Source organism: Bradyrhizobium sp. USDA 4473 (genome assembly GCF_054063335.1).
The window spans coordinates 2,904,519-2,962,189 of the sequence record NZ_JBSSGE010000001.1 but is presented as its reverse complement, the minus strand read 5'-3'; the positions used below and the strand labels follow the sequence as shown (position 1 = coordinate 2,962,189).

48 protein-coding genes and 1 pseudogene (2 of these 49 cut by a window edge) are annotated in these 57,671 nt (G+C 60.1%); 15 read left to right on the top strand and 34 right to left on the bottom strand.

The window, feature by feature from the left end:
- The 4 genes from ACVW17_RS13855 to ACVW17_RS13840 form a co-directional block, all read right to left on the bottom strand.
- On the bottom strand, positions 1–383 hold the beginning of the coding sequence (locus ACVW17_RS13855) for a DUF2493 domain-containing protein (RefSeq protein ID WP_456797250.1). It extends 541 nt beyond the left edge of the window; only the first 383 of its 924 coding nucleotides appear in the window; it begins with the start codon at positions 381–383; the stop codon falls past the left edge of the window.
- Positions 384–721: 338 nt separating this feature from the next.
- Positions 722–1,783 carry a DUF7146 domain-containing protein gene (locus ACVW17_RS13850; protein ID WP_456797249.1) on the bottom strand — a complete coding sequence of 354 codons (1,062 nt, stop codon included), beginning with the start codon at positions 1,781–1,783 and terminating at the stop codon, positions 722–724.
- Positions 1,783–6,105 (bottom strand): strawberry notch-like NTP hydrolase domain-containing protein, encoded by a 4,323-nt coding sequence (locus ACVW17_RS13845; protein WP_456797248.1) that lies wholly within the window; start codon positions 6,103–6,105, stop codon positions 1,783–1,785. The genes ACVW17_RS13850 and ACVW17_RS13845 overlap by 1 nt, the downstream gene beginning before the upstream one ends.
- A gap of 185 nt (positions 6,106–6,290) precedes the next feature.
- The gene (locus tag ACVW17_RS13840) at positions 6,291–8,408 is read right to left on the bottom strand and encodes a ParB/RepB/Spo0J family partition protein (RefSeq protein WP_456797247.1); all 2,118 of its coding nucleotides are present in this window, start codon (positions 8,406–8,408) and stop codon (positions 6,291–6,293) included.
- 394 nt (positions 8,409–8,802) lie between these two features.
- On the opposite strand from ACVW17_RS13840, the gene ACVW17_RS13835 reads away from it, so the two are divergent.
- Entirely contained in the window at positions 8,803–9,171 is a 369-nt protein-coding gene (locus ACVW17_RS13835) for a response regulator transcription factor (protein WP_456797246.1), read from the top strand.
- A gap of 10 nt (positions 9,172–9,181) precedes the next feature.
- Positions 9,182–10,876, top strand: coding sequence for an ATP-binding protein (locus tag ACVW17_RS13830; RefSeq protein WP_456797245.1), 1,695 nt, complete (start codon positions 9,182–9,184; stop codon positions 10,874–10,876).
- A gap of 118 nt (positions 10,877–10,994) precedes the next feature.
- Here ACVW17_RS13830 and ACVW17_RS13825 read toward each other — a convergent pair whose 3' ends face one another.
- The 11 genes from ACVW17_RS13825 to ACVW17_RS13775 all read right to left on the bottom strand — a co-directional run bounded on the left by ACVW17_RS13825 (position 10,995) and on the right by ACVW17_RS13775 (position 19,693).
- Positions 10,995–11,459: a DUF302 domain-containing protein gene (locus ACVW17_RS13825; RefSeq protein ID WP_456797244.1), complete on the bottom strand. Its 465-nt coding sequence runs from the start codon at positions 11,457–11,459 to the stop codon at positions 10,995–10,997.
- Positions 11,460–11,497: 38 nt separating this feature from the next.
- Positions 11,498–12,040: a c-type cytochrome gene (locus ACVW17_RS13820; protein ID WP_456797243.1), complete on the bottom strand. Its 543-nt coding sequence runs from the start codon at positions 12,038–12,040 to the stop codon at positions 11,498–11,500.
- Positions 12,027–13,277: a sulfite dehydrogenase gene (soxC, locus tag ACVW17_RS13815; RefSeq protein WP_456797242.1), complete on the bottom strand. Its 1,251-nt coding sequence runs from the start codon at positions 13,275–13,277 to the stop codon at positions 12,027–12,029. The genes ACVW17_RS13820 and soxC overlap by 14 nt, the downstream gene beginning before the upstream one ends.
- 36 nt (positions 13,278–13,313) lie before the next feature.
- The gene (locus ACVW17_RS13810) at positions 13,314–13,706 is read right to left on the bottom strand and encodes a YidH family protein (RefSeq protein WP_456797241.1); all 393 of its coding nucleotides are present in this window, start codon (positions 13,704–13,706) and stop codon (positions 13,314–13,316) included.
- On the bottom strand, positions 13,703–14,137 hold the full coding sequence (locus ACVW17_RS13805; RefSeq protein ID WP_456797240.1) for a hypothetical protein: 435 nt from the start codon (positions 14,135–14,137) through the stop codon (positions 13,703–13,705). The genes ACVW17_RS13810 and ACVW17_RS13805 overlap by 4 nt, the downstream gene beginning before the upstream one ends.
- The gene (locus tag ACVW17_RS13800) at positions 14,134–14,580 is read right to left on the bottom strand and encodes a cytochrome P460 family protein (protein ID WP_456798944.1); all 447 of its coding nucleotides are present in this window, start codon (positions 14,578–14,580) and stop codon (positions 14,134–14,136) included. The genes ACVW17_RS13805 and ACVW17_RS13800 overlap by 4 nt, the downstream gene beginning before the upstream one ends.
- A 125-nt stretch (positions 14,581–14,705) precedes the next feature.
- The gene (locus ACVW17_RS13795) at positions 14,706–15,743 is read right to left on the bottom strand and encodes an alpha/beta fold hydrolase (RefSeq protein ID WP_456797239.1); all 1,038 of its coding nucleotides are present in this window, start codon (positions 15,741–15,743) and stop codon (positions 14,706–14,708) included.
- 61 nt (positions 15,744–15,804) lie between these two features.
- Complete coding sequence (locus ACVW17_RS13790; RefSeq protein WP_456797238.1) at positions 15,805–16,773, bottom strand: MBL fold metallo-hydrolase; 969 nt, start codon at positions 16,771–16,773, stop codon at positions 15,805–15,807.
- Positions 16,774–16,876: 103 nt separating this feature from the next.
- Positions 16,877–17,713 carry an alpha/beta fold hydrolase gene (locus ACVW17_RS13785; protein WP_456797237.1) on the bottom strand — a complete coding sequence of 279 codons (837 nt, stop codon included), beginning with the start codon at positions 17,711–17,713 and terminating at the stop codon, positions 16,877–16,879.
- Positions 17,714–17,747: 34 nt separating this feature from the next.
- The gene (locus ACVW17_RS13780) at positions 17,748–18,734 is read right to left on the bottom strand and encodes an alpha/beta fold hydrolase (protein ID WP_456797236.1); all 987 of its coding nucleotides are present in this window, start codon (positions 18,732–18,734) and stop codon (positions 17,748–17,750) included.
- Positions 18,735–18,760: 26 nt separating this feature from the next.
- On the bottom strand, positions 18,761–19,693 hold the full coding sequence (locus ACVW17_RS13775) for an MBL fold metallo-hydrolase (protein WP_456797235.1): 933 nt from the start codon (positions 19,691–19,693) through the stop codon (positions 18,761–18,763).
- A 284-nt stretch (positions 19,694–19,977) separates the two neighbouring features.
- Here ACVW17_RS13775 and ACVW17_RS13770 point away from each other — a divergent pair, with 284 nt between their 5' ends.
- On the top strand, positions 19,978–20,646 hold the full coding sequence (locus ACVW17_RS13770; RefSeq protein WP_456797234.1) for a sensor histidine kinase: 669 nt from the start codon (positions 19,978–19,980) through the stop codon (positions 20,644–20,646).
- 92 nt (positions 20,647–20,738) lie between these two features.
- Positions 20,739–21,536, top strand: coding sequence for an SDR family oxidoreductase (locus ACVW17_RS13765; protein ID WP_456797233.1), 798 nt, complete (start codon positions 20,739–20,741; stop codon positions 21,534–21,536).
- A gap of 245 nt (positions 21,537–21,781) precedes the next feature.
- On the opposite strand, the gene ACVW17_RS13760 is transcribed toward ACVW17_RS13765, so the two are convergent.
- Together ACVW17_RS13760 and ACVW17_RS13755 are read right to left on the bottom strand one after the other, a co-directional pair.
- On the bottom strand, positions 21,782–22,444 hold the full coding sequence (locus ACVW17_RS13760; protein WP_456797232.1) for a response regulator transcription factor: 663 nt from the start codon (positions 22,442–22,444) through the stop codon (positions 21,782–21,784).
- Positions 22,441–22,740 carry a hypothetical protein gene (locus ACVW17_RS13755; protein ID WP_456797231.1) on the bottom strand — a complete coding sequence of 100 codons (300 nt, stop codon included), beginning with the start codon at positions 22,738–22,740 and terminating at the stop codon, positions 22,441–22,443. Before ACVW17_RS13755 ends, ACVW17_RS13760 begins: the two co-directional genes overlap by 4 nt.
- Position 22,741: 1 nt before the next feature.
- Between ACVW17_RS13755 and ACVW17_RS13750 the strand changes: the two genes are divergently transcribed.
- The 3 genes from ACVW17_RS13750 (at position 22,742) to ACVW17_RS13740 (ending at position 30,068) form a co-directional block, all read left to right on the top strand.
- On the top strand, positions 22,742–28,387 hold the full coding sequence (locus tag ACVW17_RS13750; protein WP_456797230.1) for an AAA family ATPase: 5,646 nt from the start codon (positions 22,742–22,744) through the stop codon (positions 28,385–28,387).
- Positions 28,388–28,398: 11 nt separating this feature from the next.
- Positions 28,399–28,770, top strand: coding sequence for a response regulator transcription factor (locus tag ACVW17_RS13745; protein ID WP_456797229.1), 372 nt, complete (start codon positions 28,399–28,401; stop codon positions 28,768–28,770).
- 1,034 nt (positions 28,771–29,804) lie between these two features.
- A complete protein-coding gene (locus ACVW17_RS13740; RefSeq protein WP_456797228.1) occupies positions 29,805–30,068 on the top strand; it encodes a hypothetical protein in 264 nt (87 codons plus the stop codon).
- Between the two features lie 38 nt (positions 30,069–30,106).
- On the opposite strand, the gene ACVW17_RS13735 is transcribed toward ACVW17_RS13740, so the two are convergent.
- The 4 genes from ACVW17_RS13735 to ligD (ACVW17_RS13720) form a co-directional block, all read right to left on the bottom strand.
- On the bottom strand, positions 30,107–30,292 hold the full coding sequence (locus ACVW17_RS13735; RefSeq protein ID WP_456797227.1) for a DUF3606 domain-containing protein: 186 nt from the start codon (positions 30,290–30,292) through the stop codon (positions 30,107–30,109).
- 76 nt (positions 30,293–30,368) lie between these two features.
- Positions 30,369–30,572 carry a hypothetical protein gene (locus tag ACVW17_RS13730; RefSeq protein ID WP_456797226.1) on the bottom strand — a complete coding sequence of 68 codons (204 nt, stop codon included), beginning with the start codon at positions 30,570–30,572 and terminating at the stop codon, positions 30,369–30,371.
- A gap of 162 nt (positions 30,573–30,734) precedes the next feature.
- Positions 30,735–31,040, bottom strand: coding sequence for a hypothetical protein (locus ACVW17_RS13725; RefSeq protein WP_456797225.1), 306 nt, complete (start codon positions 31,038–31,040; stop codon positions 30,735–30,737).
- A gap of 34 nt (positions 31,041–31,074) precedes the next feature.
- On the bottom strand, positions 31,075–31,965 hold the full coding sequence (gene ligD, locus ACVW17_RS13720; protein WP_456797224.1) for a non-homologous end-joining DNA ligase: 891 nt from the start codon (positions 31,963–31,965) through the stop codon (positions 31,075–31,077).
- Positions 31,966–32,324: 359 nt separating this feature from the next.
- Here ligD (ACVW17_RS13720) and ACVW17_RS13715 point away from each other — a divergent pair, with 359 nt between their 5' ends.
- Genes ACVW17_RS13715 through ACVW17_RS13705 form a run of 3 tightly spaced genes read left to right on the top strand, consistent with a single transcriptional unit; the run spans position 32,325 to position 34,766 of the window.
- The gene (locus ACVW17_RS13715) at positions 32,325–32,525 is read left to right on the top strand and encodes a hypothetical protein (RefSeq protein WP_456797223.1); all 201 of its coding nucleotides are present in this window, start codon (positions 32,325–32,327) and stop codon (positions 32,523–32,525) included.
- Entirely contained in the window at positions 32,525–34,204 is a 1,680-nt protein-coding gene (locus ACVW17_RS13710; RefSeq protein ID WP_456797222.1) for a PHP domain-containing protein, read from the top strand. The genes ACVW17_RS13715 and ACVW17_RS13710 overlap by 1 nt, the downstream gene beginning before the upstream one ends.
- A gap of 34 nt (positions 34,205–34,238) precedes the next feature.
- Entirely contained in the window at positions 34,239–34,766 is a 528-nt protein-coding gene (locus ACVW17_RS13705; protein ID WP_456797221.1) for an MOSC domain-containing protein, read from the top strand.
- Between the two features lie 163 nt (positions 34,767–34,929).
- On the opposite strand, the gene ACVW17_RS13700 is transcribed toward ACVW17_RS13705, so the two are convergent.
- Positions 34,930–35,352, bottom strand: coding sequence for a hypothetical protein (locus ACVW17_RS13700; RefSeq protein ID WP_456797220.1), 423 nt, complete (start codon positions 35,350–35,352; stop codon positions 34,930–34,932).
- 15 nt (positions 35,353–35,367) lie between these two features.
- Entirely contained in the window at positions 35,368–35,568 is a 201-nt protein-coding gene (locus ACVW17_RS13695; RefSeq protein WP_157327971.1) for a hypothetical protein, read from the bottom strand.
- A 258-nt stretch (positions 35,569–35,826) separates the two neighbouring features.
- On the opposite strand from ACVW17_RS13695, the gene ligD (ACVW17_RS13690) reads away from it, so the two are divergent.
- Complete coding sequence (gene ligD, locus ACVW17_RS13690; protein ID WP_456797219.1) at positions 35,827–36,774, top strand: non-homologous end-joining DNA ligase; 948 nt, start codon at positions 35,827–35,829, stop codon at positions 36,772–36,774.
- A 27-nt stretch (positions 36,775–36,801) separates the two neighbouring features.
- On the opposite strand, the gene ACVW17_RS13685 is transcribed toward ligD (ACVW17_RS13690), so the two are convergent.
- On the bottom strand, positions 36,802–37,626 hold the full coding sequence (locus ACVW17_RS13685) for a ribonuclease HII (protein WP_456797218.1): 825 nt from the start codon (positions 37,624–37,626) through the stop codon (positions 36,802–36,804).
- A gap of 467 nt (positions 37,627–38,093) precedes the next feature.
- Positions 38,094–39,023 (bottom strand): non-homologous end joining protein Ku, encoded by a 930-nt coding sequence (ku, locus tag ACVW17_RS13680; protein ID WP_456797217.1) that lies wholly within the window; start codon positions 39,021–39,023, stop codon positions 38,094–38,096.
- Positions 39,024–39,163: 140 nt separating this feature from the next.
- On the opposite strand from ku, the gene ACVW17_RS13675 reads away from it, so the two are divergent.
- From ACVW17_RS13675 to ACVW17_RS13660, 4 genes and pseudogenes are all read left to right on the top strand, one after another.
- Positions 39,164–39,559, top strand: coding sequence for a hypothetical protein (locus tag ACVW17_RS13675; protein WP_456797216.1), 396 nt, complete (start codon positions 39,164–39,166; stop codon positions 39,557–39,559).
- Positions 39,560–39,605: 46 nt separating this feature from the next.
- A complete protein-coding gene (locus ACVW17_RS13670) occupies positions 39,606–40,055 on the top strand; it encodes a hypothetical protein (RefSeq protein WP_212404476.1) in 450 nt (149 codons plus the stop codon).
- A gap of 3 nt (positions 40,056–40,058) precedes the next feature.
- On the top strand, positions 40,059–40,784 hold the full coding sequence (locus ACVW17_RS13665) for an SOS response-associated peptidase (protein WP_456797215.1): 726 nt from the start codon (positions 40,059–40,061) through the stop codon (positions 40,782–40,784).
- A gap of 59 nt (positions 40,785–40,843) precedes the next feature.
- Positions 40,844–41,161 (top strand): annotated as a pseudogene (locus tag ACVW17_RS13660) (Y-family DNA polymerase); the annotation flags it as partial.
- Between the two features lie 85 nt (positions 41,162–41,246).
- Here the strand turns inward: ACVW17_RS13660 and ACVW17_RS13655 are convergent.
- The 9 genes from ACVW17_RS13655 to ACVW17_RS13615 all read right to left on the bottom strand — a co-directional run.
- Entirely contained in the window at positions 41,247–42,086 is an 840-nt protein-coding gene (locus ACVW17_RS13655; protein WP_456799034.1) for a hypothetical protein, read from the bottom strand.
- A gap of 303 nt (positions 42,087–42,389) precedes the next feature.
- Entirely contained in the window at positions 42,390–43,463 is a 1,074-nt protein-coding gene (locus ACVW17_RS13650) for an HNH endonuclease (RefSeq protein WP_456797214.1), read from the bottom strand.
- Complete coding sequence (locus tag ACVW17_RS13645) at positions 43,423–49,293, bottom strand: DEAD/DEAH box helicase (RefSeq protein WP_456797213.1); 5,871 nt, start codon at positions 49,291–49,293, stop codon at positions 43,423–43,425. Before ACVW17_RS13645 ends, ACVW17_RS13650 begins: the two co-directional genes overlap by 41 nt.
- 18 nt (positions 49,294–49,311) lie before the next feature.
- Positions 49,312–49,710: a hypothetical protein gene (locus ACVW17_RS13640; protein ID WP_456797212.1), complete on the bottom strand. Its 399-nt coding sequence runs from the start codon at positions 49,708–49,710 to the stop codon at positions 49,312–49,314.
- A complete protein-coding gene (locus tag ACVW17_RS13635) occupies positions 49,697–51,364 on the bottom strand; it encodes a hypothetical protein (RefSeq protein ID WP_456797211.1) in 1,668 nt (555 codons plus the stop codon). Before ACVW17_RS13635 ends, ACVW17_RS13640 begins: the two co-directional genes overlap by 14 nt.
- Positions 51,345–53,477, bottom strand: a complete 2,133-nt coding sequence (locus tag ACVW17_RS13630; protein ID WP_456797210.1) for a hypothetical protein — start codon at positions 53,475–53,477, stop codon at positions 51,345–51,347. Before ACVW17_RS13630 ends, ACVW17_RS13635 begins: the two co-directional genes overlap by 20 nt.
- Positions 53,478–54,453: 976 nt before the next feature.
- The gene (locus ACVW17_RS13625; RefSeq protein ID WP_456797209.1) at positions 54,454–55,167 is read right to left on the bottom strand and encodes a hypothetical protein; all 714 of its coding nucleotides are present in this window, start codon (positions 55,165–55,167) and stop codon (positions 54,454–54,456) included.
- A gap of 10 nt (positions 55,168–55,177) precedes the next feature.
- Positions 55,178–56,329 carry a hypothetical protein gene (locus tag ACVW17_RS13620; RefSeq protein ID WP_456797208.1) on the bottom strand — a complete coding sequence of 384 codons (1,152 nt, stop codon included), beginning with the start codon at positions 56,327–56,329 and terminating at the stop codon, positions 55,178–55,180.
- A protein-coding gene (locus ACVW17_RS13615) for a sensor histidine kinase (protein ID WP_456797207.1) crosses the window boundary here: on the bottom strand, positions 56,326–57,671 show its 3' portion. 946 nt of this gene lie beyond the right edge of the window; the window shows 1,346 of its 2,292 coding nt (coding positions 947–2,292); its start codon lies off the right edge, out of view; its stop codon occupies positions 56,326–56,328. The genes ACVW17_RS13620 and ACVW17_RS13615 overlap by 4 nt, the downstream gene beginning before the upstream one ends.

Here is a 57,671-nt window from a genome sequence, read left to right as displayed (position 1 = left end):
TCAATCAGCGTGATGCCTTCCGCCGTGATGCGTTCGAGTTCGACGGACCGAACTTCGGAACCGTCCTGCTCGCGCTGACTCTTCTGTTGCGCCTGTTCGTTGTCGTCGAGTTGGCGACCGATGCGGTCGACGGCACGATGGAACAGGTTGACAGTCGACCAGAGCAGATCGTCGAGGTCCGGCTCGAGCCGCGTGTCGCTCAACGTGGCGACCAGGGCATCGAAGATGTCAGCGACGGCACCGGCAATGATCCTGCCCTCGGGAAGCGGCCGTGGATCGGGCTGGTCGTCGAAGGGGCGGTAACCGAAGAGCTGCAATTCGGCAAGAACGTGTTCGGTCGCAGATGCGGCGTGCGGCGGTTCGATGTCATCGTGGTCGGTCATGGAGGCGATCCTTTGCCGGATCGGCCGCGACCATCGCGGCCTTCGTGGCGATCACTCAGACGGCAGGCGGAACGGGCCAGAACCCAGAGCAGAGCGGAGGGCCGAAGCGCAGCGGAGGATGGCGGAGGCCGGCTATTTTGCTTCGCGGTGCAAAGCGCGCTCGCCAGATGGCTAATGTGTCTTCTCGTCGCCGGCGCGCGGCGGAAAATAGCCGGACGCAGCCATTGCCGGCCCGAGCCGCTTGCCGTCCGATCGCCCTCTAGAAGGCCGTGGTCGCGTCCTCTTCCGGCAGTGGCCGCACCGCGACCGACCTGTCGACGCCCATCGAATTGCCGGGGCTATTCCGCGGTCGCCATCGAAGAATGCAGGAAACGGACGACGTCCTCCGGTACGAGTTGAAGTAGCAACGCTGCTCGGAGAGCCTCAAGGCCGAAGATGTGCAGATCTTCGTTGAAGTCGCCCAGCCGGGGCGACAATGCGATCGCTTCAATGCCGACGGCTTTCGCGCGCTGGGTGAGAATAGCCTGTACGGCATCTCCGGCAGCATCGTCATCGCGGGCAATATAGAGCCGACGCAGACCAGATGGCAGCAACATGGCTGCCAGGTGATTGGCCGAGAGCGCGGCGGCCATGGGCAAGGTCGGCAGTACATAACGCAGCGACAGCATGGTCTCGATCCCTTCGCCCGCAGCGAGCACGTCGTCAACCACGCCGAAGCGAACGGCGTTGCCGAGCAGGTCACCCATGGCCCGTCGTGGCGTGTCAATCGGGGCCTTGCCGAGCCGCACGCGATCAAAGCCGTGTGGATCTAGCCAGGTGCGATGCACGCCGGTGATGCGTCCCTCGAGGTCCGTGACAGAGGCTATCATCGCCGGCCAGGTTTCGGTCGACGAATGCTGGTCCGGTCGATAGTAGCAACGAGGATGGAAGCGCAAGCTGCCACCATGGTTGATGCAAGTAATTCCGCGACGCTGCAAGTACGCCTCGGCTAATGTCCCTTCGATCGGGCTGGATATCGCGAAAAGTCGACGGGCGGCTTCCTGCGATCCGGCCGGCACGACTGGACGAACGGGTCTCGGGAGTGATTGCTCCTCAGAACGAGGCAGCTTCAGAAAGCGCCTCGCCTCCTCGGCGACCTCGCGAAAGTCTCGCAAGGCCAGACTTTCGCGGATGATGTCGAGGAGATCACCATGTTCGCCCGTTGCGGCGTCGGTCCATTTCCCAGCGGGTCCCTTCGGCGATTCGTGCAGCCGCACGAACAACGAGCGGCCCGGTGTGTTGTGCACGTCGCCGACCACCCAGTACCGCCCCGCCCGCTTGCCATTGGAGAGATAGTGTCTGCACACCGCCTCGGCTTCGCGCGCGAGTCGGCGTGCCAGTTCGGAAGCATCGCGGGACATCAGGCGGCCTCCCGCTCGCCGATGCGCGCTACCGGATACGTGTCGAGCACCCTCGACAGGACCTCGATGCCGCGTGCGTCCGTAGGCACGAACATGCGCAGCTTCCAGGAGATGATCTCCCCAAAGAGGCCGTAGGCCCGCAAGCGATCGCGCATAGTGTCGTTGAAACCCGATAGCTCGATGCGGTAGGCGCCCATCACCCGGACGCGGCGAAGCTGGAGCTCCTCCACGAGCTCGAGGACTGTGCGTCCCTCCATCAGCGCGGCAAAGGCGGCGGCCGGTGTCAGCGAAGGCGCGTCCGTCGCAAGGACGTTTGCGACCCACGCGGCAGAAACCTTGCGGCCGATGATGCGCTCGCCCGCATCGGTCTGAAGGCGATAGACGCGGGTCGATTCGTTCGGCAGCCGCTTCCAGATGGGGAGCAGCAAGCCCGCCACAACGTGGATCGTGCTTTCCGTGAACTGGGGCACCTCGGCAAGCTCCGCCAGCCAGGCCGCAGCGAAGCGCCCACGGTCCGCTTCGACCCAATGGCTTTCTGCCATCATGTTTAGGGGGACCCGATGCTGCTCCATCGGCCGGATCAGGCTGACGCGCCGCTCGATCTCGCCGTCATCGAGCATGACGCTCGCCGCGGGGACCTGCACGGCGGCTCGTCCCGAGCGCTCATTGACCAGCAGGACGGCCTGACGGTCGGAAAGACGAGCAAGAGCGTCATCCAGACTCACCGGATGATTGCGCTGGCGCTGTATGACCGTGAGCAGCCGGGTCTCGGCGCCAGTCCCCGGATGGTCATAGATCGTTCGCCGGTCGTTGACGACAAAGCTCTCGGCACGGAGTGTTTCCAACCCCACGTCGTAGGTGCCGGATGCAACCGCGCCTTCGATCCGAGCGGTCAAGAGCTGCTCGAAGGCGGTGAACAGCACATTCTGGAGGTCGATGGTGAGCGCCAATAACCTGTTCAGAAAGGTCGTGATCGGCGGCAGGTCATCCCTGAGCCCATTGGCATCCATGAGCTTCAGGCCGGTCGCATCTTCGAATCTCCCAAGCGAGCACCCGTCGACCTTGCCTCGCACGAGCAGTGTGTAGAGCTGACGCAATGCATCGCGCCCGTATTGGCTTTCGAGATTATCCTCGGGGCGAAACAAGCCCTGCCCACCGGTCTGGCGCTGACCACGCGTAATGGCTCCCAACGTATCGAGCCGGCGGGCAATGGTGCTGAGAAAGCGCTTTTCGGCCTTGACGTCAGTCGCGATGGGGCGAAACAGCGGCGGCTGCGCCTGGTTGGTCCGGTTTGTGCGGCCAAGCCCCTGAATCGCAGCATCGGCCTTCCAACCCGGCTCGAGCAGGTAATGCACGCGCAACCGCTGATTCCGGGCAGACAGTTCGGCATGGTAGCTTCTCCCCGTGCCACCCGCGTCGGAGAAGACGAGGATACGCTTGACGTCGTCCATGAAGGCCGAGGTCTCAGCCAGGTTGGCGGAGCCGGCTCGATTTTCGACCACCAGCCGGTCGCCTTTGCGAACGATGCGGCGCGAGCGGCCCGTCACCTCGGCGACAAGTTCGGTGCCGAAGCGCTGGATGACCTGATCCAGTGCCCCAGGTACCGGCGGTAGTGATGCAAGCTTCTCGATGAGGCGGTCGCGTCGTGCGACGGCTTCCCGGCTCTCGACCGGCTGGCCGTCGCGATAGACAGGCCGGGAGCAGAGGTTACCTTCAGAGTCGGTGAAGGGCTCGTAGAGCTGGACCGGGAAGGAGTGGGCGAGGTAGTCGAGAACATACTCGCGCGGCGTGATGTCGACCTGGACGTCACCCCATTCTTCAGTCGGGATCTCGGCGAGCCGGCGTTCCATCAGCGCTTCGCCCGTCGAAACGATCTGGATCACTGCCGCGTGTCCAGCCTCAAGGTCGCGCTCGATCGATCGGACCAGCGACGGGGTCTTCATCGAAGTCAGGAGGTGGCCGAAGAAGCGCTGCTTCGCGCTTTCGAAGGCGGAGCGTGCCGCTGATTTGGCCTGCCCGTTCAGCGTTCCCGTTGCGCCGGTGATGTTAGCGGCCCGCATCGCCGCATCGAGGTTGTTATGGATGACGCTGAACGCCTCGGCATAGGCATCGTAGATGCGAACTTGCTCGGGCGTCAGCTGGTGCTCGACAAGCTCGTACGCGACGCCCTCGTAGGACAATGAGCGGGCCGCATAGAGACCGAGCGCCTTGAGGTCCCGCGCCAGCACCTCCATGGCCGCGACGCCGCCCTCCTCGATCGCTTCAACGAACTCGGCACGCGTGGCAAACGGGAAGTCGGCGCCGCCCCAAAGGCCAAGGCGCTGGGCATAGGCGAGGTTATGAACCGTGGTGGCGCCCGTCGCCGACACGTAAACCACGCGTGCATTCGGCAAGGCATGCTGGAGCCTGAGGCCCGCGCGCCCCTGCTGAGAGGCCGCCTGATCGCCGCGCTCGCCCTTACGCCCGACCGCGTTCTGCATGGCGTGGCTCTCGTCGAAGACGATCACTCCGTCAAAGTCCGAGCCCAACCATTCGACGATTTGCCTGACACGCGAAAGCTTTTCGCCACGCTCGTCGGTCCGTAGCGTGGCATAGGTGGTGAATAGGACGCCTTCCGATAGCCGGATCTGGGTGCGCTGGCGAAACCGAGATAAGGGCGTAACAAGCAGTCGCTCCATGCCGAGCGCCGACCAGTCGCGCTGCGCATCCTCGATCAGCTTGTCGGACTTGCTGATCCAGACGGCCCGGCGGCGGCCCTTGAGCCAGTTGTCGAGCAAGATCCCGGCCACCTGCCGTCCCTTGCCCGCACCGGTGCCATCACCCAAAAACCAGCCGCGGCGAAAGCGGACGGCATCTTCTGCGTCGTCGCGCGCAGCGGCCACAACATCAAAGGTCGTGTCGACCGTCCAGGAGCCTGCCAGGAATTCGGAATGCGCCTCCCCGGCATAGATGACGCTCTCCAGCTGAGCATCCGACAGAACTCCGTCGGCCATCACATTGGCCGGCAGGTGCGGACGATAGAATGGCTTCGGTGGCGCAACGGACGCCATCGCCGTGGATTGAACGAGCTTGGTCGGATGTGCGCACGATCCGGGAATGCGGATCGACTGTAGTCCGTATTCCTCATAAAGCGCATCGGTCAGCCGGGCGCCTTCCGGCGGCGACCATTCGACCGTCTCGTACGCTACTTCGACACCTTCTGGCGCTGCGCTTATCGAAGAGAACGAAGAAATTGGTGCAACGGCGCCGACCGATCGTGATGTCGCTGGTCGCCCGATAGCAGCGATCTCCGATGGCGGGGCGACGGGCAGCCTTGGAGACACATGCTTGTTCACCAAGCCAAGCAAGGTAGCGGCATCGGCGGCCACACCTGGCGAGGCAGGAAAAGCCGTCGGATCGGCAGCCGGTAGCTTGTCGATCACAAGCAGCCGTGTGTCGATTTGTGTTCCGTGCTTCGCGTAGACGGCGCCGTCGATGGCGGCAGAAAACAACAGCCTCCCGCGTTCCTGGAGACGAACGAAGGCATCTCGCCATGTTGGGTTATCCGGTGCGAAGCTGGCGCCAGTGATGGCGACGAGGCGTCCACCGTCGCAAAGACGCGCGAGCGCCGAGGCGATGTGCCGGAGGGTCGCATCCGCCATCCGTCGATCGACATTCGCCACCGCGGAGAACGGCGGGTTCATTAAAACAACGCTCGGTACAACACTCGCATCGAGGTGGTCATCGATCTGCGCGGCATCGAACCGCGTGACCTTAACGCCCGCGAATAGATGACCGAGCAGCTCCGCACGGGCCTCGGCTAACTCGTTCAACACCAAGGCGCCGCCGGCGAGCTCGGCCAAGACGGCAAGCAAGCCGGTCCCCGCCGATGGCTCGAGAACGCGATCGGCCGGCGTAATGCCAGCTGCGGTGCATGCGGCAAGCCCGAGCGGGATCGGCGTCGAGAATTGCTGAAGCGCCTGACTATCCTCAGAACGCCGCGTGTGGGTCGGCAGACAACTCGCGATCTTCGCGAGCATCGGCAGCATTGCTGCCGTCGAGCCAGCCCTGGCACGCATCGCCGGGCCGAACTTGCGAAGGAACAGAACGGTTGCCGCCTCGCAGACGTCATAGGCGGTCTTCCAGTTCCAGGCGCCGGCCGTGTCCGAGGCGCCGAAGGCCGCCTCCATGGCGCTACGCAGAACAGCGGCATCGATGTGACGGCCACGTTCGACGTCGGTCAGGACCTGTCGCGCGGCCCTGACGGCAGCCGAGGTGAGACTTGCAGCGGCACGCATCGAGAGCGGCGCGGCGGCAGTGCCGCCGGCGAGAGATTCGGTCATGGCAGGATTTCTTTCGGAGAGCTGGAATGGGTCGAACCACCAGGCGCTCTCCTCAAGACCACGGCGATTCAAACCTTCCCGGCCTGCCTCTCCCTCTGAGCCCTCGCTCATAAGAATGGGGACCGGCGCTGAGCACCGGTCCCCAAGCAACCGCGGGGCGGCCGGAGCCGTCCCGCTCTGTGATGTCACTCAGCCGCGTCGAGCTGCTGCGGATGTTCGTCGCCGCCTTTCTCCTGATCCTCCTGGTCGGCGAGGAATTCAGGCAGCGAGCCCGGTTCGCCCTCCTGCTCCACTGGCGCCACATCGGGATCCGCAAGACGCAGCGGCTCCGGCAACCAACCCGAGCCATCGAGAAGCCGCTCGGCCTCCTTGGCCATGTCGGCCTTCTTCAGATGGTCGATCAGTTGTGCTGACGACTCGCCCTTGGCTTCCCGCACCGCCTCCAGAATTCGCGGCTTGGTGACCCGGCCGAGATAGTTGTCGACGGTCGGTCGCCAGCCAGCCTGCACCAAGTCGAGCCCGACCGCGCGCGCCAGCACATCGGCCTGGTCGAGACGCGTTCGGACTCCGTGAGCGGAGACACGACCCTGATTGTAGCGGTTGGCTGGCTCATAGATGGCGTTGACTGCAAATGAGGCACAGTGGGCGAACAGTGATGCCTGTGCACCGCCATCGAGAGCCGTCAGCGCATCCCAGAGATCGTTCTCGCTCTTCGGCAATCGTGCCTTCCAAGCCTCATGCCGCGCCTCGACAGCCTTGGCCGAGATGCTTTCCCTAAGCCCAGGAGCTTGAGCGGGAAAGTTCGGCGTGCGAAGGCCTATCTCAAGACAGCTCCCAGACGATGCGAACCGATAAAAGGCCGTCAGCACGAAGTTGTGCAGTACCGCCTGGAATGCGACCGCTGGATTTTCCGCCAGCGCATCGCGCAATGCCAGCGTCCGATGCGCCGTCAGCTCGGTGATGAGCCGATCCGGGAGAGGTCTGGCCGCGTCCTCATCATCCTCTTCGGCATCAGGAGCACTACCCGCGACCGCGATCACCGTTCGCTGGACGGAAGGGCACACTTCTGGACCTTCGGTCGACGACGCATCGGCGCCCTGCCCGACATCAGGGTCAGTTGCCGGCACCTCGTCCTCCGGCCGGACGTAACCCCGGTCAACCGAGAGGCGTCCTTCGGAGTCGATGCTGATGAAGACTCCAGCTCGAGCGAGCTCGGTCGGATCATAGAGCATCGGCCGCTCTTCGAATGCCGCCAGCGCCGCCTCGATTTCGCCGAGGCGCTGATCGATCTCGTCGGGCGGTTCATCCGCATCCTGGTAATCGGCCTCAAGCTTGGCCTGCTCGGCGTTCAAGGCCTCGATGGTGGCCTGCTCCTCAGGCGAGAGATCGACAGGTTTGCCTTTGATTTCTCGTAGCCCTTGGGTGTGACCGTAGGAGAACTCTACGGCGACTGAGATCCACTTCCAGCCTTCAGCAGCAATCGTCTCGGCTTCGGCTTTGAGCCTTTCGGTGACGAGGCGGTCGAGCAACACGACATCCTGAAGCCAGCCGCCGTCGTCGTGCTCGAACAAATCCCGCAGAACGCCACCACCCGCGCGCTGATAGGCATCGAGGCCCACAAACTGCGCCCGGCGATCGGACCCGCGCACGGTGTTCTCGGTGAGCAGCCGGCGGATCTGGTAAGGCTCGTCATAGCCGGAACGGCTGACGTTCTCCCAGACTTGCTCCTGGCGGGCGTGATCGGCCATGACCGAGAATGCCATGAGCTGCTCGAGCGTCATGCCGTCTCCGGCATAGACCTCATGCAGCTTCGGCGAGACCGACGCCAGCCGCAGCCGCTGCTTGACGATTGTCGGCGTCACGAAATGCCGTGCGGCGATCTCCTCTTCGCTCATACCGCCATCGCGGAGGATCTGGAAGGCGCGGAATTGATCGAGTGGATGCAGGCCGATGCGCTCGTCGTTTTCCGCAAGTGAGTCGTCCTCGGCGATACCGCCAGCCCTGACCACACAGGGGACCGCTTGGGTCTTCGCCATGCGTTTCTGCTTCACTAACAGTTCAAGGGCGCGATACCGCCGCCCGCCCGCAGGAACCTCGAACATGCCGGTCTCCATGCCGTCGGCATCGACGACGGCACGGACGCTGAGGCTTTGTAGCAAGGTACGCTGCGCAATGCTCTCGGCCAGTTGCTCGATCGAGACGCCGGCCTTGACCCGGCGAACATTGGACTGGCTCAAGACCAGCTTGTTAAAGGGAATGTCCCGGGATGGACTGAGTTTAATCTTCTGAACGGCGCTAGCCATTGTCGGATTCTCCGCGACGGGCGGCCGAAAGACTCTCTCTCGACCTCCAACCCGTCACGAACTGCACCGCCCGTCCTCTCACTCTCTGAGGCCCAGCCCCGAAGGCAAGCCGCAACAGCCGGCGGACGCATTACGCGCCTCCTCGTCGCCCTCGTCGACAGAGGCCATCGGCGCACTGCAGCCGTTGGCCTTCAGGGTATTTCAGCTGACCAGCCCGGCACTCGCCGGCGAACGAGGGTGATGCGGCGCGGGCTGCACCCGGCACAGGGAGATATAGCGCTTCTCGGACCTGCCTCGGATGCGTTGCTCGGCATGCTTCCAGCAGCCCTGGTCGACACCAAGGTATCATAGACACCGTCGACCAGCGAACGATACTGCTCGCTCAGGGATCGATATGGTTGCACAGCTTCTCGTTTCAATCGTGGACGACGACGATTCAGTGCGCGAGTCGCTGCCAGATCTGCTGGCGGCTCGAGGATATAATGTTGAGGCATTTGTTTCGGCTGAAGAGTTTCTGGCGTCATCGGCGGTCGAAAGGACGAGCTGTCTTATTCTGGATGTTTCAATGCCTGGAATGACCGGACCTGAATTGCAAGATGTGCTGAACAAGCAAAGGCGACCGATTCCGATCATTTTCATCACGGCCCTGCCCGACGAAGCTCTATTTGCTCGGCTCGTTAGTCGGGGCGGAGTCGGGTGTCTGACGAAACCTTTTAGCGACCAAGAATTGCGCAGGGTGCTAGATGCCGCCTTGACGGAGTGAGGATGCTGATGTGCTCCGCATCATCCATGAGACGTGGTTCGACGAGGCGGAGCGGCGAATTGTCAGGAGCGGCAATGACCGTCAGATCCGCAGACCCTTCTTGTTGAAGGATGGCGCGATGAAGAGAGGTCAGCACGCCGTTTCGGACGATTTGATACTATTCACTTCGAACGTCACTCCGGGCACCACCCAGCGGTGCATGGCGGCCCTCTTCGCGCTCGGAATAATCGTAACGTTTTTCGTTTCGGTCAGCTTTTCCGATAACGAGCCGCACCTCCTTCCAGGATTTGTTTTGGGTCTTGTGGTCTCGATGCTCCTCTGTGATATCGTGACCGCAGTATTGCTGTTCGCTCAATTTTCCATCCTGCGGTTGCCGGCCATTCTCGTTATCGCGAGCGGATACCTATTTACAGCGCTAATCCTGATCGGTTGGACCCTGACCCTTCCTGGAGTCTTCAAGCCTGGTGAGGGCGTTTTAGGCGGGCTCCAGAGCGCGGCAGGATTTTACATAGCCTGGAGGAGTGGATTCGCCGCATTCGTCATCAGCTACATTCTAATCAAAGAAAGTCGCCTCAACACGCCGCTACTTATTACGACACCAGGTGCGGTTGGATTGAGTATATCCGCTACGGTGACATTGGTGGGTACCGTCTCCTTTATCTGCATCGCCGGAGAACCGTTTCTGCCGCGAATATTGGCCGATCCAATGCACTATACTCCGCTGTATCCCTATGCCTTAGGAATGTCGAACGGATTGCTGAGCGTTGTTGCGATCGCTCTGCTCTGGTACCGCGGGCGCACCACACTCGACCTTTGGCTGATGGTGGTGATGTTCTTCTACTTCATGGATCTTCCTCTAAGCTACTACCCTTCCCCGATCCGTTACACGGACGGTTGGTACGCCGTACGGCTCATCGCATTTCTATCGAGTACTCTGGTCCTCATTCTCCTGCTTCACGAAACGACTGGAATGTATTCGAAGCTGCTGAGCGCCCTCGTTGCGCAACGTCGCGAACGGGAGGCTCGTCTCGTGACGGGTGATGCCGTCGCGGCGATGATAGCACATGAAGTGAAGCAGCCATTGACGGCGATGGTTAATCGCGCCGAAGCGGGCTTTCTCTGGCTGGATCGCCAGGACCCCAATCTCGAAAAGGCGAAGTCGGCGCTCAGACAAATAACCGCCGATGGCCATCGCGCGGGAGCCGTTATCGAACGGGTCCGCGCCAATTTCCAAAAGGAGGCCGCGGTCAGGACATCGTGCGATGTCAACGAATTGATTTTCGAGACGATGGACTTCGTACGCGGTGATCTTCAGCGGCTTCAAATAGCTGTGCAGTACGTACCCAACCCCTCGCGGCCCCAGATCCTCGGGGACCGCGTTCAGTTGCAACAAATGCTCTTGAACTTAGTCACGAATGCAATCGAGTCTATGGCATCTAAGGCGGGAGCAAGGGTTCTTTGCATAACGACTCGAGTTCGTGATGATGGCGGACTCGCAGTGTCGGTCGCAGACACGGGTACCGGAATTGCGATTGAACACATGGAACGGATTTTCAATCCGTTCTACACGACGAAGTCCGGCGGCATGGGAATGGGACTGTCGATTTGCCGTTCCATAGCTCGAGCTCACGCCGGTGATCTCTCGGTCGAACCCAATATGCCGGAGGGAGCCAAGTTCACATTCGTCTTAAACCCGACTGAATGAGATGCACTCTTATCCATCCTCTGCGGCGTGACCCGACGAGCTTGGTTCGATATTCCGGTTCCTGATCGGCTGAAGTCGATTGCGGCTCTAAAATGTCAGCCATCTTCACGAGCTCGACTCAACGAGCCGAGCTCACCGAAGTCGCTGCCGAGACAACTGCCTCGATGGCCGCACTCGTTGCTCTAACCGCCTCCGGGGCATTCACGCGGTGTCTCTCCGCGGACCAAGCCGGAATATTATAGGATACCCAAGTGACTCCCGCCTCGTCCTGCCAGACCAGCGCTTTGAGCGGCAGATCGATTCCGATGGTTTGAACCGATTGCATGAGGGGTGTGCCACCTTTCGGGCTGCCGAATATGAGCAGATCTGTAGGCTGCAATGACATTCCAACCTCCTTCGCACCCGCCGCATGGTCGATATGTGCGAAGATCGTCATACCTTTGGAGCGAACAGCATCCTTCAACCGTTCCATCGTCTCCGACGCGCCGTACGCACTCTTCACCGTCATTAACCCTTCTGCAGCCATCTTCGTCTCTCCTGCCATCCCTATCGAATACGGAGCCAACATCGACCAGGCGATCACGATCGCTCTCGGCCACCGGATACTCTTCCGGTCCATCGCTATTTCTCATTCTTACGCAAATCGAATTCGGGATCCGGGATGAATCCGTCGCGATTGGGCATTTTGATTTTCGGCAACGAGTTCCTGTCGACCTTGCCATCCGCCGGAACGATGCCGTTGAGGCTCAGGATGTAGGCAGTAACGGCATAGGTCTCTTCGGTGCTGAGCGAGCCCGGCGTCGGATAGGGCATTGCGCGGTGGATGTAGTCGAACAACGTCGTGGCATATGGCCAGAAGCTGCCGACAGTCTTGACCGGCATGTTGGAGGCCAGCGTCCCCTGTCCTCCGACGAGGCGATCCTTGATGCCACCTTGGCCGTTGTCGCCATGACAGGCCGCGCAATTGTCGGCAAAGATCTGCTTGCCCTGCACGACCGTACCGCTGCCGTCAGGCAGGCCCTTGCCGTCGGGACCGACGTCGATGTCCCATAGCTTGATCTCCTGCGGCGTCGCCGGGCGGCCGAAATCGAAGGCAAGCGCGGGGGCTGCGAGCAGACCGAGGGCTAGAATCCCGGTGCCGAGGAACTTGTTATGCGAGGACATTGCGAACCCTCCCGGCCTCGTCGATGCTCCAGGTCTGCTGCGCGTTGTAGTGAAACAGCGCGTTGGTCCCCATCGTGGCGATGAAGGACGCCCGATCGGGCTGGACGTTGCCCTTCTCGTCGGTCGAGCGGCTCATGATCTTGGTCGGCTTCCCGTCCCAGACCCAATCCATCTGGAAGCGCACCTGCGCCTTGGACAGCACCGGCTGCGTCAATTGCGCCTGCCTCCAGGTCTTGGCGCCGTCGGTCGAGATCTCGACGTTGGCGATCTTGCCGTGGCCGCTCCAGGCAAATCCGGAGATGCGATTGTAGCCCGGCTGGATCTGCATCATGCCCGACGGCTGCGTGATGACGGAGTTGGTCTCCATCCGCAGCTGGAACTGCCGCGCCTTGCCGTCGGCCAGCAGTTGCGTGTATCGCGCCGTCTCCCACCGGGTCATCCAGGGCGCCGCGCCAAACTTGAGGCGGCGCAGCCATTTGATGTTGAGATTGCCCTCGAAGCCCGGCATCAGCAGACGCATCGGAAATCCGTGCGCCGGCCGCAGCGGTTCGCCATTCTGCCCGTAGGCGACGAACGCCTCGTTCATGATCTCGTCGGTCAGCGGAATGCTGCGGTCGACTCCTGCGCCGTCGCCGCCCTCTGCCAGCATCCAGGTGGCTTCCTTGTCCTTCGCTACGAGGTCGATCAGGAACTTCAGAGGCACGCCGGTCCATTCATTGGTACTGACAAGACCGTGAGTGTTCTGCACGGTCACATCAGGATCTGCCTTCTTCCAGTTTTCCCAGCCATTGCCGGTGCATTCAATGAAGACGATGCGCGTGATCGACGGCATACGCTTGAGATCGTCGACGCTGAACACCAGCGGCTTGCCGACCATGCCATGGATCAACAAACGGTGCTGCGCCGGATCGATGTCGGGCACGCCGGAATGGCTACGCTCGTAGTGCAGATCGGTTGGCGTGATGTTGCCGACCAGTTTCTGGTGGGGCGTCTTGGAATTGATGGCATCGCTTGGATCGATGTTCCTCTTCCCCGGTGTGGACTCCGGAATACGGTCGAGCTTCGCGAAGCGGGAGCGTTCGCTATGCGCGCTCAGATCGGCGCCGGGGCCGCGATCGGGCACGTCGGCCAACGTTTCGGCAGAGGCGGTACTAGCGACGGCTGCTCCGGCAGCTCCCGCCGTCGCCGTCAAGAACCACCGGCGCGAATGCACCTCGTCTCTGTAATCTTTCGGCATCGCCAGACTCTCCCTAAGGGTTGATTTCTCGGCGGATCAGTCGAAGACCTGGTAGGTCGCGACGGCCGCCACGAGCAGAATGAGAAGCGCAGAGACGACAGAACCCGTGCGAATAGCCCTCAACGCATGCGGTTCGGTGTCGTCCAGCAGACGGCTGTTACGTGCGAAGCGCAGCGTCTGGATCGCTATCAGCGCGACCCCACCGGCGATGATGGCGATGCTCTCGTGGGGACCCAAATGACTGGATATTCGTTCCAGTTGCGCTCTGCGCAGGGTGTCGGTGGTTTCGGAAATCGCCAGCGTCCGAATGAACAGATCGAATTTCTCCACCACGATGCCGAATGACATGATGGCGATTCCGGTTCGAACCCACGCGAGGAAGGTTCGCTCGTTGGCCGCATGGTCGCTGTAAGCCCGGATCATGATCATTCCCTCTCCTCGGCTGCCGACGTCTTTCTCGTGGCGCTTGCCGTGGCGGCGCTGAGTGGTGCGGCCATGGCGTCCATTTCTGGTCCGACGCTCTCGTTGTCGTCCGGCTTTTCGGCCGGCAGCAGCGAGGGCGGTTCGTCGTACCCTCCGCGGCTGCTGTAGAAGACAAGTCCCATGAGGCCGAGACCGACGGCTAAGGAGAACAGGACCCCGAGCGCGAGCGCGACATACCCGGAAGCAGGAACGTCGGCGCCGCTTCCTGACGACCACCCGAGGACTGCGATCACCAGCGTCGCGGCAAGCAGCAGCAGGAGCACGATCAAGATGGTCCAGCTACCGGCCGTCATCGCTTCCGTGTTCGGTTCGTCGTGCGAGTTTGTCTTGCTTTCCGGGGGCATGATGCTTTTTCCTTCGGAGTTCGCTGATGTCATGGCGCGAACCTCGTGAAGACGAAGTCGTGGTCCTTCACGTTAGCCTGGTGGCAGCCGAAGCAGGTCTCATGCTGAGCTCTGTCCACCGGCTCGCCGTCCACGAACCGGCCAAAGCCCCATCCTCCCGTGGAGGCGTATCTTTTCGAGTCTTTGACCATGATCTGGACCGTCGTCGCATGGCCCGGCACGAACGCTCCACCAAACTCCGGGGAAGGCACGCGCTTCCAAGCGAGCTTGACTAATATCGTCCCGTCCGGAAATGGAAGCGTCCCGTCTCGATATGCCTTGACGGAGTTTGCATTTCCGAGGATCGCGCGGAGTTCGTTGAAGCTGCCGTCCTCGTGAGAAGGCGCGATCATCTCCCAGTGGCGATAACCTTCGGGGATCGTCACGCCGAAGATCGGAGAACCCTCTCCGTCCGCGTGACCCGCCGTGGACGGCATCGCCAGGAATGCTGCCAGTGAGAGAAAGCAGAGACTCCTATTCATCGACTTCGGCCCTTCAAAACGTGAGGTCTCTTTTCGCGAAACGCCGGAAGGCCCGGGCGACAAGCCCGGGCCGGGGCTTGTCACTGCACGGCAACTTTCCGCTTCGTTTCGGTGGCGACCTTGCGCTTGAGGAAATCGCGGATGAGCGGCACCACCTCGTCAGCCTTGTCCTCGAGCACGAAATGACCGGTGTCGATTAGGTGAAACTCGACCTCGGGAAGATCGCGCTTGTAGGGATACGCACCGTCGGCAGGAAAGATCTTGTCGTTCTTGCCCCAGACGATAAGCGTAGGCGGTTGGTACTTGCGAAAGTAAGCCTGCACCGCGGGATAGAGCGGGACATTGGTGCGGTAGTCGTAGAAGAGATCCATCTGGATCTCTTCATTGCCGGGCCGGTCCAGCAAAGCCTGGTCGTGAATCCAATTGTCCGGAGAGACGCGGCTAGTATCGGACACGCCGTCGGTGTACTGGAATATCGTCGTCTCCGGCGAGACCAGGGAGTACAATGCCTTTCGATGCGCCTCCGAATGATCTGACCAGTAGGCCTTGATCGGATCCCAGAACTCCCTCAGACCTTCGTTGTAGGCGTTTCCGTTCTGTACGATCAGGCCACTGACCCGCTCTGGATGCTTGAGCGCCAGCCGCCAGCCGACGGGCGCGCCGTAGTCCATGACGTACATTGCGTACTTGGCGACGCCGAGTTGATCGAGCAGCCCGTCGACGAGCTCGCCGTAGCGGTCGAACGTGTAGTTGAACTTAGCGCGGTCCGGCGACTCGCTCTGTCCGTAGCCGGGGTAGTCCGGCGCGATGACGTGGTAGCGGTCGGCGAGGGCAGGCATCAGGTTGCGGAACATGTGCGAGGACGTCGGAAAGCCGTGCAGCAGGAGGACCACCGGAGCGTCCTTTGGACCGCTCTCGCGGTAGAAGATCTTCACGCCGTCGATCTCTTTGGTCCGATAGTGCGTGACGCTGCTCGCGGACGCGATCGCAGGCGCCCCGCGAGTCAATTCCGCCGATTTCGCCTCGAGAGACATCGCACCGAGCGCGAGTGTCGCTCCCAAAAACAGGCCCCCCGCCTTGAGTGGGGAGAACTTGTAGCTTGCCCTATAACTCTGCATTTTGACCTCCAAGTTGTTAGCGTCGTGGAAGAGCGGTCGATAGATTTCACCGACCGACCGGCTAGACTCCGTGGTAGACAAGCCGCGTGAAAAACCCTGGATCGATAAGAAACTGGCCGTAACGCTCGTCGTAGGCGGCCGTTGGCTTCGCCGCGACGACTTCGTCGCGGGACATTCCCTTCTTCTTGAGTCTGGCGACCGCGTCGCGGATCGCGACTAGCATGTCGCGCCATTCCTGCAGCTCGGCACGATTACTGATGGGTCTGCCGTGACCAGTAATTATGATCGTGTCCTTGGTCGCCGCCGCAAGGTTGGCGTCCGATGCGGCGATCATCCCGTCGATGCTGCCGCCGGTCGAATAGTCGATGAATGGATAGATGCCGCTCCAGAAGGTATCGGCAACATGCATGACATCGGCTTCACCGAAGGTGGTGGAGATGTCGCTGTCGGTGTGCGCCGCGCCGTAGTATTTCAATAGGATGGAGGCGCCGTTGAGCTTCAGGGTCTTCTCGGTCGCGAAGACTTCCGTTGGAACTCCGCCCTCTGGCAGCGGAAGAAAGTTGTAGTCCCAATCTTCGACGCGCTGGAGCTCGGCGAGATGCTTGCGCGTGTTTTCGTGAGCAAGAATGACAGCGCCGCTCTCGTTTAGCCAGGTATTCCCATCAGTGTGGTCGAAATGCCAATGCGAGTTGACCAGATGCGTGATTGGTGCGTCGCTGACGGACGCGAGGGCCTTAGTCAACTGCGGTCGCGACACGCCGATCCCGGCGTCGATCAGCAATTTGCCGTCCTTGCCGGTGAGAACGGCAATGTTCCCGCCGGATCCCTCAAGCACGCTGATGTTGCCGCGCACCTTGTGGATAGCGATCGGCGATGCCGCCGCGCTGTCCTTGATGAGGCTCACGATGCCCCTGGCTTCGGCGAACGCTTGCCGTGGCGTCAACCATCCGCCCGCCGCGATCGCGGCGCCGCCCAAGCAACACAGGCAAAACCCGCGGCGCGACATCGTTTTCTGAGTTCGCTGCTCCATAACCGTCCTCGCTTCACTCTGTTCGTGTCGAGTTCGCATTGATCTCAAAGTCCGATCTTCCGCGGCGGGCATGTTACGCCCGCCGCTCTCTGATCGACCTGGTTCAGCCTCGAATGAAGGCAAGGAGATCGCTGTTGAGCTGATCCTTGTGCGTGGCGAAGAGACCATGCGGCGCGCCGGGGTAGACCTTCAAAGTCGCCTCCTTGATAAGCTTCGAGGACAGCAGCGCCGAATCCGCGATGGGAACGATCTGATCGTCATCGCCATGCAGCACCAAGGTCGGGACGTCGATCTTCTTGAGGTCGGCCGTGAGATCCGTTTCCGAGAAGGCCTTGATGCAGTCGTACGCTCCCTTTTCTCCGGCCTGCATCGACCACAGCCAGAAACTGTCCTTGATTCCGCGAGACACCTTCGAATCGGGGCGGTTTGCGCCGTAGAAAGGAAGGCTGAGGTCCTGGTAATACTGCGATCGGTCCCCCTTCACCCCCGCCCGGATCTGGTCGAACACCTCGATCGGCAGTCCTCCGGGATTTGCCGGCGTCTTGAGCATCAAGGGCGGGATGGCGGACACGAGCACGGCCTTGACCACGCGCTTGGTCCCATGCCGACCGATATAGCGTGTCACCTCGCCGCCTCCGGTTGAGTGACCGACCATGACGGTCTGCTTGAGATCGAGCGCATCCATGAGCTCCGCCAGGTCATCGGCGTAGGTGTCGAGATTGTTGCCCTCCCACGATTGTCCCGAGCGGCCGTGCCCTCGGCGGTCGTGAGCGATGCAGCGAAAGCCGTTGGAAGCCAGGAAGAGCATCTGGTCGTCCCACGCATCCGCGTTGAGCGGCCATCCGTGCGAGAAGGTGATCGGTTGGCCCTTGCCCCAGTCCTTGTAGTGGATCGTCGTGCCGTCTTTGGTCGTAATGGTGCTCATGGTCTTCGTCCTCATTTGGGTTGCGGTGCGGGGGGTGGTCGGCGTTCGGTCAGCTCACGTCCTTCATGAAGCCGAGGAGATCGCCGTTGAATTGATCCTTATGGGTGAGCGTCAGCCCGTGCGGTGCGCCCGGATAGATCTTCAGGCTCGCCTTTCGGATCATCTTCGATGAGAGCAGGGCCGAGTTTGCGATCGGAACGTTTTGGTCGTCCTCGCCATGAACGATGAGCGTCGGAACATCGAACCGCTGCAGGTCGGTCGTGAAGTCGGTCTCCGAGAAAGCCTTGATGCCCTCGTACGACGCCCGCAGTCCGACCTGCATGCAGCTAAGCCAGAACGCATCCTTGGCCCCTTGCGAGACCTTCGAGCCCGGCCTGTTGGCCCCATAGAAGGGCCCGTCGCCGAGATTTCGGTAGAATTGCGCGCGGTCGGTGGCCACGGCCGACCGGATGTTGTCGAACACCTCGATCGGCACGCCGCCCGGATTGGCCGAAGTCTTCAGCATCAATGGCGGAATGGCCGAGACTAGCACCATCTTCGCGACACGATTGGTTCCGAATCGACCGACGTAGCGCGTGATGTCTCCGCCGCCCGCCGAGTGCCCTACCAGAGTGACCTGCTCGAGGCGCAGCGTCTCTATGAGATCAGCCAGGTCGCTGGCAAAAGTGTCGTAGTCGTTTCCGTCCCACGGTTGCCCCGATCGTCCATGCCCGCGCCGGTCGTACGCGATGCAACGGAAGCCATGCGAAGCCATGAAGAACATCTGGTCGTCCCAAGCGTCCGCATTAAGCGGCCAGCCGTGACTGAAAATGACGGTCGGACCCTTGCCCCAATCCTTGTAGAAGATTTCGGTGCCGTCCTTCGTCTTGATGGCGCGCCCCGCCTGGCGGTCCATCGCGGCGATCTCTCGCGGCCGAGCCGCAAGCGGTGCATGTCCAATCAGCGCCAGCGCCGATGCGCTGGCCACTCCCCCGATCAGGACGCTGCGACGGGACGCAAGTTTCGACCCGATCGTCCGGTTGTTCTGATGTGTCATATTGAGTACTCCTGTGGTGCGTGTCTTCACGCGATGGGGACGTAGCGGTAGGCGTTCCCATGAACTTCGACGAACCCCAGCCCTGGATACGTCCAGTGGAATCCCAAGAGCTTTGTCTTGTCGGTCGATGCCCGATCGAGCAGCCGTCGCCTATTGCGGACGGCTAGTTCAGGAATGCTGTCGTAACCGAAGTGCCAGTCGGGGTGCTCGACGCCGACGACCTCGCTGGTCGCTGCGTCTGCAGCGATGATGAGTCCGCCGTCCCCTGCGAGCTCGAACGATAGGTGCCCCGGCGTATGGCCGGCGGCGTCGATTGCACGGATGCCCCAGATAACATCGTCCCCGGGCTTGAGCATGACCGCCCGGTCCCGGACCGCGCCCAGATCACGCTGCGCGCCCCTGCCGAAATCGTGAATTCCCTCCGGAGCCTTGCTGAAGAAGTCCGGGTCCATCCAGTAGTCCCACTCCGCAGCGCCAACGAAGTAAGTGGCGTTCGGAAACAAGAGTGATCCGTCGGATGCGAGAGTGGCGCCCGTGTGGTCCGGATGCGCGTGCGTGAAGACAACTTTTGTCACCGCATCCGGATCGAGGCCGGCCGACAGCAGATTATCGAAGAACCGCCCGTCCGTTGCCTGGTATCTGTCGCCGCCGCCGACATCGAACAGGATCACTTCGTCCCGATAGCGCAACACGGGGATATTGGTCGGCGCGCGGACTGTGTCTCCCACAATATCCAGACGCTCGAGAACCTCACTTCGCTGCCTCGGCGCGACTGCTGGAGTAAAAATCTCTTCCGGGATTTCAAGATATCCGTCGCTGACGATGCTGATCTCGAACTCGCCGTGCTCGAACGCGAAGAAGCCCGACGAGGTGTTGGGACGGACTTCGCGAGGTGACTTCGATCCTCGCAAGGATACGGCTGCCCTAGGGCGATCGAGGTTCTGAATGTCAAAGCTCATCGACGATCTCCAACTCGCATGCTTGGTTGCTGCGATCGTGCAACCGATGATGCGAACATGATCTGACGTGCGCCGATGATCCATTGCACGAAGGTGTCGGTGATACCTTCGGATTGGTTGATGCCGTTCGATTTCGAAAAGAGACGATAACGACGAAAAGCACGCCGTCGATACCATCGTGCAATGGATTCCGAGCCATACGTGCTGCAGTTGTGGCGAAGCACGTCGATCGGCGTGGCATGCTCCACAACCGATCAGCCAAAAGCCTTTCGAAGGAGGCCACCTTGTCGGAGGATGCGATGTTCAGGAATTTGGAGATTAGCGCCACCAGGCAAAGCCTCGCTTTGCCGCCGAACAGCGACGAACTGGTCCTCCTGCGGGAGACCAATCATCGTTTCGCCAACACTCTGACGGTTCTTGCCTTCGCCCTTCGGCGCGAGTTCGCGACTTCGATCTCGGCCGAGACCCGGCGCTCATTTGAGCGATGCGAAGCGAGGATCGCGGCGTTCGGAATGCTGCACAGGTCCCTGGTCGTCGGTGGCCTCCAAGGCAAGATCTCGCTTTCCGACTACATGGAGGAATTGTGCAAGGCCCTATCTGAGGCGCTACTGAGACCGATGGGCGTCAGGTGCGAACTCCTCTCGGAAGTCGGCGAGATGCCGGCCGAACGTTGCGAGAGGCTCGGGCTGATCGTCGCCGAACTCGTGACGAATGCCGCCCGCCACGCTTTCAGCGGGCGAGACAGCGGCACGGTCCGCGTAAGTATCTTCGAAAACGGCGCCTCCCTGGTCTGCATCGTCTCCGACGACGGACGGGGAATGGGCATCGCCTCCGGCGGCGCCGGCTCGCGGATTCTGAATCAGCTGGTGCACGCGATTGGCGGCGAAATGATCGTCAGGTCCGGACCAGCGGGAACATCGGTCGTCGTGACGTCGAACTTAATGGAAGTCTGAACATACGCTTGGCGAAACCGTCGATCGCACAAGCTTGGACTTGAAGACGGTCACTTCTTCCCAACTCTTGGATGCAGCAACGGAGAGACGACATGGACCACCAAAAGACGGCTTCACCCACACCTGCAGATCGGATCGGCTCCAACAGGCTGGCCGGTAAAATCGCCCTGATAACGGGAGGCAGCAGCGGTATTGGCCTGGCGACGGCGAAATTGTTCGTCGCGGAAGGAGCATACGTGTTCATCACCGGACGACGCCGGGAGGAGCTCGACATCGCTTCGGCCGCTCTCGGCCCTAATGCGATGGCAATCCAGGAAGACATCGCACGGATTCCGGATATAGACCGCACCATCGATACGATACGCTCCCAAAAAGGGAAGCTCGACATCCTTTTCGCCAACGCCGGCATCGGCGAATTCGCACCTATCGGCTCCATCAGCGAGAGCCATTTCGACAAGACGTTCGCCGTCAACGTCAAGGGCACGCTCTTCACCGTTCAGAAGTCACTCACTTTGATGCCGGATGGTTCGTCGATCGTGATCAACGCGTCCATCACGGGCGTGAAGGGGCTGCCGGCGTTCAGCGTGTATGCAGCGAGTAAGGCGGCACTGCGTGCGCTGGCGCGAGGCTGGATCGTGGATCTCAAGGAAAGACGAATCCGCGTCAATGTTGTCAGTCCGGGCACGGTGCCGACCCCCGGCTATGACGGTCTCGGACTGACGCCGCAAGAGATGCCGAACTTCATTCAGGCGGCGGCCGATGCGACCCCTCTCGGGCGGGTCGGGACGCCGGAGGAGATCGCGAATGCCGTGCTCTTCCTCGCTTCATCGGAAAGCAGCTACGTCAATGGCGTCGAGCTCTTCGTGGACGGAGGTTTTGCGCAGATCTGACGCATCGGTCGCAAAGTCCCCGGGAGCGACGGTCGTCGATGTCGATGGTCGTCCCCTCCCTTTTCGTTGTCAGACCGATCCCGTCGTCGACTTGACCGTCAGCTGCCACCGAGACCTGAGCGGGATCCAGCAAAGGGGACCGGAGCCGCCGAAGGATCCGGGTGACGGGACGATGCGACTTGATTTGGGCTCTCGTCTCTTCTCGTACTCGCCGGAAAGTGCGAGCATCGCCATCGGCGATGGGATTAATTCTGCCGACTTTTCTGCTGCAGCTTGGAGCCCATGATCACAAGATCCGCCAAGGATCGCGCCCTCATTTTTCGCATCATCTTGCCTCGGTGAGCCTTTACGGTGATCTCGCTGATCCCGAGTTCGTAGCCCACTTGCTTGTTCAACAGGCCCTTCACCACCAGTGCCATCACTTCCTGCTCACGGGGGCTGAGCGAGCAATGGCGTTCATGCAATTCGCGCAACTCCGCGTCACCACCCATCGCGGAATAGCTGCGCGCGAGTGCCAGTTCGATCGCCCCGAATAGGTCGCCATGACAGAAGGGCTTGATCAGAAACTCCATCGCGCCGGCCTTCATCGCTTTAACGGACATGGGTACGTCGCCGTGGCCGGTGATGAAGATGATTGGGATGCCGATCCCCTGGCTTACCAGGTGCTTCTGAAGCTCCAGTCCACTGAGCCCAGGGAGACTGACGTCGAGCACTAAGCAGCTCGGAACGGGGTCCTGCGGACGCGAGAGAAACTCTTGTGCCGTGGCGAACGTTTCCGTTTCCCAGCCTCTCGTGCTGATCAGCTCTTCGAGAGAGTCTCGGACCGACGGGTCATCATCGACGACGAAGACCTTCGGTTTGGAGGGGAGAAATGAAGACCCGGCATCGACCGCGCTCGATATCGTCATGTCTCTTCCCTTTGAACGTCGATCCCGCTGGCTAAGGAAGCGGTCACCAGCTCATCAGGCCACAGACCGCGCCGCGTGGCTTTCCAAAAGACACGATATTCAACGGCCTTTTGAGCCATGATCCGCTTTCGATCGTCAGTGATCCGGACTGCGGTATTATGTGCTTTCGAAGGCGGCGAAGCAACAAGCATCATGGAGCCGCGGCGCGCCACCGATACCATGGTGTCATAGAGCCGGCCACGGTCTCTTGATACTCCTTCGGCGAGGTCGCCATTCGTCGCCGCAGGAAGGCTCACGATGCAGTTCCGCTGCCAGAAAGGTTGCGCCGAGTCGGTCAACGATGCGGAATCAGAGGGGCCACCCCTGAGTGATCTTTCCGGCCATGTACTTCAAATCATTGGCGAAGGTGACGATTTCACGCTGCTGAGGGGGCGCCGATCCCCGGATGGTCGCCGAGTCCTGGTTCGGAAGCCGCGCAGCGCCACGCACAACCCCGACTTGGTGAAGCAGCTAGGGAACGAGTTTTCTATTGCCGGCGACCTCGATTCCGCATGGGCGGTCTGTCCCGTCGAGCTTGTGCGAGGCGAAGAAGGACCGGCACTCATCCTCGATGACCCCGGCGGCATGCCGCTTAATGAGCGGCTTGGCAAGTCTCTCGAACTATCTGCTTTTCTTCGGCTTGCGGTAAGCTTGGCGGAAGCGCTTCGGCAGATACACCTGGCCGGCATCATTCATAAGGACATCAATCCTGCCAACCTGCTGGTGGACGAAAAGGATATCGTTCGCGTCATGGGTTTTGGCATCGCATCGCGCTTGACGCGCGAGCGACGTATGGCCTCTTCGGTCGATGCCATCGCGGGCACATTGGCCTACATAGCGCCGGAACAGACCGGTCGGATGAACCGGTCGGTAGATATTCGCAGCGATCTGTACTCCATGGGCGTCACCCTCTACGAGATGCTCACCGGACGCCTACCGTTCGAGGCGGCTGACGCGGTCGAATGGATCCACTGTCACATCGCCCGACAGCCGCTCCGACCTGACGTTCAGATCGATGGCGTGCCCGCCCCCGTCGGCGACGTCGTCATGAAGCTCCTCGCGAAAAACGCCGAGGACCGCTACCAGACCGCTTCCGGCGTTCTGGCCGATCTTCGGCGTTGCCAAGCGGATTGGCAGTCCCACCAAAGCATCGATGCCTTTTCCCCCGGCGAGAACGACGGTTTGGATCGTCTTTTCATTCCCGAGCGGCTCTACGGCCGACAATCCGACGTAGATACCCTGATCGATGCCTTCGAGAGGGTCGCCGAGGGCGGCTCAACCGAAATGATCCTGGTATCGGGCGGTCCAGGGGTCGGCAAGTCATCGGCCGTGAACGAGCTTCACAGAGCGGTCGCCACCCGCCGAGGGTCGTTCGCGCGGATCAAATTCGACCAATACAAGCGCGAGATTCCGTACGCCGCTCTGACGCAAGCGCTGCGGGATTTGGTCCAAGGCGTGCTGGGTGAGAACGACGACGAATTGGCGCGCTGGCGAACTCGGCTGATGGAGGCTCTAGGTCAAAATGCTCAATCCATCATCCGTCTGGTTCCGCAGCTGGAGCTGATCATTGGTAAACAACCGGAAGCCTCGGAGCTGTCGCCGGACGATGCACGGCTGCGTTTCAAAACGTTGATCGGTCGGTTCATCGGCGCTTTTGCGCGTTCCGAGCATCCTCTCGTTATCTTTTTCGACGATCTCCATTGGAGCGATCCGGACACCCTCGACCTGCTCAAAAATCTCTGCACTCGCAATGAATTGGGGTATCTGCTTCTCGTGGGAGCCTATCGGGACAATGAAGTAAGCTCCGACGATCACCTGACAGCAACGCTCGCAGATATCGAGGAATCGAAGGTCTCGCTACGCCGTCTCTCGTTGGCAAATCTCGCGCTTGGAGAACTCACCGAGTTGGTGGCCGGCGCATTGCGGTGTCGTCCGGAGCGCGCACGGCCGTTGGCTCAGTTGGTGCACGCGAAGACAGGCGGCAATCCCTTCTTCGTTATCCAGTTCCTCACCTCGCTGGAGCACGATGGATTGCTTGCGTTCGCGGCCGAAAAAGCGGGGTGGACATGGGACATAGGGCAAATCGCACGGAAAAGGTTTACCGACAACGTCGTCAACCTCATGGTGGCAAGATTAAATAAGTTGCCCAGTCACGTGCAGAAAGCCTTGAAGGATTTGGCCTGCATCGGCAACGGAGCGCGTGCAGATACGCTTTCTGCGCTGTACGGAGAGACGCGCGAAGCGCTGGAGGCCGCACTTTGGGAGGCGGTGCGCCTCGAGTTCGTGTCTGTGAGTGCCGACAAATACTCCTTCGTCCACGATCGGATTCAAGAAGCGGCCTATTCGTCGATTCCGGAGGCGGAGCGCGCCCATCAGCATCTCCGGACGGCGAGAGTGCTCGCTCGAACACTCTCCCAGCAAGAGGTGGACGAGAAGATCTTCGATCTCGTAGAGCAGTACAATCGTTCCGCACACCTCATCCAATCGTCCTCGGAACGCGAGCAGGTCGCTCGCTTCAATCTGACGGCCGGGATTCGCGCCAAAGCATCCACGGCCTATGCGGCGGCATTGCAATACTTCGCTGCGGGAGCCGTGGCGCTTCAGCCAGTCGAACCAGGGCCGGAAAATCACGGTTTGAACTTCAAGCTCGAATTGAACCGGGCGGAATGCGAATTCCTGACGGGAGATCACCTGGGGGCGGAGACCCGACTGGACGGTCTCGCGGGCGTGGCGAGATCCGCGGTCGATCGATCGGCGGTCGCTCGGTTGCGCATGATCTTGTATACGACTATCGACAGGATCGATGGCGCCATAGCCGTCGGTCTCGAATACCTGCTACCCGCCGGGATAGAATGGTCTCCCCATCCTTCGGACGAGGAAGTGGATGGGGACCTGTCGATAGTTTGGCGTTTGCTCGGCGAGCGGACGATCGAGGAGATGATCGATCTCCCGTTGCTGCAGGACGCCGAACTGCTTGCGACGATCGACGTGCTCGCGGACTTTCTCGCGCCCGCCTCTTTCACGGACAACAACCTTTTCTATCTGGCGGTCATTCGCATGACCAATCTCAGTCTCATGCACGGCAACTGCGACGCTTCTGCTTGCGCCTATGCGCTGCTCAGCATCGTGCTGGGATTGCGCCAAGACGATTATGAAGCGGCATTCAGATTCGGCCAACTCGGCTGCGACCTAGTGGACAAGCGCGGCTTGGACCGCTTCAAGGCCAAAGTACATACCTTCTTCGGAGCTCTCGTGCTTCCTTGGGCACGACCTTATTCGTCCGGCCGGGAGGTGCTCAGGCGCGCCGTTGAAGAGGCTTACGCATCGGGCGACCTGACGTATGCTGCCTACAGCATCAGGAGCCTTGTAGCCAATCTGCTGGCTTCCGGGACCCCCCTTGCGGAGGTGGAGTGGGAGCTCGAAGCGGCGCTGTCGTCGATGCGGGGGGCGAAATTCGGGCTGGCGATCGACTCTCTGGTCGCCCAGTTGCTCCTCGTTCGTTCGCTTCGGGGCGAACGGACAGACGTCGGTCTGTTTCCGGAAGCGGACGGCAGCGAACTGGCCTTCGAACGACGCCTCATGCAGGCCGGTACCCGTTCCGCGGTCGGAGCGGCCAGGTATTACATCTGCAAACTGCAGCAGCACTTCATGGCGGGCGAAATGCCGGAAGCCCTCGCGGCCGCGCGGAACGCTCAAGGCTTGATCTGGTCGACCGAGCACTTTCTAGAGATCGGCGAGTACCATTTCTACAGCGCCCTGACCCTGGCCGCCACCTGTGAGGAAATCCCGGGGCCGCAACGTCAAAAGCACATCGATTCGATAGAGACGCATCGGCGGCGGATCGCGAGGTGGTCGAAGGGGTGTCAGGAAAATCAGGCGCACCGCGAGGCGCTGTTGGAGGCCGAACTCGCTCGTTTACGTGGAAAAGCGAGCGAAGCGATGAAGTTGTACGAGCTCGCCATACGGTCGGCACATGAGAACGGCTTCGTTCAGAACGAGGCGATCGCGGCCGAGCTCGCTGCCCGGTACTATCGGTCATCCGGAGCCGACACCGCGGCGATGGGATATCTGAGGAGGGCCCGAACCGCCTACGAGCAATGGGGCGCAATGCCGAAGGTTAGGCAACTCGAGAAGCTCGATCCGGACGCGACAAAGCGAGAATTAGCCGAGGAAGCGCGATCCGGGCAGACCCCAGAGCATCTGGACTTGGCGGCGATCATGAAGACATCGCTCGCGGTCTCGGGCGAGATCGTCCTTGATCGCGTGATCGAGCGGATCATGGCAATTGCTCTCGAACATGCCGGAGCCGACCGGGGGCTGCTGATCCTCTCGGGCAGCGAGGATGCCCGCATCGAGGCGGAGGCTCGAGTTGTGGGCGGGGTGGTAAGGGTCGAACTTCGACACGAGACTTCCTCTCCGAACGAACTTTGCCAGCCGATCCTGCGTTATGTCCTGAGGGCCCAACAGACCGTCCTGTTGGACGATGCCTTGGAGGGTCAATTCGCCGCCGATGCCTACATCCGAGGCCAGCGCATCCGCTCGTTGATGTGCCTCCCCCTGACGAAACAATCGAGCCTGGTCGGGGCGCTGTACCTGGAAAACCGCCTGACCACGCACGCGTTCACGCCGGAACGCACCGCGGTGCTTCGCGCATTGGCCTCGCAGGCCGCCAACGCACTCGAGAACGCCCGTTTATATGCCGATCTCAAGACGACCCAGGATCGTCTGCAGGCATCTCACGACGAGATGCAGATGCTGGTCTCGGTCGTCGAAAACAGCAGCGACTTCATCGGCTATTTGCCGACAAAGGGGCGTGACGGCTACATCAATGCGGGTGGAAGGCGCATGGTGGGTATCGAACTGGACGCGGATGTCTCCAGAGTTCAGATCAGTGACCTGAGGCCGGCCGAAGAAGACGACAGATATTTGAGGGAGATTCTTCCCGCCCTTGAGCGAGACGGCCGGTGGACCGGAGAGCGGAATCTGAGACATTTCAAAACGAATGCGCCGATACCCGTCTTGCAAAATCTTTTCTATATCGTCGACAGCGCAACCGGTGAAAGAAGGGGCACAGCATCGATCTGCAAGGATCTGACGGAGCAGCGTCGGACGGATGAAGCCTTGCGGAAGGCCCAAGCCGATCTGGAGAATATCGCGCGGCGCATGACTATTGGCGAATTCGCAGCTTCCGTCGCGCACGAACTCAATCAACCCTTGATGGCGATCGTCGCGAGCGGGGAAACCTGCATGCTTCGCCTCGAGAAAAGCCCGCCGGAGGTCGAAAAGGCGCGAGCAGCCGCGCAGCGAGTCGTAAGAGATGGCCATCGTGCAAGCGAGGTGATCAAGACCATTCGCGCGTTGCTCAAGAAAGCCCCGTCGGAAGGTCAAGAGTTCGAGCCGGACCTAGCCGTCCGAGGGGTTATCGACCTGACACAAGCCCGAATCCGCAAGGAAGGCATACTGCTTGATGTCGACCTTCAGGGTACGGTCAGCTTCTTCGGAGACCGCGGCCAGTTTCAGCAGGTCGTTCTCAATCTTGTCGCCAATGCGATCGACGCAATGGTTGATGTCACGGGCCGAACCAAGATGCTTCGGATCGAGACGCGAGATATCGCAGGACACCTGAAGGTCAGCGTGGAGGACACGGGTAGGGGTCTTGACCCGGTCGATTCGAGCAAGATTTTTGACGCCTTCTTCACCACCAAGCCGGACGGTATGGGGATGGGCTTGGCGATCTGTCGGTCCATCGTCGAGATACATGGTGGACGTTTGTGGGCCGAGCCGAGGCGCTCCGGCACAAGGTTCATCTTTCAAATCCCCGTCGTGGCGGGTCTCGCGCCTGTCGGCTCTCGCGATCAGACCGTTGTTGAAGGCGGCTTGCCCGGCGGGATGCCGAAGTTTTGAAGGAAACCCTCGTGACCGAACCAACTTTGATTTCGTGCGTAGATGACGACCCGACGGTTCTGGAGGCGTTGGAGGATCTTCTCGACGCTTCGGGTTTCGAGGTGGACGGATTTTCGTCTGCAGAAGAGTTCCTATCTCGTGGGCGGCTCGATTCGACGACTTGCCTGATCACTGACGTCAGGCTGGGCGGCATATCTGGACTTGAGCTGCAGAGCCGCCTAGCCGAGACGGGCTTCAAGATTCCGGTCATCGTCATTTCGGCGTTCGCGGACGACCAGACCCGAGCAAGAGCCTTCAAAGCGGGGGCAGTTTGTGTACTTGGCAAGCCGGTTAGCCGAGAAAGTCTAATGAAGTGCATCCGCCTCGCCGTCCATACTGCGTGAGGCGGTGCGTGTCATCCGGCATGACCTCCCATTCTAGGGGATCGGCATCTAAAGCGAGCATCTTCGTTTGGCGGGCGGGATCAGGAAGCTTTGTGCGCGAGGTGCCGTCGTTAATAAAGAAGACAAGCGTATGGGCGAAGCGAAGCGGAGACCACTAAGGGTCGCGAGACCCGTCTAAGAGGCACCCGCAGGAGGGTCAGCATAGCGCCGACGCGTAGCGGCGGGACCCGGGACCGAGTGCAGTCGCGAGACCGGTTAAGAAGGCACCCGACCCGAAGGGCAGTGATAGCGACGCCGGCATGCAATGACGGCGGGCCCGAGGGCGAGTGCCTCCGGCGAGCGACTCAATGCGGCTTCACGTCTGTTTGGTATCAATTTTGCTTTTGTGATATCGTCTCACTCGTGCGCATGTAGATGCACGGCGTGGGCATGTTCACCGAGAGCCAATTCTTACAGAGGACGACATGGCCAAGAAAGCGAAGAAGGCAAAGAAGACCGCGAAGGCAGCTACCAAGAAGGTGGCAAAGAAGACCTCAAAGAAAAAGAAGTAGTCGTATCGGCTACTGATCCTATTGCCGCCTTCGGGTCGCAATCCGGAAAAAAAAGCGAGACCTCCCAAAGGATATGAAGCGTCCTTTGCAGCCGTTTGGTATCGCGGCAATCTAAGATAAGGCCGGACCTTTGTGCAGGTGGCTGCATAAAGGTCCGGTTTTCGTTTCTGCCCCGCGAGGGCGTTATCTTCTCGTGCGCGAGGAATCGAAGCCGCAAGGCCGAGACGCTGCGCGGCTCGGTTCACGAAAGCCCGGCGCAGCGACAGCGCACGCGCAAACCAGCCAAGGAGCCAACCACCCGAACTCGGACGTCTGGCAAAACGGTTTCTTGAGCTCGTTCACGCCTAACCTAGCACCTGGCCGCGCGAAGAACTCGGCCCTCGAAAAGCCACGAGATCCCATGATCCGGAATCCCAGTCCTGTGTTAGCGATGGGGAACGTCTGCGGGACTAAACGATTCGTCTCGGCGTGGGAGAACCTTCAATGCTGATGACCAAGCAGAGATGGCCGGCGATTCGCACCCTGCGCGGTTGGGCAATCCACGTGCTGAATGAAGCCGGCGCCATCCGCGAGTGCGAGGAGCACGGTTGGATGCAGGACCGCGCCGATCCGCACGCACGAGAGCGGGCCTTCGACATCGCCCGTCGAGACCCGCCGGCAGGCGTCGACCCCGATGCAGCGTTGGCTGAGGTTCGCGACGTGCTGAACTCGATCGGTGATACGTGCCCGGAGTGCCCTGCAGATTAGAGGGGCTGGTGCGAGCGAACGCCAGCCAGCCTTCCAAGTCAGCGGCCCAGCTTTTTCTCGACGCGCTTGCGGGAATTGCCGACCTTCTTGACAGCCTTCTTCACCGCAGAGGCCGAGCGGCCAGTCTTCTTCGCTTCATACCGGACTTCGTGGTCCTGCCCTTTCGCGACCCGGGCGCGATCCTGTTTGCGTCCACGCGCGGTCTTCTTCTTCGCTGCGGCCATCGGCTCCTCCTCTTTAGAAGTGATGGCAATGCAACGCTGCAAGGATTCACGGGTTCCGTTCGTTGTGGGCCGCAGCTCAGTGGCCACTGAGATGGCCATGGACGATTGGCGCCCATCCATCGAGCAGCAGACCGTCCCAGGAAATCACGCCCTCGTCCCATGTCGACGCGTGCTCGCGGTACATCGGAGCCCACTGAGGGCTCCATTCGATGATCTGGTCGTTGAGACCGTCGTGCACGCGGCACGGCATGTCGGGATCGAACGTGTCCATCGAGTTCATGCCGGATGTCCGGGATCGACGTCCTTGGGCGTCTTCTTCTCCCGCTGAGGTGTCATCTTCGCCGGACTTTCCTTGCCGGGTACGCCGCGCGGACCCAGCTGATCGCGCGAATGTCGTCCTCGGAGCGTAGGGGCTCCACGCCTTTCGTGGGCTTCTCAGGCATCATTCCATCCGAGCCTTGTCTTTCAGGTCACGAATCCGGGTCTCGGCCTCCTCCTTCGAGGTGACGATCTCCGATTCATCCGGCACCCGCGCGATCGCGCTGAGCCTCTTGAGCTCGGCGAGTTGTTCTGGAGTTGGCTTTTCCATCTTCGAATCCTTGAGCGCCTGCACGACCGCCTCGTCGTCGAGCACGTCAAGCAGCTGGTTTATGGTTTGCTCGCAATCTCTGGGGCCAGGCTCGACATACCGGGCCAGGATGCCCTGAGCGTCTTCCAAGGCCTTCGCAACTCGCTGTTCCGGATCCATGACCGGTACTCCACATACTCACGGGAAAACGCTGCTATGAACGGCCCGTTCCTTTCCCTAGCCCCTTGAACGAGCTGGCTCGAAGGAGACCTTCGGAGGTGATGTCGCGGTACTCGATGTCCGCATAGAACTTGGGTTCGACCCACGTCGCCTTCGGCTTCCTGATGGTCTTCGTCAGCCTCTGCTTCGGGCTGACTACGGTATCGAGCGCCTTGCGGATCTGCGCCGAGGTGGTCCGGCTCCATCCCGTGCCGACCTTCCCCATGTAGACGAGATCCTTGCCTTCCTGCTTGCCCAGGTAGAGCGCGGCCACGCCGGACGGATCCTTGATGAAGCCGACAACGGGAAACTTGCCCTTCTGGACGACCTTCATCTTCTGCCAGGCTTCGACCCGTTCGGATCGGTATGGTGCATCCACTCGCTTGGAGACGATGCCCTCATAGTTCAGCTTGCTGGCGGCGGCGAACAGCGCCTGTCCGTCTCCTTCATGGTGTTCACTGAAAAAAATGGGCTCCTCGAGCTTGTGATCCTCGATCAGCTTCTTGAGCAGCCTCTTCCTTTCGATCTGCGGCTCTTTGCGTAAATCCTTGCCGTCGAGCCACAGCAGATCGAACGCGAAGAAGATCAGTCGGTCCTGATCGCCCCTACCGAGGTCTGCCTGCAGTTCGGAGAAATTGGTGCGGCCCTCATGGATGACGACGACTTCGCCGTCGACGATGGCCTGACCTTCAATATCGAAGGCGGCGGCGATCCTGGAAAACCTGCTGACCCAATTGTAGCCGTTGCGCGTGTAGGCGCGGCGATCGTCGCCGTCGATCCGGAGTTGGATGCGGTACCCATCGTATTTGATTTCGTGAATCCATCTCGAACCCGAAGGTGCCTTCATCTTCAGGGTCGCCAGTTGGGGGCTGATGAACCCCGGCATCTGAGGAGCTTCTGGCTTCTCGGCCGGAGGCGCCGCTCTTGTACGCTTTGCCACGCTGCGCAACTCACAAAAAACCCGCCGCCGGGTTGGGGCCGGTGGCGGGCAGTTTACCTACCTTACTCAACGAGTCTCGCAACTTCGAAGGTGGCGACGAGTTCCTGCGACCTCGCTTGTTCTCAAGCTATCGAATATGAGCGACCCGGCCCGCGTTTTCGTGCAGTGCCGAAAAAGGCCAATCGCTCCCGTATCGAACTCCGGCCGATAGCGGGCGTTTACCTAGCATGTCAGACGCATTCGATTACTTTCGGGCCTACGCGGTACGAGCTCTTTGCAGAGCGAGATCCATGCCGCGGGGCAGGATGAAGCATCTGCAGCTGGTGGCCGGACGGATCTACAATCTCCTCAAGAAGGAAGCTGCCTACGGCCCCAATATCCAGCACCTGAACGATTTCCGCGCAGCCCAGGAGCTTGAGAGCTCTCTCGATCGCCAGCCAAGTGGCCGCTCCGGGGGTCGCCTTACTCTGGCGGCGCCGCAATGCGTGGACCGGGAGACTCGCTGATGCCTTCGCTCGACGCTCGTGGTGTGGCGAGGCTCTTGCGAGAATACGCGCAGCGCACCGCCTTGCGGGGCGGCAATCCATACCGGGCGAAAGCCTACTCGCGAGCCGCAGATAGCCTGACGACCCTTGCTGTTCCCCTGGACGTGCTCATCGCCGAAGATCGTCTTACGGAGATCCCGGCCGTCGGGGATGCGATCGCCGACATCATCGCTAAACTTCACAAGACGGGCAACCATCCCAGCCTCGAAAAGCTGCGGAAGGAAATACCCACTGGTGTGCTCGAGATGCTCGCCGTGCCCGGCTTGCGGCCGGAGAAGGTGCTGCGGCTCTATCGGGATCTTGGCATCACCTCGCTCGCGGAATTGGAGGCCGCCGCCAATGACGATCGCATCAAGAAGGCGAAAGGACTCGGTGCCGCGCTGCAGACCAAGATCCTGCAGAACCTCGCAATCGCCAAAAGCGCAGAAGGTCGCCTCCACCTGCACCGAGCCGCCGCCCTGCTCGCGCACGCGAGGGAGTCCATCCGGAAGGCGCGGCCTGAGCTCAGGCGCGTGACGATCGCCGGCGATTTCCGTCGAGGCTGCGAGCTCGTCGCCGACCTCGCCATCGTTGCGGAGGCTGCCAAGCCGGACAAGACTTCGACGCCATCGGCCGAAGGATTGCAGGTCCGCGTGTCCGACCGCAAACATTTCGGCGCCGCCCTTCTCTTCGCCACCGGCTCCGCCGCTCACATCGAGCAGCTCCAGGCCCTGGCCGCCGAGAAGGGCATGCGGTTGGACGCTCACGGCCTGCACAAGGGCCGCACACTGATCGCCGGCGAGGAGGCTGACATCTACCAAGCTCTCGGGCTGCCCTTCATCGATCCCGAGCTCCGGGAGGGCCGCGGCGAGGTCGAGCTGGCCCTGAAGGGCAGGCTGCCGAAGCTCGTCACCGACGACGACCTGCGCGGAATCCTTCACTGCCACACCGATGCTTCCGATGGGACAGAAACCCTGGAGACCATGGCGAAGGCGACCCGTCAGCGTGGCTTCGAGTATTTTGGGGTCGCCGACCATTCCAAGTCCGCCCATTACGCCGGCGGTCTCTCCCTCGAAGAGATCGTGCAGCAGCACCGGGAAGCCGACCGGTTGAACAAGCGCTTCGGCGAGGATTTCCGGATCCTGAAAGGCATCGAGTCCGACATTCTGGCGGACGGGTCACTCGACTATGACCACGAGGTGCTTGAACATTTCGACTTTGTCGTCGCCAGCATCCACGGCCGTTTCAAGCTGGACCGCAAGGCGCAAACGCAGCGCCTGCTTCGGGCCATTTCCGATCCTCACACGACCATCATTGGCCACATGACTGGGCGGCAGCTCCAGCGGCGGCCGGGCTACGAAATCGACGTCGAGAAGGTGCTTCGGGCCTGTGCGAAGCAGGACGTCATCGTTGAGATCAACGCACATCCATGGCGCCTCGACCTGGACTGGCGTTGGCACCAGGCGGCCCTCGAATTCGGCTGCATGCTGAGCATCAATCCGGACGCACACTCGATTCCAGAGCTCGACCACATGCACTGGGGCGTCGAGATGGCCCGCAAGGGCGGCGTCACCGCCGACCGTATCCTGAATGCGATGACGCTTCCCGAGATCACGCGCCACCTCCGCCAGAAGCGGCGCTCGCTCGCCCGCGCTGCCTGATGTCCCACGCGCGCGACCTTTCGCTCGAGGAAGGGTGATTTCGGTAGCCGCCGATCGCGGGCACCACTTCAGCAAGCCACCACGGGATCAGATCGTTCTGGTGGAAGGCCATGGTGTCGAAGGTGACGCCCACGCCGGTCCGTTTGTCAGGCATCGATACCTCGCCCGTCGTCGCCCCCGGCTTCCCGATTTGCGGCAGGTTCACCTGATCGCATCGGAGCGATTTGCGCACCTCCGGGAAGCCGGCTTCGCAGTCGCTGCGGGAGACCTCGGCGAGAACATCACCACGGCTGGACTGGACCTCGAACGAATGCCGCTCGGGACGCTGATCGAGCTCGGGCCCGCGGCGATCATCGAATTGACTGGCCTCCGGACGCCCTGTGTCCTGATCGACCGCTTCCGAGCTGGCCTGAAACGGCACGTGCTGTCGTCGGCGGAAACGGGGCCTCCATTCAAATGCGGGGTGCTGGGAGTGGTTCGGGCCCGTGGAACGGTAGCGGCCGGCGACACCGCGCGGGTGCGCCTCCCGTCCACCTCCTTTGAAACCTTGCCGACGCTTTAAGAGCCCGGTGTACAACTCGGCCGATAGATGGCCGAATCGAAAAGCGCTCGGTAGATCGGGCTGGCATGGCCGCAAACAAGGTAACGGCGGTACGCTTGGGGCTGGGGAAGCAATCGACGGTCCGGGACTATCAAGCCGCCCAGCACTGGCGGCTTTTTCTTTACTAGGAGGCATTCGCCCTCGCTCGTTCACGGGCCTCACGGCGACGCTCCCGGCGCTCGCGGCGACGCTTGGCACGATCGGCGGGCTGCCGCAGAGGAGGAACGTCCGTCGCGACCTCCATTGCAGCTGTAGTCTCCTCGACCACCGACGCCTGGCTCGGCTCGGGTGCAGCAGGACGGACTTCCATGAACTCAAGCGCCGCCCGTCCTTTGGACGTGATCTTCCAACCGCCGCTGATGCGTTCAACCAGCCCCTGCGACCAGATGTCGAGATCCGGAACCCGCGCCGCGAGGCGCCTGGTCCGGTCCGCCCAGTCGGGTCCGCTGGTCGCCAGGATGGCCATGTCCCTCTTGAGGTCCTCCATCACGGCAAACCCATCCGGATATGCGACCAGGATCTTGAGGACGGTCACCTGGAAGTTCACGCCCGCTCCTCCGGATCAGCGCCACATCGTGGGCGCGTGCGAGAGGGCATCGCGACCGACCTGCTTGAGCGCCTCCGGAGAAATCTCGCCCCTGGTAGCGGCCTCCAGAATTTTCGAGGCGACGTGGGTCCGTGCGCCGATCTCGCGCTGCGATACGCATTCGCAGACTTCATCGAGGACCGCGCGCAAAAGCGCGGTGGTTGCCGTGTCGAACATGAGGTGCCCCCAAGAGGGAAAGTCCCATCCTAACCGGTTTTGCTCGCTTGTGGATTCAGGAATGTTAAATTTCGCCGCAATACAGCATCGAATTGGCGAGCAGAATTGTCACACGGCCGCTCACAGCGCGGCAGCGCACCCGGTGACGTTGCACCCGGAGCTTTAGCACCTGGGCTCGGCCATCTTCTTCTAGTGTCGCGCGGAACTCACGATACATTACACCCGTTCCTCCCCCATCTCTCTTCCCGCCGTCCAGCCATGGCTCGAAAATCAACCTTGCCTCGCCGCCTGCAGCCCATGCTGGCCACGCTGACAGATTCACCGTTCGACGATCCCAATTGGGTCTTCGAGGACAAATTCGATGGTTTTCGCATGGTCGCGGAAATCCGGGGTGGTCGGGTCGCACTCTACAGTCGCAACGGGAAGATCATCAGCCACTCCTATGTCGAGGTCGCGAAAGCACTTGAAGGCGTGAAGGCGGACGCTGTGATTGACGGCGAGCTGGTCGCGATCGGAAAGGACGGCGTATCCCATTTCCAGTTGCTTCAGAACGCCCTGCGCCACGAAGCTAAGCTTTTGTACTGCGTTTTCGATCTCATGTTCGTAGACGGCGAGGACCTGCGCGCGCTGCCGCTCCTCGAGCGCAAGAAGCGGCTCAAGGCCATCCTGCCGCGTCACAAGCTGATCGCGTTCAGCAACCATCGCAAAGGCTGCGGCACAAAGTTCTTCGCAGAAGCCGAGCTGAGACATCTCGAAGGCATCATGGCCAAGCGTGCCGATAGCCCGTACGCGTCCGGACGCCGGACCGCCGACTGGCTGAAGGTGAAGACCGCTCAGCGGCAGGAGGTGGTGATCGCCGGTTTCACGGCGCCGAGGCGTACCCGGCCCTTCTTCGGCGCTCTCGTGCTGGCGGTACGCGAAGACGATGCATGGCGGTACATCGGCCACGTCGGCACCGGCTTCAGCCACGAGGCTCTGGAAGAGCTTCACGCTAAGCTCATGAAGCTCAAAACGGCGAAGTCGCCGTTCCCAGCCAAGGTGAAGGATGAGCGGGTCACGACTTGGGTGCGTCCTGCGTTGATCGCAGAAGTGAAGTTCGCGGAGTGGACCAGCAAGGGCGAGTTGCGCCAGCCGGTCTATCTCGGACTGCGGTCTGACAAAAAGGCCGCGGACGTTGTTCGCGAAAAGAGCTGGTCGCGAAAATAACTCAGAGAGAAGCGGACGACTTGGAATTCAGCGGGCTTCGCGCTCGGATGCCGAAGGCCATGGCGGCAGGGGCGGCAAGCCGAGAGCCTTGCGTACAGGTCCGAACGATTTTCGGTGTGCTGCGCATGCTCCGAGCCTTGCGAGCGCATCATAATGAGCTGGCACCGGATAGCCCTTGTGATCCGCAAATCCGTAGCCGGGGTGTCGCAGGTCGAGCGCCCGCATGACCGCGTCGCGCTCGACTTTCGCGAGGATGGAGGCGGCGGCGATGCTGGCGGACTTGGCGTCGCCCTTGATGATGGCCTGTTGAGGGATGTCGATTTCCTTCAACCGCTTCGCATCGATTAGCAAGTGTTGCGGCGTCAAGCGCAGCCCCCGAACAGCACGCTGCATGGCCTGGATGCCTGCCCAATAGATGTTGATCGCATCGATCTCCTCGACCTCGACGAATGCCACGCACCAACTCTCTGCCTTTTCCTTGATCTCCTTTGCGAGTTCTTCGCGTGCCGCGGCGTCAAGTTTTTTCGAGTCGTCGATCCCGACTATCCGTGTTCCGGGTTTCAGCATCACGGCGCCAGCAGAGACCGGCCCGGCGAGAGGGCTCATTCCAGCCTCATCCACGCCTGCCACGGCATGATGGCCGCTTTCCCAGAGAGAGGTCTCAAAGCGGAGCATCTTGCGGAGCCGCTGCCCTTCGGACCTATTTTCATAGCGCCGTTTATCGATTGCAGCCAGGGTGGCACGCGCTCCCGCGCGGCTGTCGGCCCGCAAGATCTGTTCCACGCTGGCCTCGAGCGGTCTTTTCTCGACGACATAGCGCTGACGCAAAACCTCAAGTGAATATTGGGACATCGCGGCTTTGGTGGAGAAAGGCGGTGGTGGGAGGCGTGTCGGTGAACTTTGTGGCTATTGTCTGGAGTGCCTATCCCCCCTGATTGCCTGCGCAACGCCCTCTCGAAGGAACCGGCCGGCTCTCAGATTCCGCGCCACCGGCACCGCGTCCATCGGCCTCAGAGGAACCAACTCGTGTGTTCATCCCGAGCAGGGCAAGTACATCATGCAAGCGACGGAGAAGAGGCGATCGCGTGGTAACGGCGCTAGTCGAGCGCTCGCTCAACCTCTTCCACGGCCCTATGCGCCGTTGCTTCGGCTTCGCCGCCCGCCACCTTTCCTGCGCCGCGCACCCCTCGCCGCGCCATCTCAGCCTGCCGACCAAATGATCTCACGTGACATAGTCGGGTGGAATTTGCCATCCGCCAGAGCCTGCCGCGAGGACGACGTAGTGGCCGTCCGGCGTCACCGAATGCTTTACGACGTACCTAAGCCGATTTCCGCTGCGGCTTGGCCGCGGGCTTCTTGGCCGCGGCCTCCTTCGCCGGCTTCTTGCCTGCGATCGGCATCAGCATCTCCTTCTGCCCGGCCGCCGCCTTGCGCGGCTTCTTGCCTGGTTTCTTCGGCGCCTCTGTCGCGGCCTCCTCTCTTCCGATGCTCTTGCGCAGCGCATCCATCAGATCCACGACGTTCTCTCCTCGAGGACGCGCTTTCGCGATGATGGGCTTGCCGGCGCGCTTTTGATTGATGAGATCGATGAGCGCGGTTTCGTACTGGTCTTCGAACTTTTCCGGTTCGAAATGGCCCGCCTTTTGATTAACGATGTGTTTGGCGAGATCGAGCATGTCCTTGGTGACTTTGACGTCCTGGATCTCGTCGAAATACTCCTTTTCGGAGCGGACTTCGTAGGGATAGCGCAGCAGCGTCCCCATCAACCCCTTGTCCAGCGGATCGAGCGCGATGATGTGCTCCCGGTTGGTCAGCACCACGCGCCCGATCGCGACCTTGTTCATCTCGCGGATCGTTTCGCGGATGACGGCGAAGGCGTCGTGGCCAACTTTCCCGTCCGGCACCAGATAGTAGGGACGGATCAGATATCGCGGGTCGATTTCGCTCCGATCGACGAACTCATCGATCTCGATGGTTCGCGTCGATTCCAGCGCGACATTCTCGAGCTCCTCCTTCGTCACCTCGATATAGGTATCGGTGTCGACCTTGTAGCCCTTGACGACGTCCTCGTTGTCGACCTCCTCGCCAGTGTCGGCATCGACCTTGGCGTACTTGATCCGATGGCCGGTCTTTCGGTTAAGCTGGTTGAACGAGACTTTTTCGGATTCCGAGGTGGCCGGATAGAGCGCGACCGGACAGGTGACGAGGGAAAGACGCAGGAAGCCTTTCCAGTTAGCGCGGGGGGCCATGGGAACTCCGATACTGATACCGGATTCAAGACGAAGGATCCGGCTTGGTTCCGACATCGCGATCCGTCCCAGAGGAGGATTTTTCTCAGCGGCCGCCTGGTCGGACTCGACATTTGTTCTTGTTATGTTCTAATTTGCCCATGACCGACCGACCCGCGAGCTGGCGCATGCCGACCCCGAAGCAGATGGAAAAATTGGCCGCTGAAGCCGACCGCAGAAGATTGCCGTCCGCTGCGGGTCCGGATGCTCCCCTCCCGGCCGAATATTGGGAATCGGTCCTCAAAGATCCTCGCGCCGGCGCGACCGTCGCCCAGGCCCGACAGCGACGTCTTTGGGAAATTAAGGCCCACGTGCTGCGCATCTCTTGCCGCCGCTGCGAGCGGACCGTGGAAATCCAGACCGCCGATGCCGTCCGCCTGTATGGTGCCAACGCAGTTTGGAAAGACGTGGCGCAGGGGTTGCTCGACAACACCTGCCGGCAGCGCACCGGTAGGCATGAAGAAGACGGGTGCTGGCCAGCGTTCGAGACGCCGTAGTCGCTCTGCAACTGCCGATCCGATCTCTTGGCGCCTGGATGTCCGGATGGCCCCGAAGTATCACCCTACGCCCCTGTCGGGCGGCGATCGCAAGGCTCTGGCGAAGGAGCTCGGCAAGGCACGCGCGATGGCTAACATCCTGGCTAGCCAGTCGGCGGAGATGCGGGCCAAAGGCGAGGCGATGATCCAGCAAGCCGACAGGCTGCTTTGCGAAAGCTGGAACGAGCGGATGTGGAGTGACGGCGAACCGATCGATCCGTCGCCGACCATTGACCAGGCCGTGAACGGTGGCTTCCCGTGGCTGGAGATCAGGTGCGCGCGCTGCAAGACGCCAAGCGACGTGGATCTCGCGGCGATGAAGCACCCGCCGACCACTTTCGTGCACGATCTCGCCAGCCGGCTGCGCTGCCGCAAATGCGCCAAGGCGGGCCGGCGTCCATCCGCGACTCTGCTACAGTTGACGTGGCAGCCGCGCCACCCTCGAACCGAATCCTGACCGATGTGCAATCTTTATTCGATCACGACCAACCAAGCCGCGATCAGTGCGCTGTTCCGCGTCGTGAACCGATACGTTGGAAATCTAGCGCCGATGCCCGGCGTGTTTCCCGACTACAAGGCACCGATCGTGCGCAACGGAGTGGAGGGCCGCGAACTCACTACTGCGCGCTGGGGAATGCCATCGTCGTCAAAAGCGCTGATGGACGCCACCAAGAAACGGGCCGAGAAGCTGCAGGCCAAAGGCAAGGCAGTGGATTTCAAGGAATTGCTCAGAATGGAGCCGGACGGCGGCACGACCAACATCCGCAACGTGAGGAGCAAGCACTGGACGCGATGGCTCGGAGTCGAAAATCGCTGCGTGATACCGTTCAACTCCTTCAGCGAATTCAACAAGGCAGAGGGAGGTGACATATGGTTCGCTCTCGATGAGACCCGTCCCCTCGCCTGCTTCGCCGGCATCTGGACCAACTGGACGTCAGTCCGAAAAGTCAAAGAAGGTGAGACGACAAATGACCTCTACGCGTTCCTTACGACGGAGCCAAACACCGAGGTCGCCGCCATCCATCCGAAGGCCATGCCCGTAATCCTAACGACACCGCACGAGGTAGAGACTTGGATGACGGCCTCTCCGGACGAGGCCCTGAAGCTACAGCGGCCGCTTCCGGACGGATCGCTCAAGATCGTTGCTCGCGGCATCAAGGAAGACGCTGCCGGTCAGACAACGTGACCGACGAGGACGATCAGGCAAAGGCCTTGGCGCGGCAGCGCAAGATCATCCTCGTCGACATGGACCCCATCTACGCGTCCCTCGAACACGTGACAATCTCGACCTCGGCAAGCAAGTGACTGTCGGCAGATCCCGAGAGCGGCGTCGTGCCAGCGACGAGCTACGAAGCGCGCAAGTTCGGCGTCGGGGCGGCCATGCCATCGGTTACCGCGAAACGGCAGTGCCCAGACCTGATCTTCGTGAATGCGCGCTTCGAGGTGTACAAGGCGGAATCCCAGCAAATGCAAGTACGTGAGATTTTCGCCGAGCACACTCCGATCATCGAGCCGCTGTCGCTGGACGAGGCCTACCTCGACGTGACCGGAATCTGCAACGGTTGGCTCGCATGTTTACAGAAGCGGTTGGATCTTGAATATGCTAACTTCTACCAGAATATGCGCGACAGTGGACGCCGTAGCATCGTCATGCGTGTTCAGAGACTGTGTACGGTCTGGATTCCCACCGCTCCAGTAGGAGCCTCGCGGTCAACAGAACTATGTGCAACCTGTAAGTACTGTCTTTTTCATTGGACAGCCCGGGATGCGCCCCCTCCGGATGCAGGCGCTTCATAAGTCCGTTTATGAAATTCTTTCCCTCGCCTCCCCACTCGTTCAGATCGACGCGGAGAATGCCTTCTCTCGCCAACCGCTGGCGCCGGCCCTCACCGCTCTGGGCAGCCATTGCTGGATCGATTGCTCTGGCAAGATCATCCAAAAGAGCCTCATAGAAAACTCGTATCTGGCTGTTTGCCGCCGCCCAGTCGCCCCGACCATGTGCATCGAGCGCCTGGGTAAGATGGCCCTTTGCGACCTCGAAGGGGGGCAGAGACAATATGCGTGTTACTTCGTCTTCAGCGGCTGCGATGCCTAGCTCTACCGGCAATACTCGTCGCAGCGATCTATCTACAATGGTGAATCCGTCCCGTTCCAGCGTCGCCCTGAACTTCTTGATTGTCGGCGTCTCCTCGACCGGGTCGGCCCACGGATACTGTTGTGGCGGCTCGGGCACATGCGAGGCGGCCGTCTCTACGATGAACTCGCTGAGGTATTCGCCGTCCCGCAGTTTCCTCATAGGCTCTTCGTCATACATCTCAATCAAGTCACTGCGACGCTTCCCGACGCTGACGTCTTCGTGTCGAACCCAATTGAAATACTCAGGGCCTAAGTCCTGCAAAAAGCGCGAAAACTGACCCTGGTTGAACGGCAGCGCATCGACCGCGGCAAGCACGGTCTTTCGTGAAAATTGCGGCGGTTTGATTGGCATTCTAAACACCTGGATAATATAGTCGCGAAGTGTGACGTATGATGAGAGCATGACGCAAGGGGATCACGAGCGAAAAGCGGAACTTGTTTCCTATCCTGCCCTTTGGGATCGGGCATTGCTGAGTTACCGGATGAGATCCAGCATTTGCGCTTCGGTAAGCTCGAGCGGACGCCCCCTTTCGCAATCGTCCAATCACAGCGTGAACTGTTCTGACCTCAGCACGGCGTGGCTGAGTGCTTTCTGAAACATCCACGCAAGCCGGGACCTATTGGTCGCACCCCAGCGACTCATTGGAGGCAAGATTCAAATACACACGGTGGGGCGAGCCCGAAACAAAAACTCCTTCCACCGCAAGCGAAGGGCACTACGGTCGGGAAAGCTATTTTCTTCCACCGCGAGGGCCCGACCATGAAGAGTCTCGTACTCGGAGCCCACCAGCTCGGAGCTGATCGACACGATCCCGCGTTCGGGCTCGATGCCGATCAAATCCAGATCGAACAGCGTATGAAGGTCGCTTCGCAATAAAAGACCATTGGCCACATGATTGTCACCTCTTCCCCTGTAGGGACGGATATGAGCCGCCTCCAAGATGTGGACGACGCGACATTCCGAAATTGCACATTTACACCCATAGCGAGACAGAAGCGCCTTTCTGAATGACTGCTGGCCTCGTCTCTCACGAATTTCCTTCATTGCCAGCTTACGTCGGTCTTCTCCTTCGGGAGTAAGATCAGGGCTTTCGTTCCCCTCGAGCTCCCCTATTTTCCTGTACTGGCGCAGCCATCTTGCGAGAAGGTCAACATGCTCGCTCGTCTCCCAGCTTCCGACGAAGTCGACGATTTGCATCATATCGACGGGCATCATCGCGAGCTGACTGCTCCGACGAAGGCAAAACCTCTTGAGCTCGATGGTGCCGATGGGCTTGCTCGCCTGGAAATAGTCGCCATCAAAAAAGGCGCGATAATTCACGATTGGCATGGCCGCCAGTTTCGGCTGACCGAACCGATGGCCTTGCGAGCATTTGAATGCCGCGCCCCTTCCCCGTGAATTGCGGCCAAGGTCAAACCGCTTGTCGCAAATCGGACAGCGCGCCACGATCTTTTCGCCGTCCGAGGACTCGATTCGTTCGATCCGACCGACGCCGTGCAAGGTGCTCCTGGATCTCACGAATAGCAGGTCTCCGATTTTGACCTGCTTGTGATTTTGGACGCTGCTATCGTAGTCGTAATGCCCGCCTGCTTGATTTGAACAGGATTCCTCCTCGAGATCGTCGGACACCGTTGCCAGCCAGGCTCTTCTCTCGTCATGCTCAGAGCTGCTCTGAACCTCCGTTCTTCTAGGCATCGAATGGCCGTCCCCTGGCTGCATCCAATGCATGAATCGGTCTCCTCAAGGCATCGAACCCATCGACGAAGTAGGTTCTTGGATTGTCCTCGACGATGCTGCGGATCGGCTCGGCTGACAACGTCACTGCGTTGATCTTCCAGAATGGATGCACGACGACGTAGTTCTCCACCTGACCGCGCGCCCTTTCGCGAAGCCCAGGAAGTCCTATACGGCCGAGACGAACAAATTCTCTGGAGGTCGGCTGAAGGCGGACCAGTTCGTTTGCGGCGACCTCCGCCAACCTTGGCCAGTCATCGAGCTCGCGATACCGGCTCCAATCTCCGTCGAGCCCGCAAGCAAAGTTTGCGTCGATCATCGAACGGAGGAAGCTGAGACCCAGACGCCAATCAAGCAAACCGTGATATCCTCGGTTGCCATAGCGCTGGAGGCATCGATAACACGCCTGTCCGCACTCGCTTCGATGGTTTGCATCGAAATAGGATCTAACGAGAGAATCGTCGGCTTCTTGCAGCACCGATCGAATGAGCTCCACAACAAGCGGCTCCGTCGTATCTCCTGCCTCGGATAGACGGCGGCAGAAACCGGCTCCATTCACCAGAAAGTCCGCAACCTGAAGCAAGGGCTTGCCCTGCCGTAGCCGAGGCTCCAGGGCCTCGAACTCCTCCGGAGCAATATCCAAGGCAAGTGAAGCGCGCTGGATGATGATTTGCGTAGCACTGACTGCGGCTCCCCTCACGCTGGTTTGCCAAGCTTCACGCCCGAGCCGCGCGAGTGCTAGCCTGTCCGGCATGGTCTGAACGCCCAGCCAGATCGCCTCCGTGGACTTGCGGGACATGAGGCGGACGCCGGTCTGGATATTCTGCGACGCAAGTTCCCATCGACGCGGAGATCGATCATAGGCTTGCGTCGTAATTGTCTGGTTCTTCAAGCGTATCGATGTGTTGGCGAACGGCGCCCGCACCTGCTCGTGTGCAAGCCTAACGTCGTAGCCGAGTGTACCCGCGCCGGCATTGCCCGGTCCATCGTTGAGCCGGACAACGAAAGCACCGCTTCCCGCATGCATTGCGAGATTTGTGTCAGGCACTGACTCAGTCGAAACGTCGGTGATTTCCGCGACCACCGCTCGACGCAAGATTTCCCTTCTCTCGTTTTCATCGACCTTTTGCGGTTGAAAATCCGTTCGGAATGCCGCCGGGATGAAGTATTCTCGAAACAGGGCCTGTTCCATGCTTTGACCGCAATCGGCACATTTCACAGACTCCGGCGGTGCAGCGGCGCGTGATGTCGTGCCCGCACACGATGGGCATCTGGCCAAGAACCAGGATCCTGTAAACCAACGCGCACCGGGGTCGACCGGCCCGTAGTTACCTCGGTTCCAAGCACGCGGCGACTGCAAAGACGCCGTGAATCCAACCGGGCGATGAAGTCGCTTGTCGCGGATCAAGCCCTGCTCTGGCGCAAACTCGTAGATCGCCACATCCAAGTCGCGGTCGATGCTGTCCCATTCCATGCCGGTGCCGCCGGCACGGGACGGCTTCAGCCCCAAGTACAACGGTCTCACGCGAGTCGGCATGCCGTACATAGGAAGTAGTCCGAAATCCGACAGAAACTGGGCTAGTCCCCCCTCGAAAATGCTGCCGGCTTCTGAAAGGCCTTCAATTTCTTCGATCAGTTGATCGATGGAAGATCGGCCCAACAGAGCACTCTTGGCTATCCGCGCCTGATCAGCCAGAACTTCAGCAAACGAATCTCTCGTCGGAATTGTTTTCTTGAGCGCATTGCGGAGAAGAGCCTCCCAAGGCGATCCAGGTGCGTAGTACTGGGCGGACAAGAGAAATTCGCCGTGGATATCCGGCGGATTGTCATCGCCGGGCCAGGGGCTGATTTCGCGCCTGAGCTCCGAAAAGGCCTCCGATAGCCACACCTTCCGTAGGAGCCGCAAAGGTATGTCAATGTGATCCGACGCCAGGAAGGGCGGAGGCGGTCGATCCCCTGTGATCGATGCAGCATTCCTGAAGTAATAGAGATCATGGCTTCTGCTTCTGCACAACGTTGCAACAAGGGAAAACGCCTGCCCTCGTCGTCCGGCGCGCCCGACTCGTTGCTGGTAATTGAATCGCTGGGGAGGCATGTTCGCTTGGTACACGGCTTGCAGAGTGCCAATGTCTATGCCGACTTCCATCGTCGTGGTGACGGAGAGCATGTCGATTTCGCGCGCCGCCCTCTCCAACTGATTGTCTCTGGTTGCATCCGTCTCGACGAAAATGCCTCTGAAGCGGCGCAATCGCTCTGCAGGCTCGCTCGTTTGACCAGTGAGCTCTTCGCAACGCAGCCTGAAAGAGGGAACATTCTCCCCTTCTCCGCGGATTATTCGTCTGGCGAGGAAGTTTGACTGCCAAAGCTCGTCGACTGTACCGGTCGGGAGGTCGGGCAGCGGCAGACAGCACCGGGTGCATCGTCCAGTTCCCAGATGCAGATGCACGCGGCCACACCCAGAGCAGCGTCGATATGCGTCACCAGATTGTGTGAACACCAAGCTGAGCTTGGCGACATCGATTATTCCATTGAGGTGGCCTAATCTCGTCAGGCGCGCCAGAACCGAGCGGATTTCGTCTTCCGGATCCGTGGATCGCGATGCCGCGGCAAAACGTCTGATTCTGTTCGTCGCTGCTCTGGGAATCTGGTCGACATCGAACCAAAGTTTCGTCTCGTCTGTCACCCAACGATTGGATGAGACGCGATACGCGTCCGAGAAGACTCTCAGCCAAGCATCCATTCGATCTGCGCCGTCCTCGGGAGATCGGAACAACGAGACGTATCCCAATCCGGTCTCCTCAAGCGCGAAGTAGGTTTTTGAGAATAGAACCTCGTCGACGTAGGGCTCTTGGCCGCTCAACACTTCGGTTCTAGCCGACTGAAGTGCGGCCGCGTCCGCCCCATCGGTTTTCCACCTGAACGAGCCGTCAGGCTGCCTCTTGAATAGCGATTGCCACTCGAATCCTGCGATCGAGTTTACCCCGGCGTCGTCGGTCGGGTGAACGCCCAAACGCACGAGCTGCGTCAACATCGGGCTGGTTGCATGGGATGGCCCAGCCTCCGCTATCGGCTTCTCGATCAATTCGATCAGCGGAACCCGCCGCTGGTCTGCATTGCTTGGGGTCGCCGCCAGCAGGGCACTCAGCTCATTTATCCGCGTAAATTGGCGAGCCGCGACGGCCTCTTCCCATTCCCGCTCGATCTGCTCTCTCGTGGGACGCCTGCCCTGCAGCTCGCGATAACTCCTGGCGGCTTCCACGACCGTTTGCCGCCTTAGATCCTGGTGGTGACGCCGCTCGATGTTCAGCGCGGAGTTGGCAGCGTCTTGCCTGCTGTCGGAAAAGACGATCGCCTTTGCAGAACCCGATCCGGTCTTGAGGAGTTCGAACAATTCGGTCGCGACCAGTTGAGACGTCTGCCCGAAGCCGGTTCTGAAGCTCCGAATGGGCGAAAATCTCGGCCTTTTTCTTTGCGTGTAATCGGTGCCGCATGCAGGACAGCAATCTGGTCCAGCCGTACCTGCTGTGTTCGGCCTCCTCTGGTGACTGAATTGGCCGCCTCGACGATAAAACCGCCCTGGCACCGAACACGCATCTTCACCGCCATTTCGGGGCGGCGAGATGAGCCCTGTGCGCGTATCCAGCTCCGCTTCGCTCCAATCCTCGCCCTGCCCAACTCCAACAGGGTCTTTGCGCGATGGCCAGAAGATGGCAAAATCCTCATAGCTCAGATCTTCATACTGTCCTGATGCGGCGGCTTCGGGCAGATTCTCCAACAGCGGAGACGCCGGCAACAATTCAACCGCCGCAGCGCCCCACGCTCCCTGTCCGCGCATTCCGCCCACGAACACTTCGCCACAGGCCTCGCAGTAGACGAGCTCGAAAGAGCGGCGATAGCCGAGGCGCTCCGAATATGAATACGTGGTCCCTCGCTCGACGGACAATTGGTCGTAGACGATTTCGTCGTCGCCCCGTCGCGGCGTCGCAAACAGCCCTTCCAGGCTGCGAATGAATAAATGCATTCTGAAGCTCGGCGTCGACGCCTCGATTTGCCCGTCGCAGATAAGTTTGGCCTGATCGCCTAGCCCTCGCAGAATCAAAAGACCGCGCAAAGCTTTTCTGGTCATTTCATCGTCAGAACCGAAAATTCGAAGTGCGAGCCTGTCGACACTCGTTGCCCGCGCCGCATTCGCCTGCTCATCCTCGGCGCATCCGAGCATCACCGCCGCCGCCGCGGCTTCGACCGACTTCAGGAAAACAGTCGCGAATTCCTCGGCGGCCTCACCACGCCCGAAGAACGCTTCGTATGCTCTTCGAATGGCAGCCTGCGGCTCTGCACCATCTCGAAACTTCGTCACCAGCCCGTCGCCGCCGAGCGCCAACGCGAGTTCGACGAACGGCTCCGGCTCCAACGTCTTCGGGCCCGAACGCTTCGGCAACACCGGCTCTCCTGGCACGATGCATTCGCGCCAAAATCCGGGCGCGGGTGCCCCATTCGGCCGATCGTCGCAAAACGTTCCAAATCGTCCAAAGAGAGCACTCAAGTATCTTATGCTGCGCTCACCTTCGCCCCCTTCGATCGGGAGAGAGGCACTTGAAGAAAGAATACGGAGCTTGCTTCGGCATTCGGTCTCGTGAAGTCCCAAACGATGGATGAGTGCCCGGATCAGGCCGGCGATTTCAGTGCCTGCGGAGCCTCTCACTAGGTGAAGTTCATCCATGACGATGTAGAAATATGCGTCTGGATCGGTTTTCAACCACCGCCGCGTTTCATCGAAGATTGGCGCTTCCACCTCCCTGGAGAGCATTGCGCTCAACATGGAGACGTTCGTCACCAGAATGTCCGGTGGACTCTGCTGCATGTCCCAGCGAGAACAAAGTTCGGAGCCGTCCACGGACGGAAACAGATATCGAGTCGGCTCCGGCTGGGCATCGCCATCGGATCCCACTCTGGACTCTTCATCGAAGCGCCGCGCTTGCTCCTGCATGACGTCCATCGACCTGAGGGCGTCAGCGAGCTCGCTTCTCTTTTGCCTTTGGCGCTCCCTCTCGGCAGCACCTGTCTTTCTCGGATGCGCTACATGACCGGTAACCGGTGTCGCGCTGGTGTATTTTCCAAAGAATATTCGATTGCCACCGAATCGTTCGTCCATCACGGTGTGGGCCTCTGGCGAGTCCAGCGCCTTGCGGAGACGCGTCATTTGGTCTTCAACCAGAGCATTCATGGGATACAGGATGATCGCGCGAACCGCCTTGGGACGGCGTTCGTGTATTCGGCGTGCACGAAAGGGGGCGGACTCGCTCCGCCACCAGCGATCTTCAAGAAATTCGGCTCCTGGCGGGGCCCAGTCGACCGCTTCTGCGCAAAGAGCTGCAAAAATCGGCAGAAGAAAAGATTCGGTTTTCCCTGAGCCAGTCCCGGACGTCACGATTCCCGGGTGTCCGGGCTGGCTTCCCCTCCCGAGCATGGCGGCCTGATGGGTGAATAGCTCGAATAACGCCTCTCGCCTGACGCGACCTCCCGGAGCGCTCTTCCCAGCAAACAGCCCCGAAAGCGCAAGCTCCGCGAGGGCGACGCGCGCCGGCTGCCCGAGGTGGCTGACCGGGTTTCCATCGAAGTCCTCGACTATTTGCTCAAGGCGCCAAGTCACTTGCCGATATCGCGGCACAGGCTCGATCAGCGGAAGCGTCATGAGCGTCCCTTCACTTTCGAGAAGGCTTTTTCGCTCTGCCGTCAACCGTGGCACTCTGACACGGAACGCGGTGTCGAGATAGGATAGAATGAAATCACGAATTCGCTGAGCCCCGCCTAACGGATCGATCATTGCTTGCACCCCGACCGTTTAACCTTCGAAACCCATCGTTGCAGCGAGCTTTCCGAAGCTGCGCTGGACGTGATTGGTTGGATTTTGCAGCACACCAGGATTGTTCTGGAAGTTCGCAAACTCGCACGCGAACCGGAGCGCTTCGTCGACCTCCACGGTTGCAAGCACAGATTTGAACACCCTCACGGCTCGTCTCGCAACGCCTTGCGACTCACATACGCGCGCCAGTTCTGCGCTCAGCTTGTTCAGACTCTCCGCCGGACAATGGCTCAGCAGCTGTCCGTTCAATCTGCCCGCGGCAGAATGCTTCCCATCCTCCGCCTCGTCGAAGATTGCGGATACCACGCCAGCCTTCGTCGCTTTCGCTTCAAACGGAATCGCTTTAAGCAGATTTTCCTTACCTTCAGCCGCCATCATCTCGGATCCATCGAAAAGTGTTGCGCAGAACAGCAGGTGGTCGCAGATCAGACTGGGTCATTCGCAGGAATTGGGACATCCAGTTTCTTACGGGTGCATTCGATATGTCCTCAATAACCACCAATGTCGGAGCATCCGGATCGGCAGCGGCAGCGTTCCATGCACTTGCAATGACGGTAGGCTCTCCTGTCGCCGCTCCCCTCCACAGATCATCAAATCCGATCGTCGCTGGATCTACCGAGAGTCTCCACATTTGGCCGTCCAGCACGGAACGAGTGTATCCTGCGAGCAGAGCCTCGACATCTCTCCCGAACAAGAGCGGAACTTCTCCACCTCTGAGGAGAGCATCGAATTCAAGCATTTCAGCCAGATCGAACCCGGTTCTTTCCGCCAGCGCTCGCAAACATTTCTTCAGTTCACGGATTCCAAACTCCACGCCGCCATTGTTCCGCGGACGATTCCAAACTACAGCCTCAGCAGCCCCGCTCTCGCGCTGTGGAGTTGCGTAGCGGCCTACCGACTCGATGACGTCGGCGAAGCTCTTCAGGAATGCCTGACCTTCCGATACGATAGCCGCGCGTTGCAGCTCGTGATTGTCCGAGATTTTCGAGAGCTCGATTCTTGAACGCTGAACCGTTTCCTCAAGATCGGCGACTTCTTGTGACAATTGATCTCGTTGCGCGATCTGATCCCCCAGTTGCTGCAGGATTTCCGACCTGATTGCCGGCTCAAGCTCGGCATGGACCTTCGCGGTGGCAACTGCAGTGGCCGCCGAAATCCTCTCTTCGAGCTTGTGCGCTATTGACGGAGATTTCATGAGTTCAGCAGCGAGCGTCTCGACGAATCCGAGGTTCGCCTCAACGCTGAACACGAAGGACTTCAGTCGCTCTCGCGTCGCCTCGATTTCTCTGAGATCCGCCCCCAAGACCTCTCCGCTGCGAACCGCCAAGGCCAATTTTTCTATAGCTCTGCGGCTTACGTCCCCCATTCCTTCTTCAGCGTGAAACGAGTTGGAGCGCTTCAGCCTTCGCAGCGTCCGTTGCATGAAGTCGGCGTTGGTGGACCAGTCGACGGCGCCGATGGACTCGATTGGATCCGTTGGGCACAAGAACAAGCGCCCCTCCAACCTTTCTCCCTGAAGATGGTGCGGCGCAAGACGAAAGAGCGTCAGTCTCTCCAGTCCTTGAAGATCTCTCGGCCGCAGCCTTCTCGTCACGGGATCGAGATCGAGATGAAGTCTGACGCACGACCGCCCCTTCATAGCGATGATCACTTCGGGGGTGGATGCTTGCTCAGTGGCGAGCCCCTCCTCCACCACCGCGCATCTGACCTCCTCGGGGCTCTGGAAATGCGAGAAATCCAGGATCTCTATCGGCTCGTGAGCATCGAGAACGACATATTGATCATGCTCTTCCTTTGAGCTCGTTCTTTTGTTTTCCTCGACTCGGAAATAGCGGACCGTCCCTTCCGGGCACCTGAGAGTATTTTTGTCGAACGAGAATACATTTCCTGCCGGAGGAAACTGGCGTTTCCTATCGGCGATACGTGTCCACCCATGCGTCGCTGACTGCGCGAGCGGCTCCAATCGCGTGAACTTCTCGTGAAAGAAAAGACAGCGTCCCAGGAAGTACTGGTTAGGACCGACCTTGCTCAAATCTCACCCTCTCCGCATTGATGGCAGCTCGAAAAAACTTCTCGCCGCGCGCGGTTCGAAAATGAAATGCCGCGCGGGAGTTTGGAATGATCTCTTTCTCGAACAGCTCTGATCCAAGACGCTCGCCCAACCAAACCATGTCGGTTTCATCGACAGGATATGCGTAGCGAAATTCGGAACTGTCGCCTACGATTCCCGGAGCAATGAGGTGTCGCAGCCGCAGTCGATCGACAGCCGCGTCAGGAAGCTTACCATCCGATGTCTTTGCAAGGAGCCAACGGCCCCTCTTTTCAAAGAGCGGCCTCCTTGCCAATCGGTAAGCTTCCAGGATCGCACACGTTCGATTCGCGAACAGTGCCTCTGAACCGTCGCGGCGCACCACGCGATACAGATCGGGAGAATCGCGAGTTGGCCGGATCCAAGTCTCGAGCTTAACCGGCGAGGCTCCAAGGTCGCTCGTGTAGGAGAACCGTTCGTATTTCCAGTCCCACCGACTCGCAAGCTCCCGGCGATCGAAATTTTCGTGCTGGTTGCTCCAGCATAGCGGCGCCTTCTGCATGTCCTGTACGATCGGCCTCTGCAAATCCAGTCCGAATGCTTTGGACAACTGCGTCGCGTCGACGCGGGAGGCCTTGATTAGCGGTACGGCCCAGTATCCCGCAGTTGCGTCAATCTCCACTTGCCCGCCAAGTTCTTCCACTAATCTCGTGAAGCGCTCTCTTGATACCTCACCAGTCGCGCCGCTCAGGATAACCGTTCCGCCGGCTTGAATGAGCTTGATTGGCGAGAGATACCATCGACGCGCTTTCCATCCTCGCGCAACCCACGGATCAAGCCAACGTGAGTCCCTCAGCGCTCGAAGCAGGTCCCACGGCCGCGGACCTTGAGCTCCAGAAATCCTTGTAAGTAGCGGGATCAGATCCATTTCACTCCAGCCGCTCCGCCCACCCGCATATACCGCTTCGAGCAGATCGTTCATCGAATCGCTGATATGCCCCGCAGAGCTCCCAACGGGAGGAGCTTGGCGAATTTCGACTTCCCTGAAGCCACGTGTTTCGGCATCTCGGCGCCAGGCCGCCGGGTTGGGAGCGCTCAACGATGGATGCACAACAGCTTGATCGATGAAGGTCAAGCTCAACTCGGAAGGCGCATCTCGATCGGACTCGGACGCGGAAATTCGCCAACGGCCGGACAATCGCTCGGCGGACGAGAGCTGGATCTGGTCGTACTGGACCCGATCGACCTTGAGCGCGCCCAATTCTGCTCTCTGAGGTTCGACAGCGACTTTGACGCCTGCATGCGCTCGAACTATAGGCAGGAGCGAACGGCGACCGAGATACATTCCAGCCGTCTTGATCCCTCCTTCAGCCACCAGACGTTTAAGCCCCCCCGAACGGGGGGACACCAAGCCAAGCGCAGTACAAATGCCTTCATACTGGCTCAGTCCGATCTGCTCCGACATCCACCAGAGTGTCGACGCTTTCCTCAGTCGAAAGTATCTGGAACAATGCTTGCTAAGTCGGTCATGCACCAGGACACGCACGTAGCTCGAATCTGGATGTTGTGACCACGCCCAACTACCCCAGCCGTCCTCCTTAAACACCAACAGGCCCTTTGTCGCCTCTCTCGATGCCTTGTACAGAATACCGTCGAGTCGGCTAGAGTTCGCGATCAGAGCTTGCAGTACATCGTCGAGACCGCCGGAAAGGATGTAGCCGCCGCGATCCACATGCTCCCACCTTTCATCTGCTTCTACCTTGCTCTCGCTTATTGCTTCAGCCTGAGGTTCACCGTCCAAATCCGGAAGCAACCGCAAACATGATGCACCAGTGGATCTGTTGGAATCCACCTGATGAGCGGTTTCCTTGACAAAACACCAGAAGGCGTGATCCAGGAGAAGTCGGTCACCCGCTCGAAACCGTTTCTCGAACTCAAAGAATGCGGCCTTGAATCCATCCGACCAGGGATATCGATCGATCTGCCTGTGAAAGAAATGAATTACTCGGGACGGATCATCGACCGAACCCGATAGATCCGCGGCAATGCTTTCATAACGATCGCGGTCACGCCGAGAGGGAAAGGCGATTTTCAGCGAGAAGCCGATCTGTGTCATCGCTCCAGGATCAGGAAGCGTGACCCTTCTGAAGGGGAGCCCCTTCGCTCTGGCGGATTCAGACCACCTTGCCAGTCGCTTCCACAATTTGGAAGTTCCGCTTAGGTCCGATATTGGCAAGCGGAAACCGAGTAGAAGCTTGAGACGGTCTCGATAGTTGCCTTCGTCCGCCACTTCAGTCGAAACCGATGCAATGAGACAGCTCAAGACAAGCCATCTGAAGTAGCCTGGTCCCTCGCCTTGCCCTACGAGGACCGGGCTTCCCCATGTAAGGGCGTCCACGACGGAAGATCGCTCGGCAAACGAGGCCAAGACCCGTTCGGAGACATCGTTCGGATCACCGACGCCGAGGGCCGAAGCCAGCCGTTGAGGCGATGTATCGATGTACTTCAGCGGAGCGGACCCAAAGGGACCATCCGTGCGAAGGTAGTACCGGACGAGCGCACTTTCCAAAAAATCGGATCGGAACGAATTCCTGGTTTTCTGTGCAATCGACATCACTGCGCACCCCCTGCGCAGCGCCATTGATAGTTGAATTTGAACTATGATTGCAACTTTGGCCGTCTTGTTCGTTCGGAGTGTTCACGAGTTGCTGCTTTGCGAAATGACGCAGATAGCATGCTTTGAGCGTTCGGCAGATGAGTGTGCCTTTCTCGGGCTAAGGCCCTAATGCGGATTGAGCTTCAGAAAGGCCTGCTGCGACTGACTTGCTAGGACGGCTTACCATCATACTTTAGAAGGGTGCGGGGGCCGCGCGGCGGCGAATTGCGACGGCCGGCCGGTAAGCATTGCTTCCGATCAATTGGCGCCAACAGACCAACCCTGCTCAAGCAAACATTCGTCTGTGCGGCGACGCGGCGCGCATTGTCTGGCATCGCCGCGCGAAGCCTACACAGGACGAGCTTGGGTTGACTCCAGGCGGCGCAAGAGGGCCTGCAATCTGCAAGCACGACAACGATGCGTGAACCGCTCCGTATTATTGCGGATAGAGATCGAAAGGTGGCGCGGGCGTAGCCTGCAAGCTGACCAGAGGTGGGGTGTCATTCTCGGAGTCCAACCAGCCAGTGTATTTCTGCAAGACCGCCTTGAGCCGGGTACGTTGGCTCGCGGGAAAGGTATGCAGTTGGGTCCGACACGTTACCTTGGAGCGCTCTCGCCGCCAGCTCTCTTGGAACACCTCCATCAACGTGAATTCAAGAATGTCCAATGGATGAGCAAAGAAGGAAGGCACACGCGGCAGCTCCCTGACCTCCCCGACGAACTGAATGTGCAGCGTCGGATGTCCGACCTTGTTGGGGTGGACGTCGAAGTGGCACTCTGTACAGTCGCCATCGCCTTCGCTCCACATCAGCTTTATGGAAGTACCCCCCGAGGTTACGATCAGGCGATCCTTGTCGTCCTCTGCCAAGTTGCCCTTGAAGTTGAACGAAACTTCCGCCACGAGTTCTTTTGCGAACTCGCCGTGACTGCGATAGCTCTTGCTTGGGCGCGTCCTGATGGGCTGGGCGGCTTCGCCTTGTCCGGTGCCCCACCGTACGCTGCCGTCTGCCTGTTTCGCGTTCGCCACAGCCGTCGCCAGTTGCGCCTGCAAATTGTCCAATCGCCTGTGGTTCGCCAAGAACTTGGAACTAGCTTTTGAAAATGCACTCAGGTCGCTTTGCATTAGCTTTACGTCGAATATCACGGGCAAGGAAGGCTCCTCAAACTAAGTCGTTCGGATCAGCCATTGCCGTGAGCACGGGATCGGCTTTCACGTCGGCTTTCAACATCCAAGGCTCCAGCGCTTCGGCTGGCCATCCAGGCGGATGAACCTGGATCGCTTCCTCGATCGAGCCGATGTCCGACTCGAGGAGGTCGTCATCCCAAATCACGACGTGAGACGATGAGGGCTTTAGCTCTCCGAACTCAAATCTAGGAACTGCCGATTTGAGCGCTTCGAGGCGTGTGCCGCTTTTCGCGGTTGCCTCATCCAACAACCAGACGAGCTGGTCTATGCCCGGTCGCCACCACCGCCGACCCATGAAGCTCGCCAATGGTCCGGTGTACCTGGCGCGCTTCAATTCGATCAGCCATTCGGTCGACGGATCTAGGTCTACCAGCTGCGTGAAATCTTCCACCGATATTCCCAATGCCCAAGCCGCATAGAAATCGGATAAGAAGAGTCCGGGGTATGGCAGCGCCCTATGACATAGCCATCGCACAATTTGGGATGCGCCGCGAGCTGATTGAGGAGCGCCGTCTTCTGTTTGATCGACCGGGGGCCTGGCGTTCTGGAGCTCCTCTCTAGCCTGATCAGACCACACGCCGTGCGTGGGCACATCCAGAATTTTACCGATCTCGGCCAAGCTGGCGCCGTCAGTCCCAACGCCAGCGCGGATCTGTTGAAATGCCTCTGTCAAATCGGCCAGACGTTGCGTGGCTCGCTCATCATTCTTGAACAGAATCCATTCTACATCGAGAGCAGGAGCCAGCCGATGCTCACGACTGACGAACGATCCCTCGACTGGGAGAGCCGGTCCAACGGCTGGAATCTCGTTGGCAAACACTTCGACATCGTTCGTGAACATCACGATCGGCGCAAGCGGTTGCTTGTTGGAACGCGACCAGGAACGAAGATGCGACACGAAGCTCGAGCCGTCTTGAGCATCCAGCGAAATCGAGATCGGCGAGTCGTGGAATTTTTGGTCGAGCAATATCAGGCATGCCTCGCCGACCCATTTCGAAACCGATTGTGAGAATACCTCTCGGTTGGCGTTCGGATCGACGACCTCCAACATGTATCCGTCCGGTATTTTGGGTCTGACTTCGTTCTCGTCGTCGTCGATGGCGAGAATCAGCGGCGGCTTGCTCATGATGTGGGTATCCGGGCCTCGATCGCTGTGGCAAAGCCCCTGGAAGGGGCAACGAACTGAATGTCTCCACCGTACTCGTCCAGAAGACTCTTGGTGACCGTGAGGCCCAATCCCATGCCTTGCCCCAAAGACTCGTCCACTTCCGAGGTTGAGGATCGGAATGGCTCGAACCATCTGCCGGCGGTCTTCAGATCGACCGCATCACCTGAGTTTTCGAAGCGGATGATCAGTTCGCCGTCGTCGGCCGCGGCTGAAACCTTGATCACCCCTTTTTCGCCCGCAAATTTGATCGCATTGCTGAGGAGATTGTTGAAGATGGCGGAGACTTCGGCCGGAAACATCGCTGGGGTTTTCGTGCTTGCGGGAATATGGGTCTTGATTTCGATACTTCTCTTCTCGATCGAAGGTCTGTGGAAATCAAGGACCTTTTCGAAGCGCTCCAGCAGCGGTTGCTTGGACCTGCGACGGCGGCCTTCGATACCCGTCATGTCGGCCAGATACACGGCATTTCGTCGAAGTCTGTCGCGAATGTCACGGCAATCCTTCGCAACCGCACTGATGCGCCGCGACAGCTTCTGGTCCGTGATCGACTTGGCGAGGCCTTCCAAGCTCTGTGCGACTCCCTGAGAAAGGATCGCCAGCGCATTGACCTCATGAATGAACGCCGCCTGCTCCAGGCCCATCGAGGCAAGGACGCGATACATTGTCGCTTCCGAAGCGCCCTCCTCGATCAGCTCCTTGGCCGAGGACAAGGTCTTCTCGACGGAGGAGATCGTTTCCTGAACCGAAGTTGTATCTCCGCGCGCCAAAGCTGCGCGGGCTTGCCTCAACGAGCCGATGGCATCGCTCTGCATGTTGTTCACGAGATGCGAGGTCGGCGCCTGTGAAGCCGGAGAGGCTGGAACGGCCCTTCTCTGTCGCTCCTGCTCCTGCTTGCGCGCCTGCGTGCGCACCACTCTCGCCGAGTAGTTCTGACGGATCTGGAGATCGATGCCGAGCCTGACCATGTCCCCGATGAAGTCGAACTCCGGGCCGGGAAGGAAGCCTTCGCGGTTGACCAGCATTTTCAGGTCGCCTGCATGTGCCCTTGTGAGAAACACCGCCCCGAACCACATCTTGTTGCCTTGAAGCGTCAGCGCCTCGTTGGGATCGCCCTCGGGAAGCTCCCAGTCCGAGAACCTACGCAGCCTTCCGAGCTCGCCTCTGCCGCGCGAACGATAATCACGGTCGAGATCGAGCCAGTCGTCGGAAGGATCGCCATACGGCAGGACCCGAAACCCCTCGTAATAGACCCTAATTCCAGCCAGCGCCGCGGGCCAGGCCGTGTGTTGGCGCTGAAGGA

What these genes read in the sequence shown, in the direction of transcription:
- ACVW17_RS13665 (WP_456797215.1), top strand. Translation starts at nt 40,059, where the DNA reads ATGTGCAATCTTTATTCGATCACGACCAACCAAGCCGCGATCAGTGCG.
- ACVW17_RS13785 (WP_456797237.1), bottom strand. Translation starts at nt 17,713, where the DNA reads ATGAGGACGAAGACCATGAGCACCATTACGACCAAAGACGGCACGACG.
- ACVW17_RS13760 (WP_456797232.1), bottom strand. Translation starts at nt 22,444, where the DNA reads ATGACGATATCGAGCGCGGTCGATGCCGGGTCTTCATTTCTCCCCTCC.
- ACVW17_RS13640 (WP_456797212.1), bottom strand. Translation starts at nt 49,710, where the DNA reads ATGATGGCGGCTGAAGGTAAGGAAAATCTGCTTAAAGCGATTCCGTTT.
- ACVW17_RS13740 (WP_456797228.1), top strand. Translation starts at nt 29,805, where the DNA reads ATGCTGATGACCAAGCAGAGATGGCCGGCGATTCGCACCCTGCGCGGT.
- ACVW17_RS13735 (WP_456797227.1), bottom strand. Translation starts at nt 30,292, where the DNA reads ATGGCCGCAGCGAAGAAGAAGACCGCGCGTGGACGCAAACAGGATCGC.
- ACVW17_RS13820 (WP_456797243.1), bottom strand. Translation starts at nt 12,040, where the DNA reads ATGTCCTCGCATAACAAGTTCCTCGGCACCGGGATTCTAGCCCTCGGT.
- ACVW17_RS13630 (WP_456797210.1), bottom strand. Translation starts at nt 53,477, where the DNA reads ATGACACAGATCGGCTTCTCGCTGAAAATCGCCTTTCCCTCTCGGCGT.
- ligD (WP_456797224.1), bottom strand. Translation starts at nt 31,965, where the DNA reads ATGCCGGGGTTCATCAGCCCCCAACTGGCGACCCTGAAGATGAAGGCA.
- ACVW17_RS13850 (WP_456797249.1), bottom strand. Translation starts at nt 1,783, where the DNA reads ATGTCCCGCGATGCTTCCGAACTGGCACGCCGACTCGCGCGCGAAGCC.
- ACVW17_RS13845 (WP_456797248.1), bottom strand. Translation starts at nt 6,105, where the DNA reads ATGACCGAATCTCTCGCCGGCGGCACTGCCGCCGCGCCGCTCTCGATG.
- ACVW17_RS13725 (WP_456797225.1), bottom strand. Translation starts at nt 31,040, where the DNA reads ATGGATCCGGAACAGCGAGTTGCGAAGGCCTTGGAAGACGCTCAGGGC.
- ACVW17_RS13780 (WP_456797236.1), bottom strand. Translation starts at nt 18,734, where the DNA reads ATGACACATCAGAACAACCGGACGATCGGGTCGAAACTTGCGTCCCGT.
- ligD (WP_456797219.1), top strand. Translation starts at nt 35,827, where the DNA reads ATGGCTCGAAAATCAACCTTGCCTCGCCGCCTGCAGCCCATGCTGGCC.
- ACVW17_RS13715 (WP_456797223.1), top strand. Translation starts at nt 32,325, where the DNA reads ATGAAGCATCTGCAGCTGGTGGCCGGACGGATCTACAATCTCCTCAAG.
- ACVW17_RS13710 (WP_456797222.1), top strand. Translation starts at nt 32,525, where the DNA reads ATGCCTTCGCTCGACGCTCGTGGTGTGGCGAGGCTCTTGCGAGAATAC.
- ACVW17_RS13675 (WP_456797216.1), top strand. Translation starts at nt 39,164, where the DNA reads ATGACCGACCGACCCGCGAGCTGGCGCATGCCGACCCCGAAGCAGATG.
- ACVW17_RS13800 (WP_456798944.1), bottom strand. Translation starts at nt 14,580, where the DNA reads ATGCCGTCCACGGCGGGTCACGCGGACGGAGAGGGTTCTCCGATCTTC.
- ACVW17_RS13790 (WP_456797238.1), bottom strand. Translation starts at nt 16,773, where the DNA reads ATGGAGCAGCGAACTCAGAAAACGATGTCGCGCCGCGGGTTTTGCCTG.
- ACVW17_RS13835 (WP_456797246.1), top strand. Translation starts at nt 8,803, where the DNA reads ATGGTTGCACAGCTTCTCGTTTCAATCGTGGACGACGACGATTCAGTG.
- ACVW17_RS13730 (WP_456797226.1), bottom strand. Translation starts at nt 30,572, where the DNA reads ATGAACTCGATGGACACGTTCGATCCCGACATGCCGTGCCGCGTGCAC.
- ACVW17_RS13655 (WP_456799034.1), bottom strand. Translation starts at nt 42,086, where the DNA reads ATGCCAATCAAACCGCCGCAATTTTCACGAAAGACCGTGCTTGCCGCG.
- ACVW17_RS13670 (WP_212404476.1), top strand. Translation starts at nt 39,606, where the DNA reads ATGGCCCCGAAGTATCACCCTACGCCCCTGTCGGGCGGCGATCGCAAG.
- ku (WP_456797217.1), bottom strand. Translation starts at nt 39,023, where the DNA reads ATGGCCCCCCGCGCTAACTGGAAAGGCTTCCTGCGTCTTTCCCTCGTC.
- ACVW17_RS13750 (WP_456797230.1), top strand. Translation starts at nt 22,742, where the DNA reads ATGCAGTTCCGCTGCCAGAAAGGTTGCGCCGAGTCGGTCAACGATGCG.
- ACVW17_RS13840 (WP_456797247.1), bottom strand. Translation starts at nt 8,408, where the DNA reads ATGGCTAGCGCCGTTCAGAAGATTAAACTCAGTCCATCCCGGGACATT.
- ACVW17_RS13645 (WP_456797213.1), bottom strand. Translation starts at nt 49,293, where the DNA reads ATGATCGATCCGTTAGGCGGGGCTCAGCGAATTCGTGATTTCATTCTA.
- ACVW17_RS13805 (WP_456797240.1), bottom strand. Translation starts at nt 14,137, where the DNA reads ATGACATCAGCGAACTCCGAAGGAAAAAGCATCATGCCCCCGGAAAGC.
- ACVW17_RS13685 (WP_456797218.1), bottom strand. Translation starts at nt 37,626, where the DNA reads ATGTCCCAATATTCACTTGAGGTTTTGCGTCAGCGCTATGTCGTCGAG.
- ACVW17_RS13765 (WP_456797233.1), top strand. Translation starts at nt 20,739, where the DNA reads ATGGACCACCAAAAGACGGCTTCACCCACACCTGCAGATCGGATCGGC.
- soxC (WP_456797242.1), bottom strand. Translation starts at nt 13,277, where the DNA reads ATGCCGAAAGATTACAGAGACGAGGTGCATTCGCGCCGGTGGTTCTTG.
- ACVW17_RS13695 (WP_157327971.1), bottom strand. Translation starts at nt 35,568, where the DNA reads ATGTTCGACACGGCAACCACCGCGCTTTTGCGCGCGGTCCTCGATGAA.
- ACVW17_RS13775 (WP_456797235.1), bottom strand. Translation starts at nt 19,693, where the DNA reads ATGAGCTTTGACATTCAGAACCTCGATCGCCCTAGGGCAGCCGTATCC.
- ACVW17_RS13650 (WP_456797214.1), bottom strand. Translation starts at nt 43,463, where the DNA reads ATGCATTGGATGCAGCCAGGGGACGGCCATTCGATGCCTAGAAGAACG.
- ACVW17_RS13810 (WP_456797241.1), bottom strand. Translation starts at nt 13,706, where the DNA reads ATGATCATGATCCGGGCTTACAGCGACCATGCGGCCAACGAGCGAACC.
- ACVW17_RS13795 (WP_456797239.1), bottom strand. Translation starts at nt 15,743, where the DNA reads ATGCAGAGTTATAGGGCAAGCTACAAGTTCTCCCCACTCAAGGCGGGG.
- ACVW17_RS13620 (WP_456797208.1), bottom strand. Translation starts at nt 56,329, where the DNA reads ATGAGCAAGCCGCCGCTGATTCTCGCCATCGACGACGACGAGAACGAA.